This is a genomic window from Pseudomonas sp. NPDC090752 (genome assembly GCF_055584805.1).
The window spans coordinates 592,741-650,411 of the sequence record NZ_JBVJLI010000001.1 but is presented as its reverse complement, the minus strand read 5'-3'; the positions used below and the strand labels follow the sequence as shown (position 1 = coordinate 650,411).

At 64.7% G+C, this 57,671-nt stretch carries 47 protein-coding genes and 2 pseudogenes (1 of these 49 running past the window's edge); 15 read left to right on the top strand and 34 right to left on the bottom strand.

Features of this window, described 5'->3' with window-relative positions; genetic code table 11:
* The first annotated feature begins 93 nt into the window (after positions 1 to 93).
* Entirely contained in the window at positions 94 to 1,101 is a 1,008-nt protein-coding gene (locus ACZ6YA_RS02810; protein ID WP_465895259.1) for a FecR family protein, read from the top strand.
* Positions 1,102 to 1,105: 4 nt separating this feature from the next.
* On the opposite strand, the gene ACZ6YA_RS02805 is transcribed toward ACZ6YA_RS02810, so the two are convergent.
* Positions 1,106 to 2,425: a Na+/H+ antiporter family protein gene (locus tag ACZ6YA_RS02805; RefSeq protein ID WP_465895258.1), complete on the bottom strand. Its 1,320-nt coding sequence runs from the start codon at positions 2,423 to 2,425 to the stop codon at positions 1,106 to 1,108.
* Positions 2,426 to 2,618: 193 nt separating this feature from the next.
* Here ACZ6YA_RS02805 and ACZ6YA_RS02800 point away from each other — a divergent pair.
* Positions 2,619 to 3,905 (top strand): annotated as a pseudogene (locus ACZ6YA_RS02800) (methyl-accepting chemotaxis protein); the annotation flags it as partial.
* A 102-nt stretch (positions 3,906 to 4,007) separates the two neighbouring features.
* Positions 4,008 to 4,763, top strand: a complete 756-nt coding sequence (locus ACZ6YA_RS02795) for a methyl-accepting chemotaxis protein (protein WP_465895333.1) — start codon at positions 4,008 to 4,010, stop codon at positions 4,761 to 4,763.
* Here the strand turns inward: ACZ6YA_RS02795 and ACZ6YA_RS02790 are convergent.
* The gene (locus ACZ6YA_RS02790; RefSeq protein WP_465895256.1) at positions 4,760 to 4,981 is read right to left on the bottom strand and encodes a hypothetical protein; all 222 of its coding nucleotides are present in this window, start codon (positions 4,979 to 4,981) and stop codon (positions 4,760 to 4,762) included. The genes ACZ6YA_RS02795 and ACZ6YA_RS02790 overlap by 4 nt on opposite strands.
* A 368-nt stretch (positions 4,982 to 5,349) precedes the next feature.
* On the opposite strand from ACZ6YA_RS02790, the gene ACZ6YA_RS02785 reads away from it, so the two are divergent.
* Positions 5,350 to 6,351 (top strand): ABC transporter substrate-binding protein, encoded by a 1,002-nt coding sequence (locus tag ACZ6YA_RS02785; RefSeq protein WP_465895255.1) that lies wholly within the window; start codon positions 5,350 to 5,352, stop codon positions 6,349 to 6,351.
* 123 nt (positions 6,352 to 6,474) lie between these two features.
* Here the strand turns inward: ACZ6YA_RS02785 and ACZ6YA_RS02780 are convergent, their stop codons facing one another.
* The 9 genes from ACZ6YA_RS02780 to ACZ6YA_RS02740 form a co-directional block, all read right to left on the bottom strand.
* Complete coding sequence (locus ACZ6YA_RS02780; RefSeq protein WP_465895254.1) at positions 6,475 to 7,923, bottom strand: NAD-dependent succinate-semialdehyde dehydrogenase; 1,449 nt, start codon at positions 7,921 to 7,923, stop codon at positions 6,475 to 6,477.
* A 64-nt stretch (positions 7,924 to 7,987) separates the two neighbouring features.
* Positions 7,988 to 9,673 (bottom strand): thiamine pyrophosphate-binding protein, encoded by a 1,686-nt coding sequence (locus tag ACZ6YA_RS02775; protein ID WP_465895253.1) that lies wholly within the window; start codon positions 9,671 to 9,673, stop codon positions 7,988 to 7,990.
* Between the two features lie 25 nt (positions 9,674 to 9,698).
* Positions 9,699 to 10,895: an NAD(P)/FAD-dependent oxidoreductase gene (locus ACZ6YA_RS02770; RefSeq protein ID WP_465895250.1), complete on the bottom strand. Its 1,197-nt coding sequence runs from the start codon at positions 10,893 to 10,895 to the stop codon at positions 9,699 to 9,701.
* 152 nt (positions 10,896 to 11,047) lie between these two features.
* Positions 11,048 to 11,860, bottom strand: a complete 813-nt coding sequence (locus ACZ6YA_RS02765; protein WP_465895249.1) for an NAD-dependent epimerase/dehydratase family protein — start codon at positions 11,858 to 11,860, stop codon at positions 11,048 to 11,050.
* Positions 11,861 to 11,888: 28 nt separating this feature from the next.
* A complete protein-coding gene (locus ACZ6YA_RS02760; RefSeq protein WP_465895248.1) occupies positions 11,889 to 13,091 on the bottom strand; it encodes a pyridoxal phosphate-dependent aminotransferase in 1,203 nt (400 codons plus the stop codon).
* Positions 13,092 to 13,094: 3 nt separating this feature from the next.
* Positions 13,095 to 14,759, bottom strand: coding sequence for a hydantoinase B/oxoprolinase family protein (locus tag ACZ6YA_RS02755; protein WP_465895247.1), 1,665 nt, complete (start codon positions 14,757 to 14,759; stop codon positions 13,095 to 13,097).
* 22 nt (positions 14,760 to 14,781) lie between these two features.
* A complete protein-coding gene (locus tag ACZ6YA_RS02750) occupies positions 14,782 to 16,857 on the bottom strand; it encodes a hydantoinase/oxoprolinase family protein (RefSeq protein ID WP_465895245.1) in 2,076 nt (691 codons plus the stop codon).
* 217 nt (positions 16,858 to 17,074) lie between these two features.
* On the bottom strand, positions 17,075 to 17,830 hold the full coding sequence (locus tag ACZ6YA_RS02745) for an SDR family oxidoreductase (RefSeq protein WP_465895244.1): 756 nt from the start codon (positions 17,828 to 17,830) through the stop codon (positions 17,075 to 17,077).
* Positions 17,823 to 18,572, bottom strand: coding sequence for an SDR family NAD(P)-dependent oxidoreductase (locus tag ACZ6YA_RS02740; protein WP_465895243.1), 750 nt, complete (start codon positions 18,570 to 18,572; stop codon positions 17,823 to 17,825). Before ACZ6YA_RS02740 ends, ACZ6YA_RS02745 begins: the two co-directional genes overlap by 8 nt.
* Positions 18,573 to 18,656: 84 nt before the next feature.
* Here ACZ6YA_RS02740 and ACZ6YA_RS02735 point away from each other — a divergent pair, with 84 nt between their 5' ends.
* From ACZ6YA_RS02735 to sfnR, 4 genes are all read left to right on the top strand, one after another.
* Complete coding sequence (locus ACZ6YA_RS02735; protein WP_465895242.1) at positions 18,657 to 19,232, top strand: TetR/AcrR family transcriptional regulator; 576 nt, start codon at positions 18,657 to 18,659, stop codon at positions 19,230 to 19,232.
* A gap of 246 nt (positions 19,233 to 19,478) precedes the next feature.
* Positions 19,479 to 20,039: an FMN reductase gene (msuE, locus tag ACZ6YA_RS02730; protein ID WP_465895241.1), complete on the top strand. Its 561-nt coding sequence runs from the start codon at positions 19,479 to 19,481 to the stop codon at positions 20,037 to 20,039.
* A 9-nt stretch (positions 20,040 to 20,048) separates the two neighbouring features.
* Positions 20,049 to 21,236, top strand: a complete 1,188-nt coding sequence (locus ACZ6YA_RS02725) for an acyl-CoA dehydrogenase family protein (RefSeq protein WP_465895239.1) — start codon at positions 20,049 to 20,051, stop codon at positions 21,234 to 21,236.
* 9 nt (positions 21,237 to 21,245) lie between these two features.
* Positions 21,246 to 22,346, top strand: coding sequence for a sigma54-dependent transcriptional activator SfnR (gene sfnR / locus ACZ6YA_RS02720; protein WP_465895238.1), 1,101 nt, complete (start codon positions 21,246 to 21,248; stop codon positions 22,344 to 22,346).
* Between the two features lie 197 nt (positions 22,347 to 22,543).
* On the opposite strand, the gene ACZ6YA_RS02715 is transcribed toward sfnR, so the two are convergent.
* From ACZ6YA_RS02715 to ACZ6YA_RS02640, 16 genes and pseudogenes are all read right to left on the bottom strand, one after another.
* The gene (locus ACZ6YA_RS02715; RefSeq protein ID WP_465895237.1) at positions 22,544 to 22,837 is read right to left on the bottom strand and encodes a hypothetical protein; all 294 of its coding nucleotides are present in this window, start codon (positions 22,835 to 22,837) and stop codon (positions 22,544 to 22,546) included.
* 201 nt (positions 22,838 to 23,038) lie between these two features.
* Positions 23,039 to 24,421 (bottom strand): MFS transporter, encoded by a 1,383-nt coding sequence (locus ACZ6YA_RS02710; RefSeq protein ID WP_465895236.1) that lies wholly within the window; start codon positions 24,419 to 24,421, stop codon positions 23,039 to 23,041.
* Positions 24,418 to 25,629, bottom strand: coding sequence for an acyl-CoA dehydrogenase family protein (locus ACZ6YA_RS02705; protein ID WP_465895235.1), 1,212 nt, complete (start codon positions 25,627 to 25,629; stop codon positions 24,418 to 24,420). The genes ACZ6YA_RS02710 and ACZ6YA_RS02705 overlap by 4 nt, the downstream gene beginning before the upstream one ends.
* Positions 25,630 to 25,823: 194 nt before the next feature.
* Positions 25,824 to 27,536, bottom strand: coding sequence for a dipeptide ABC transporter ATP-binding protein (locus ACZ6YA_RS02700; RefSeq protein ID WP_465895234.1), 1,713 nt, complete (start codon positions 27,534 to 27,536; stop codon positions 25,824 to 25,826).
* Positions 27,533 to 28,396 (bottom strand): ABC transporter permease, encoded by an 864-nt coding sequence (locus ACZ6YA_RS02695; RefSeq protein WP_465895233.1) that lies wholly within the window; start codon positions 28,394 to 28,396, stop codon positions 27,533 to 27,535. Before ACZ6YA_RS02695 ends, ACZ6YA_RS02700 begins: the two co-directional genes overlap by 4 nt.
* Entirely contained in the window at positions 28,393 to 29,379 is a 987-nt protein-coding gene (locus tag ACZ6YA_RS02690; protein ID WP_465895232.1) for an ABC transporter permease, read from the bottom strand. The genes ACZ6YA_RS02695 and ACZ6YA_RS02690 overlap by 4 nt, the downstream gene beginning before the upstream one ends.
* Positions 29,376 to 31,010 carry an ABC transporter substrate-binding protein gene (locus ACZ6YA_RS02685; RefSeq protein WP_465895231.1) on the bottom strand — a complete coding sequence of 545 codons (1,635 nt, stop codon included), beginning with the start codon at positions 31,008 to 31,010 and terminating at the stop codon, positions 29,376 to 29,378. The genes ACZ6YA_RS02690 and ACZ6YA_RS02685 overlap by 4 nt, the downstream gene beginning before the upstream one ends.
* A 202-nt stretch (positions 31,011 to 31,212) precedes the next feature.
* A pseudogene (locus ACZ6YA_RS02680) lies at positions 31,213 to 31,473 on the bottom strand (DUF3077 domain-containing protein); the annotation flags it as partial.
* Between the two features lie 140 nt (positions 31,474 to 31,613).
* Positions 31,614 to 31,847 (bottom strand): hypothetical protein, encoded by a 234-nt coding sequence (locus tag ACZ6YA_RS02675; protein WP_465895332.1) that lies wholly within the window; start codon positions 31,845 to 31,847, stop codon positions 31,614 to 31,616.
* Positions 31,848 to 32,159: 312 nt separating this feature from the next.
* Entirely contained in the window at positions 32,160 to 33,764 is a 1,605-nt protein-coding gene (locus ACZ6YA_RS02670; RefSeq protein ID WP_465895229.1) for a dipeptide ABC transporter ATP-binding protein, read from the bottom strand.
* Positions 33,761 to 34,603, bottom strand: coding sequence for an ABC transporter permease (locus tag ACZ6YA_RS02665; protein ID WP_465895228.1), 843 nt, complete (start codon positions 34,601 to 34,603; stop codon positions 33,761 to 33,763). Before ACZ6YA_RS02665 ends, ACZ6YA_RS02670 begins: the two co-directional genes overlap by 4 nt.
* 130 nt (positions 34,604 to 34,733) lie before the next feature.
* Entirely contained in the window at positions 34,734 to 35,789 is a 1,056-nt protein-coding gene (locus ACZ6YA_RS02660) for an NADP(H)-dependent aldo-keto reductase (RefSeq protein WP_465895227.1), read from the bottom strand.
* A 144-nt stretch (positions 35,790 to 35,933) separates the two neighbouring features.
* Complete coding sequence (locus tag ACZ6YA_RS02655) at positions 35,934 to 37,289, bottom strand: LLM class flavin-dependent oxidoreductase (protein ID WP_465895226.1); 1,356 nt, start codon at positions 37,287 to 37,289, stop codon at positions 35,934 to 35,936.
* Between the two features lie 14 nt (positions 37,290 to 37,303).
* Positions 37,304 to 38,548 (bottom strand): acyl-CoA dehydrogenase family protein, encoded by a 1,245-nt coding sequence (locus ACZ6YA_RS02650; RefSeq protein ID WP_465895224.1) that lies wholly within the window; start codon positions 38,546 to 38,548, stop codon positions 37,304 to 37,306.
* A 21-nt stretch (positions 38,549 to 38,569) separates the two neighbouring features.
* On the bottom strand, positions 38,570 to 39,502 hold the full coding sequence (locus ACZ6YA_RS02645) for an ABC transporter permease (RefSeq protein ID WP_465895223.1): 933 nt from the start codon (positions 39,500 to 39,502) through the stop codon (positions 38,570 to 38,572).
* Complete coding sequence (locus ACZ6YA_RS02640; protein ID WP_465895222.1) at positions 39,499 to 41,208, bottom strand: ABC transporter substrate-binding protein; 1,710 nt, start codon at positions 41,206 to 41,208, stop codon at positions 39,499 to 39,501. Before ACZ6YA_RS02640 ends, ACZ6YA_RS02645 begins: the two co-directional genes overlap by 4 nt.
* Positions 41,209 to 41,659: 451 nt before the next feature.
* Between ACZ6YA_RS02640 and ACZ6YA_RS02635 the strand changes: the two genes are divergently transcribed.
* Positions 41,660 to 43,771 carry a TonB-dependent receptor family protein gene (locus ACZ6YA_RS02635; protein ID WP_465895220.1) on the top strand — a complete coding sequence of 704 codons (2,112 nt, stop codon included), beginning with the start codon at positions 41,660 to 41,662 and terminating at the stop codon, positions 43,769 to 43,771.
* A gap of 72 nt (positions 43,772 to 43,843) precedes the next feature.
* On the top strand, positions 43,844 to 44,467 hold the full coding sequence (locus tag ACZ6YA_RS02630; RefSeq protein ID WP_465895218.1) for a glutathione S-transferase family protein: 624 nt from the start codon (positions 43,844 to 43,846) through the stop codon (positions 44,465 to 44,467).
* Here the strand turns inward: ACZ6YA_RS02630 and ACZ6YA_RS02625 are convergent, their stop codons facing one another.
* From ACZ6YA_RS02625 to ACZ6YA_RS02600, 6 genes are all read right to left on the bottom strand, one after another.
* Positions 44,468 to 46,864 (bottom strand): TonB-dependent siderophore receptor, encoded by a 2,397-nt coding sequence (locus ACZ6YA_RS02625; protein ID WP_465895217.1) that lies wholly within the window; start codon positions 46,862 to 46,864, stop codon positions 44,468 to 44,470. It lies immediately after the preceding gene.
* Between the two features lie 65 nt (positions 46,865 to 46,929).
* A complete protein-coding gene (locus ACZ6YA_RS02620; RefSeq protein WP_465895215.1) occupies positions 46,930 to 47,874 on the bottom strand; it encodes a FecR domain-containing protein in 945 nt (314 codons plus the stop codon).
* Complete coding sequence (locus ACZ6YA_RS02615) at positions 47,874 to 48,383, bottom strand: sigma-70 family RNA polymerase sigma factor (protein WP_465895213.1); 510 nt, start codon at positions 48,381 to 48,383, stop codon at positions 47,874 to 47,876. Before ACZ6YA_RS02615 ends, ACZ6YA_RS02620 begins: the two co-directional genes overlap by 1 nt.
* Positions 48,384 to 48,458: 75 nt before the next feature.
* Entirely contained in the window at positions 48,459 to 49,256 is a 798-nt protein-coding gene (locus ACZ6YA_RS02610) for a DUF6508 domain-containing protein (RefSeq protein ID WP_465895212.1), read from the bottom strand.
* 33 nt (positions 49,257 to 49,289) lie between these two features.
* Entirely contained in the window at positions 49,290 to 49,745 is a 456-nt protein-coding gene (locus ACZ6YA_RS02605) for a GNAT family N-acetyltransferase (protein WP_465895211.1), read from the bottom strand.
* A gap of 57 nt (positions 49,746 to 49,802) precedes the next feature.
* Entirely contained in the window at positions 49,803 to 50,966 is a 1,164-nt protein-coding gene (locus ACZ6YA_RS02600) for an MFS transporter (RefSeq protein ID WP_465895210.1), read from the bottom strand.
* A 95-nt stretch (positions 50,967 to 51,061) separates the two neighbouring features.
* Between ACZ6YA_RS02600 and ACZ6YA_RS02595 the strand changes: the two genes are divergently transcribed.
* Positions 51,062 to 52,006 (top strand): LysR family transcriptional regulator, encoded by a 945-nt coding sequence (locus ACZ6YA_RS02595; protein WP_465895209.1) that lies wholly within the window; start codon positions 51,062 to 51,064, stop codon positions 52,004 to 52,006.
* Positions 52,003 to 52,749: an SDR family NAD(P)-dependent oxidoreductase gene (locus tag ACZ6YA_RS02590; protein ID WP_465895208.1), complete on the top strand. Its 747-nt coding sequence runs from the start codon at positions 52,003 to 52,005 to the stop codon at positions 52,747 to 52,749. The genes ACZ6YA_RS02595 and ACZ6YA_RS02590 overlap by 4 nt, the downstream gene beginning before the upstream one ends.
* 149 nt (positions 52,750 to 52,898) lie before the next feature.
* Here the strand turns inward: ACZ6YA_RS02590 and adhP are convergent, their stop codons facing one another.
* Entirely contained in the window at positions 52,899 to 53,909 is a 1,011-nt protein-coding gene (gene adhP / locus ACZ6YA_RS02585) for an alcohol dehydrogenase AdhP (protein ID WP_465895206.1), read from the bottom strand.
* Between the two features lie 135 nt (positions 53,910 to 54,044).
* Here adhP and ACZ6YA_RS02580 point away from each other — a divergent pair, with 135 nt between their 5' ends.
* The 3 genes in view from ACZ6YA_RS02580 to ACZ6YA_RS02570 are tightly spaced (at most 9 nt apart) and all read left to right on the top strand, a layout consistent with a single transcriptional unit that may run on beyond the window.
* The gene (locus tag ACZ6YA_RS02580) at positions 54,045 to 54,530 is read left to right on the top strand and encodes a cell division protein (protein ID WP_465895205.1); all 486 of its coding nucleotides are present in this window, start codon (positions 54,045 to 54,047) and stop codon (positions 54,528 to 54,530) included.
* A complete protein-coding gene (locus ACZ6YA_RS02575; protein WP_465895204.1) occupies positions 54,523 to 55,965 on the top strand; it encodes a TIGR01777 family oxidoreductase in 1,443 nt (480 codons plus the stop codon). The genes ACZ6YA_RS02580 and ACZ6YA_RS02575 overlap by 8 nt, the downstream gene beginning before the upstream one ends.
* A 9-nt stretch (positions 55,966 to 55,974) precedes the next feature.
* On the top strand, positions 55,975 to 57,671 hold the 5' portion of the coding sequence (locus ACZ6YA_RS02570) for a PEP-utilizing enzyme (protein WP_465895203.1). 748 nt of this gene lie beyond the right edge of the window; only the first 1,697 of its 2,445 coding nucleotides appear in the window; its start codon is at positions 55,975 to 55,977; its stop codon lies off the right edge, out of view.

Sequence of the window (57,671 nt, the reverse complement as noted above, 5' to 3'; positions counted from 1 at the left end):
ACGAAAAAGCTACATAACTGATAGTCATTCGCCATTACCTCGGTTCTCGGGAACCCCTTGCAAAGGGTAGAATGCGCAAAACCCGGAGCCGCAATGAATCAAGACCGCCTCAACCCCAACCCAGACGATGCCATTACCGAAGCCGCGGCGCATTGGTGCATGCGCCTGCACGCCGACGATTGCACGGTGGCAGAGCATGAGGCATTCGCCCGTTGGCTGGCAGCGGACAAACGACATGGTGACGAGTACCAGGCGATGCTGGAGATCTGGCAAACCGCCGACCTGCTGCCACGCAACGCCACGGTCATTGAGTTCAACCCACCGGCGCGCCCGGTCGCTCGGCGATGGCACTGGCGGCCCATGGCCTCGGCCGCGGCCCTTGCCCTGCTGGCATTGCCCCTGGCGGGCTGGATAGGTTGGGAACAGGGCTGGCTGCCCAACCACTATCAGCACGTCGAAGCGAGTGACCGGGTGCAGACCGTGCAATTGAGCGATGGCAGCTCGGTGGAGCTCAACCTCAATACCGAACTGACCTACCTCAATTACAAGGACCAACGCCAGGTCAGGCTCAAGCGTGGTGAAGCGTTCTTCAAGGTCCAGCACGACAGCGAACACCCGTTCATCGTCCGCGCTGGCCACGGCCAGATCCGCGTCACCGGCACTCAATTCAACGTGTGGAAGTACCAGGACCAGGTCAAGGTCACCTTGGTACAAGGTTCAGTACTGGTCAGCAGCGATGGCAACAGTGGCGGTTATCGCCTCGGCCCAGGCATGCAGGCCAGTTATCGCCTTGGCGACTTCGAGCCGCACTTGGCCGAAAGCGACGATTACGCCAACAGCCTGGCCTGGCGCAGTGGCAAGCTGGTGCTCGACAACCTCAGCCTCGACCAGGCCCTGCCGGTGATCAACCGCTACCTCGATGCCCCCCTGCTGCTGGCGGATGCCAGCACTGGGCGCATTCGCATCAGCGGCATCTACAACACCCGCGAGGTCGCGCGCCTGGTGGACAACCTGCCCAAGGTGCTGCCGCTCTACCTGACCCGCAGCAAGGACGGCAGCACCGTCCTCAACCGCATTTCGCCGCCGCCCGACAAGGACTGACGCTTTACAGCGTCATCGCCGCCAGCCAGCCGAACGCCAGCAACGGCAGGTTGTAGTGGATGAAGGTTGGCACCACGGTGTCCCAGATATGGTGATGCTGTCCGTCGACGTTGAGCCCCGAGGTTGGCCCCAGGGTCGAGTCCGATGCCGGCGACCCCGCGTCGCCCAAGGCGCCGGCGGTACCCACGATGCATACGGTCGCCACCGGGTCGAAGCCCAGTTGCACGCACAGCGGCACAAAGATCGCCGCCAGGATCGGCACCGTCGAGAATGACGAGCCGATGCCCATGGTCACCAACAAACCCACCAACAGCATCAGCAGGGCGCCAATGCCCTTGCTGTGGTCGATCCATTGCGCAGACGTTTCCACCAGGCTCTTGACCTCGCCGGTGGCCTTCATTACGTCGGCAAAGCCCGAGGCAGCGATCATGATGAAGCCGATCATGGCCATCATCTTCATGCCTTCGGTGAACAGGTCGTCGGTGTCTTTCCAGCGCACGATGCCCGACAGCGAGAAGATCAGGAACCCGACCATCGCGCCGATGATCATCGAATCCAGCCACAACTGGACGATGAACGCCGAGGCAATCGCCAGCCCCGCCACTAGCAGTGTCAACGGGTTGTACTGCACGCTCACCTGCTCGACCTGTTCGATGCGTGCCAGGTCGTAGTCACGCTTCTTGCGGTAGCTGACGAACACCGCCAGCAGCAGCCCGACCAACATGCCGGCCGCCGGAATGGCCATGGCGTGGGTGACGTTGACGCCACTGATGTCGACGCCCGCGCGGGCGACGTTGGCCAGGAGGATTTCGTTGAGGAAAATGTTGCCAAAGCCCACCGGCAGGAACATGTACGGCGTGATCAGGCCAAAGGTGATCACGCAGGCGATCAGCCGCCGGTCGATGCGCAGGCGGGTCAGCACGTACAGCAGCGGCGGCACCAGCAGCGGAATGAAGGCGATGTGGATGGGCAGGATGTTCTGCGACGACACCGCCACCACCAGCATCAGGCCGATCAGCAGCCATTTGACCTTGCCGCCATTGGCGTGGCCCTGGCGGTCGATCATGGCCAGTGCGCGGTCGGCCAACGCGTGGGCCAGGCCTGACTTGGCGATGGCCACGGCGAAAGCGCCCAACAACGCATAAGACAACGCCACCGTGGCGCCGCCACCCAGGCCGCCGTTGAAAGCTTTGAGCGTGCCTTCGATGCCCAAGCCCCCGACCAGGCCCCCGACCAGGGCACCGATGATCAGGGCGATGACCACGTGCACCCGCGACAGGCTGAGTATCAGCATGATGCCGACAGCGGCAATCACTGCATTCATGGTTTGGCTTACCTCTAGCTGCAGACAAAAAGCGCGCACTCTGACGCAGTGGGGGGGATATGTCAAAAACGCCAGGTTGCGGCAGATAACGCAGAGAGAGATTTAAATTGAATGTTTGAATAAAGAAAAAAAGGGGGGGGCCGATATAGCTCCAAAGCCAAACCCTTACTGCCAGAAAAAGGGATTCCCCCTCATGCCTTTGCGACAACTCTCCATCCAGTGGAAGATCACCCTGCTCGCCGGTTTGTGCCTGGCCGGCATCGTCAGCCTGCTCGTCGGCCTTTCGCTCTACCGCATGGACCATAGCTCGGACCTGGTCAAGGCCAGCAGCATGCAGATGCTCAGCGAGGCAGCGCAGGCGCGTATCGAGTCGCAAGGCGAGGTTCAGGCACTGAACATCCGCCGTCAGTTCATGGATGCCTACCAGTACGGCGCAGGCTTCGCCCGCCAGGTGCTGTTCCTGCGCGAGCAGGCTGAAAAACGCTACCTGGATGCCTTCGACCTGCGTGAGGACATGACCCGCCAGGTCCGTGCGGCGCTGCAGGCCAACCCCGACCTGCTGGGCCTTTCGCTGGTGTTCGAACCCAACGCACTGGACAGCAAGGACAGCCTGTTCACCGGCCAGGCAGAACTGGGCAGCAACGAAACCGGGCGCTTCGCCCTGTATTGGTCGCAACCCCGCGCCGGCCAGCTGACCGCCATGGCCCTGCCCGAGCACGACATGGCCAACACCGAGATCGGCCCCAGTGGCCAGCCCGCCAACACCTGGTGGGTGTGCCCGCGCAGCAGTGGCAAGGTGTGCGTGGTGGAGCCGTATTTCTACGACATCGACGGCCAGCGCGTGCTGATGACCAGCATCGTGTTCCCGCTGGCGGTCAACGGCAAGGTGATCGCCACCCTCTCCATCGACATTAACCTCAACAGCCTGCAGGCCCTGAGCCAGGACGCCAGCCGCAGCCTGTACGAAGGCCGCACCACGGTCGGCATCCTCAGCCCCGTGGGCCTGCTGGCCGGTTACAGCGCCGACGCCGGCAAGCTGGCCCAGCGCTTCGATCAGGTCGATCCGTCCAAGGGCGCCGAACTGGTGCGCACGCTGGCCGAAGGCAAGTTGACCGTCCATCACGACCAGCAACGCCTGAAGGTGCTCGCCGCCTTCCAGCCGATCCCCGGCGCGCAACCCTGGGGCGTGCTGCTGGACGTGCCGGAAAACGCCCTGACCGGTCCGGCCGAGGCCCTGAAACAAGAGCTGGATGCCCTCAACACCAGCGGCACCCTGCTGGAGCTGGGCCTGGGCCTGGCTGCTGCCATCGTCGGCCTGTTGCTGGTGTGGCTGATGGCACGTGGCGTGACCCGGCCGATCCTCGGCGTGGCAGCGATGCTCAAGGACATCGCCAGCGGCGAAGGCGACCTGACCCGCCGCCTGACCTACGATAAACGCGACGAACTCGGCGAGCTGGCCGGGTGGTTCAACCGCTTCCTGGACAAACTGCAACCGACCATCGCCGAGGTCAAACGCTCGGTGCAGGCCGCACGCGGCACCGCCGATCAATCTTCGGCGATTGCCACGCAAACCAGCGCCGGCATGGAACAGCAGTACCGCCAGGTCGACCAGGTGGCCACCGCCTCCCACGAAATGAGCGCCACCTCCCAGGACGTCGCCCGCAGCGCCTCACAGGCCGCCCAGGCCGCACGCGATGCCGACCAGGCCACCCGGGAAGGCCTGGCGGTGATCGACCGTACCACCCGCAGCATCGACGCCCTGGCCGCCGACATGAGCAGCGCCATGGCCGAAGTCGAAGGCCTGGCGCAGAACAGCGAGAAAATAGGCTCGGTGCTGGAGGTGATCCGTTCGATTGCCGAGCAGACCAACCTGCTGGCGCTCAACGCCGCCATCGAGGCGGCCCGTGCCGGTGAAGCCGGCCGTGGTTTCGCCGTGGTTGCCGACGAAGTGCGCAACCTGGCTCAACGTACTCAGGAGTCGGTGGAAGAAACCCGCCAGGTGATCGAAGCGCTGCAGGCCGGTACCCGCGAAGTGGTCGGTGCCATGGACAACAGCCACCGCCAGGCCCAGGGCGGCGTGGAACAAGTCGGCCAGGCGGTCACCGCACTGCAGCGTATCGGCCAGGCCGTGACCGTGATCTCCGACATGAACCTGCAGATCGCCTCGGCCGCCGAGGAGCAGAGCGCGGTGGCTGAAGAAATCAACAGCAATGTCGCGACCATCCGCGATGTGACCGAGTCGCTGTCGGGGCAGGCCAACGAGTCGGCACGGGTCAGCCAATCGCTGAATAGTCTGGCCAACCAGCAGCAGGCCTTGATGGACCAGTTCCGGGTCTAGACCTGGGCGGCGCAGTCGTCACCACAAAAGCCATCGTCCGGCAGGTGGAAACGACCAGTTTGAAGGATGTTGTCGAGCAACATCAGGGCGCCCAGAACGTTTGGCCGGGCGCCCATGGGCAACTTGTCGGTATGTGGCAACGTGGCATCCTCGTAACCCGACTGCATCACCAGCAAGTGCATCTGATCGGTGTTCAAGTACAGGTGATGCTGCCCCATGGCGTACGCCTGGATCAGCGCCATTCAGATCAGCGGTGAACCGCGCGTAACCACCTTCGCTGAAGGTCACGATCAATGCCGGGTAACGCTGGCCTTCAGGCCGATACGGGAACGTACTCGCTGCCTGTATGGATCGCTTGCGTCGCGTACTGCCCGCAGACAGCGGCACACTGTCGAGCAGGCGCCGGGACAACTCGCCCTGACTGATTTCGAGGGTCAGCGGCCCCGGCCGAAAGGTCGCGTCCGCGTCGGGATTCAGGTTCAGCTTGAGGGTTTCGCTGGCCACCCGTGTTCTGCAGACAGAAGCTGTTCCTGCGCGGTGGACTACACTTGCGCGGCACACGGCATTGACAACCTTGGAGGTCTCGATGAAAAAAATTCCAACGTTGCTGGCCGGCCTGCTGTTTACCGTGGGCTTGGCCAGCACCGACAGCGCGGCCTCGGCAGAGGCGCGCCCGCCCATCCACTTCGGCGCCCTTACCTGGGAAAGTGGTGCGCTGACCACCGAGATCCTGCGCCGAATTGTCGAACACGGTTACGGCTACCCCACCGACACCCTTCCCGGCAGCACTGTAGGCTTGGAAGTAGCGCTGGCGCGCAATGACCTGCAGGTGGTCGCCGAAGAATGGGCTGGGCGCAGCCCCGCCTGGGTCAAGGCCGAACAAGCGGGCGAGGTGTTCGCCCTGGGTGACACGGTGAAGAACGCTGAAGAAGGCTGGTGGGTGCCGGCCTACGTGGTCGAGGGCGACAAAGCGCCAGCCCCTGACCTGCGTAGGGTCGAAGACCTCAAACGCTATGCTTCGGTGTTCAAGGACCCTGAGGAGCCGACCAAGGGGCGCTTCTTCAACAGCCCCAGCGGCTGGACCTCTGAAATCGTCAACAGTCAAAAGCTCAAGGCATACGGGCTGGATGGCCTGTACACCAACTTTCGCACCGGCTCAGGCGCCGCCCTGGATGCTGAAATCAACTCGGCCATCCGCCGCAAGAAACCCGTGCTGTTCTATTACTGGAGCCCTACCCCACTGATCGGTCGCCATAAGCTCGTGCGGCTGGAGGAGCCGCCCTTCGATGAGCAGGCCTGGGCCACGCTCACCGACCCAAGTAACAAGGACCCCAAGGGCAGCCAGTCTCTGCCGGCCAAATTGTCGATCGGGGTATCCAAGGCCTTTCGGCAGGGTTATCCGGAACTGGTGACAGTGTTCGAGAGGGTCGACCTACCGATCGGCCTGCTGAACAAGGCCCTGGCCGAGATGAGTGAAAAGCGGCAGGACCCCAGCGCTGCCGCCCAGGCATTCATGCGCAACAACCCGGACGTGTGGAAGGCCTGGCTGCCCGCCGATGTCGCGGCCAAGGTAGAGGCTCGCTTGTGACTTAACCTGTGGGAGCGGCTTTTAGCCGCGAAGCACGCGATGCGCAGGATGGCACCGGCTTAGCCGTTGTTCGCGGCTGAAGCCGCTCCTACAGGGGCCATGCCAGGCCGATGAGGACTTACCTCACAACCCGAGGCACACGTATTTGATCTCCAGATAATCCTCGATCCCATACCGCGAACCTTCCCGGCCCAGCCCCGAAGCCTTCACGCCGCCAAACGGTGCCACCTCGGTCGCCACCACCCCAACATTGACCCCGACCATGCCGTACTCCAGTGCCTCCGACACCCGCCATACCCGACCGACATCCCGCGCATACAGGTAACAGGCCAGCCCGAACTCGGTCGCATTCGCCTGGCCGATCACCTCTTGCTCGCTGCAAAAACGGAAGATCGGCGCCACCGGGCCGAAGATCTCCTCACGCGCCACGCGCATGTCCGGGGTCACGTCGGCCAGCACGGTCGGCTCGAAGTACGCTTCGCCCAACGCATGCCGGCGCCCACCCACCACTACCCGCGCGCCGGCCTCGATGGCCTCACCTACCAGTTGCTCGACGCCACTGGCGGCACGCCCGTCGATCATTGGCCCCACCTGGGTGCCTGCTGCATCGCCCTGCCCCACCACCAGTTCCGCGACGCGCTCGGCAAAGCGGGCGACAAAGCGCTCGTAGATGCCGTCCTGAATATAAAAGCGGTTGGCGCACACGCAGGTCTGCCCGCTGTTGCGGAACTTGGCGATCAGCGCACCTTCCACGGCTTGTTCCAGGTCGGCATCGTCGAACACGATAAAGGGCGCGTTGCCACCCAACTCCAGGGTGACCTTCTTCACCGTGGCCGCCGACAGCTGCAGCAGCTGGATGCCAATCGGCGTGGAGCCTGTGAACGAAAGCTTGCGCACCACTGGGCTGGCCGTGAGCGCACCGCCGATGGCCGCCGAGTCACCCGTGACCACACTCAACACACCGGCCGGGATACCCGCACGCTCGGCCAGCACGCACAGCGCCAACGCACTGAACGGTGTCTGCGAAGCGGGCTTGAGCACCAGGGTGCAGCCCGCCGCCAGAGCCGGCGCCGCCTTGCGTGTGATCATCGCGGCCGGGAAGTTCCACGGCGTGATCGCAGCGCACACGCCGATCGGTTCCTTGGTCACCAGCAGGCGCCGGTCGGCGCTTGGCGAAGGGATCACATCACCATAGAGGCGCTTGCCCTCTTCGGCATAGAACTCCACATAGGCGGCGGCGAAGGCGATTTCACCGCGCGCCTCGGCCAGCGGCTTGCCCTGCTCGGCGGTCATGATCTGGGCGAGATCCTCCTGATGCGCGAGGATTTCCCGGTACCACGCCTGCAATCGGGCCGCACGTTCCTTGGCGGTCAAAGCACGCCAGGACGGCAAGGCGCGTTCGGCGGCGGCGATGGCACGCTCGGTTTCCGCGGCGCCCATGCGCGGCACATGGCCCAGCACTGCGCCGCTGGCAGGGTTGGTCACGGCAATGCGTTGGCCGCTATCGGCCCCCAGCCATTGCCCGTCAATGTAGCAAACGTCACGCAGCAGATCGTGATCGGCAAGTTTCATGTCGATTGGCTCGTTCGAAGAAGGTAAAAAAGGTGGGGCCGGACCGCGCCCCACCTGAGGCGAATCAGCGTTGGGCCTGCAAGGCCTTGTCGCGGATCTGGCTGAGGGTCATGCGCGGGGTCAAGGCTTCGGGGTCGACCTGCACCTCGATGAGCGCCGGCTTGCCGCAGGCCTGGCAACGCTCGAAGGCCGCGGCAAAGTCCTCGGTGCGGGTCACGGTTTCACCGTGCAGTCCGTAGGCCCGCGCCAGCGCGGCGAAGTCCGGGTTGTGCAGCTCGGTACCCGACACCCGCCCTGGATAGCTGCGCTCCTGGTGCATGCGGATGGTGCCATACATGCCGTTGTTGACCACGACGGTGATCAGCCGGGCGTCGTAGTGCGCCGCCGTGGCCAGCTCCTGGCCATTCATCAGGAAGCAGCCGTCACCGGCAAACGCCACCACCGTGCGTTGCGGGTAGGTGAGCTTGGCTGCTACCGCTGCGGGTACGCCATAACCCATGGAGCCGTTGGTGGGCCCAAGCAAGGTGCGGAACACCCGGTGCTGGTAGCCACGGTGAACCCAGCCGGTGTAGTTGCCGGCACCGCAGGTGAGGATGCTGTCGGCTGGCAGGGTCTTGTTCAGCCAGGCGATCACTTCGCTCATCTGCACATCGCCGGGCGAGCGCGGCGTCTCGAAGTTGCCGCGATAGCCGCTGTTCAGGCTGGCGCTCCAGTCGGCGAATGCCGCTGGGCGTACCGCTGGCAAGGCGGCGGCCTGGCCAAGGAAGCTCGCTGGCCCGGCATTGATACCCAAGGTCGGCTGGTACACCCGGCCAATCTCTTCGGCACTGGCATGCACGTGTACCAGCGCCTGCTTCGGCGTGGGGATGTCGACCAGCGCGTAGCCGCCGGTGGTCATCTCGCCGAGCCGTGCGCCGATCACTATCAGCAGGTCCGACTGCTTCACCGCATCGACCAGCACCGGCCCCGCAGCCAAGCCGAGGTCGCCGGCATAGTGCGGGTCAGTGTTGTCGAACAGGTCCTGACAGCGGAACGAGGCAGCCAGCGGCAGGTTCTGCGCCTGCACGAAGCGCTTGAGGTCGGCCACGGCCTGGTCGTTCCAGCCACCGCCACCGGCGATCACCAGCGGCTTGCTGGCCTTGCTCAGCAGTCGTTGCAGCTCAGCCAGCGCTGCCGGCGCCGGCGCCGCTTCGACGCGCTGCGCCGGGCGCGCATCGGCTACCTGCACCCGATCAGTCAGCATGTCTTCGGGCAAGGCAATCACTACCGGCCCTGGGCGGCCGCTGATGGCGCGCTGGAACGCCTGGTTGACCAGTTCGGGAATGCGCGCGGCATCATCAATCTGCACCACCCACTTGGCCATCTGCCCGAACATGCGCCGGTAGTCCACCTCCTGGAAAGCCTCGCGCTCGATCTGGTCGCGGGCCACCTGGCCGATGAACAGCAGCATCGGCGTGGAATCCTGGAAGGCAGTATGCACACCCACCGAGGCATTGGTCGCACCAGGGCCACGGGTGACAAAGCAGATCCCCGGCTTACCGGTCAGTTTGCCGTAGGCCTCGGCCATGTAGGCCGCACCACCTTCCTGACGGCAGACGATCAGGTCGATGTCATCCTGCACGTCGTGCAGCGCATCCAGCACCGCAAGGTAGCTTTCGCCCGGCACGCAGAAAGCGCGTTCCACACCATTGACCCGCAGGGCATCGACCAATACCTGGCCGCCACTGCGCTTTACGTCGGAGTTGCTCATTGTTGTTCTCCCTCAGGCAGTGCGCTCAGATGACCGAGTCTTCCAGGAATGGCGTGTTGTCGATCACCCGCTGGTACGACAGTGCGCCCAGGTCGAGCGAGCGATAGCCGCCGTAGGTGATCAGCTCGGACAGGCCGCGACCGATTGCCGGCGCCTGCTGCAGGCCATGGCCGCTGAAGCCATTGCAGAACAGGAAGTTGCCGACCTCGTTGTGCGGCCCGACGATGGCGTTGTGGTCCAGCACGCAGAAGTCGTAATGCCCGGCCCAGAAGTTGACGACCTTGATGCCCTCGAAGGCCGGCACGCGTTCGGCCAGGATCGGCCACACCTCCTCGTCGAACTCTTCGTGCAGCACGTCGAAGTCTTCGAAGTCCACTTCCGGGTCGTTTTTCGGGTACGTGCCGCCCAGGTAGAACTTGCCCTCGGGGCGGAAGAACACCCCGGTCGGGTCGATGGTCAGCGGCACGGTGCCTTGCAACGGGGTGCGGCAGTCGAAGACGAACAGTGAGCGGCGGCGCGGCTCGACCGGAATATCCAGGCCGGCCATGCGCGCGACCTGGGTGCCGCGGGTGCCGGCGCAGTTCACCAGCAGGCCGCAGCCGATGCGCTCGCCACTGGTCAGTTGCACCCCGGTGATACGGTCGCCTTCACGCTGGATGCCGACCACCTGGTTTTCGATGTACTCGATGCCCATGGCGCGGGCCTTGCGGCGCAAGCCGTTGAGCATCCCCAGGCTGTCGAACCAACCCTCGCCACTCTGGCCGTAGCTGGCGCCGGCGAGGCTGTCGATATTCACCCAGGGGAATTTGCGCTGCAGTTGCTCGGGGTCGAGCAGGTGCACGTCTGCGCCATGCGACACCTGCGTATCGTGCAGGCGGCGCAGTACCTCGTAGCCTTTGTCGTCGCCCAGAAACAGGTAGCCGTTCTCGTGGAAGGCCAGGTCCGGGCGGTCGCCGTCCATTTCCATCACGTCAGGGAAGTTGCGCACGAACTCGGCGCCGAACTTGGAAATCTCGATGTTGATCGGGTTGGAGAACTGCTGGCGGATCGAGCTGCTCGACAGCGCCGTGGCCGACTTGTTGTAGGTCCAGTCGCGCTCGATGACCAGCACCGAGCCCTTGAAGTCCGGGTTGTTGGCCAGGAAATAAGCAGTGGCGCTGCCGTTGACCGCGCCGCCGACGATCACCACATCGTAGTTCTGTTGTTTAGCGGTGGAAGCCATGGAATTAGCTCTCTGATAAGTAGCAGGAACCCTGTGGGAGCGGGCTTGCCCGCGAACACCGGCGTAGCCGGTGCCAAGTACCGCGCTGCCTGCTTCGCGGCGGTTCGACGCATCGACAAGCCCGCTCCCACAGGAAATGCGGTGCCCTCTGGTTATTTCGGGTCTTCGAAGTGGCCGGCACCGGCGAAGCTGCCGCCGTGGTAGCGCGCGGCCGGCTCGTTCGGGTCCAGCGGCGGGTGCTCGGCCAGCACTTTTTCGCGGTAGTCGTCGGCGCTGTCCTTGGGCACGTAGCCAATCGACGAAGCCAGGCGGTTGTCCCACAGGCTTTCGCGGTTGGCCGACAGGCCGTAGACGATCATGTGCCCGACCCGCGGCGCCAGCAACGAGCGCTCGGTGAGCTGGGCGAAGTCGTCGAACGACAGCCAGGTGGCGAGCATGCGCCGGTCCAGCGGCTCGGGGAACGAAGAACCGATACGCAGATTCACCGACTCAATGGCGAACTTGTCCCAGTAGTAGCGGCCCAGGTCTTCAGCGAAGCACTTGCTCACGCCGTAGAGGCTATCGGGGCGGTGCGCGGCAGTGGCATCGATGGTTTCGGTGCGATCGTAGAAGCCGATGGCGTGGTTGGAGCTGGTGTACACCACGCGCCTGACGCCATTGCGCCGGGCCGCTTCATAGATGTTGTAGGTGCCGACGATGTTGCCGTTGAGGATTTTCTGGAAGGTGTCCTCCACCGGCACGCCGCCGGCATGCACGATGGCATCGACGCCTTCGGTCAACGGCAGCACATCATCGAAGTTGCCCAGGTCGCAGCGAATCAGCTCTTCATGGGGCGCGGCATGGCCCAGGTCGGCGATGTCGGTCAGGCGCAGCTCGTCGGCGAACTGTGCCAGGTGCTTGCGCAGCACGCTGCCCAGGCGCCCGGCGGCGCCGGTGATCAGCAGGCGTTTGAATGGCTTGCTCATGGTTTACCTCTTCAAGAATTCGTCTAGATCAGACCAGTGCCGCGAACGCTTCGCGCAGCTGGCCCAGCGCTTGTTCCAGTTCCTGCCGCGAAGTGGCGAAGGACAGGCGCACATAAGGCTCCACTCCAAACGCCGACCCCGGCACGGTGGCGACCTTGCCATCGCGCAGCAGGTAGGCCGACAGCTCGGTGTCATTACTGATGACCTGGCCGTCGGGCGTGCGCTTGCCGATGAACGCGCTGACCTCGGGGAAGGCATAGAACGCGCCCTGGGGCATTTGCAGCTGCAAGCCCGGGATCTTCGCCAGCCCGTCCACCACCAGCGCACCGCGCGCCTGATACTCGCGATTGGCCTCGCGAACGAAATCCTGCGGGCCGTTCAGCGCCGCCACGGCCGCCAATTGCGAAATGCTCGACGGGCAGGTGGTGGTCTGCGACTGGGTCTTGTTCATGGCGACGATCAGGTCCTTGGAGCCTGCCGAATAGCCCAGGCGGTAACCGGTCATGGCATAGGCCTTGGATACGCCATTGATCAGCAGGGTGCGCTCGCGCAGCTGCGGGCAGGCGGTGACGAACGACACGAAGGGCTGGTCGCCCAGCACGATGTGCTCGTAGATCTCGTCGGAAATGATCAGCACGTTCGGGTGGCGATCCAGCACCGCGCCCAGCGCCTCGAATTCTTCACGGGTAAAGATCGCCCCGCTCGGGTTGTTCGGCGAGTTCAGCATGACCCAGCGCGTACGCGGGGTTATGGCGTCCTCCAGCTGGTCGGGCCTGAGCTTGAAGCCCTGCTCGGCGCCGCACGGGATTACCACTGGCACCCCGCCGTTTAGCAGCGCCATGTCGGTATACGACACCCAATAAGGCGCCGGGGTGATGACTTCGTCACCTTCTTCCAAGGTTGCCAGGAAGGCATTGAACAGCAGCTGTTTGGCGCCGTTGCCAACGCAGATTTCGTCCAGGCCATAGACCAGATCGTTGTCCCGGGCGAACTTGTCGACGATGGCCTGGCGCAGCACTTCAAGGCCGTTGGGGCTGGTGTAGTGGTTGTTGCCTTGCAGCATGGCCTGGTGAGCGGCTTCGATGATGTGCGCCGGGACGTTGTAGTCCGGCTCGCCCAGGGCCAGGTTGATCACCGGCTCGCCCTTGGCCAGCATCTGCTTGGCCAGCACCGACACGGCCATGCTCGGTGAGCTTTTCACCGCGCGCACGCGGCTGCTTTGGATGTGCATGGCTCAACGCTCCTGGGCGGCATCGAAGCCGTAAACGTCACGCGCCTGCTCGGCGCTGATGTAGCCGTAGCGCAGGTCGCGCTCGACCTGCTGGCGGTCGCGCTGACGCGGATCGCCGTAACCGCCGCCACCGGGCAGGCGCAGCACCAGGCGGCGCTCGGCCGGCACGAACTGCTGGCCCTTGCCGCGCAGCAAGGTGCCGTCGTCCAGGCCGACAAAACCTTCGGCGCCTGCATGGCCACCTTCCAGGCCGCGGGCCGGGTACTGGATGCGGTCGAACATGGCGCTGAAGCGGAAGCTGTAGCCCTCGGCCGCCGACACTTCGATCTCCTGGCCCAGGCCGCCGCGCAGCTGGCCGGCACCGCCGGAGCCTTCACGCAACTCCTTGCGCCAGACCACCACGGGGCCGGCATGCTCGGTAGCCTCCACCGGCATGGTGTGCACGCCGCTGGGGAACGCGGTGGCGCTGAGGCCATCCATCGCCGAGCGCGCGCCCATGCCGCCGCTGTTGAACATCAGCATCTCGGCGTTGCGGCCGGTGGGGTTGCTCTGCAGCGGACGCACACTGAGGTGCAGGTTCCACAGTGCACTGGCGCCTTGCGCCGGGACCTTGCCCGGCAGGCACTTGTGCAGCGCACCCAGTACCAGGTCCGGCACGAAGTGGCCGAGTACGTGGCGCACCGACACCGGCGCCGGGTGCTTGGCATTGAGGATGCAGCCCTCGGGGGCGGTGACCTCGAACGGCGCCAGCGACGCGCTGTTGTTGGGGATTTCCGGCGCGACGATGCACTTGAGGCCATAGCAGGCGTAGGCCTTGGCGTAGCCCAGCGGCACGTTGATGCCGAACTGGCTCATGCCCGAGGTGCCGGTGAAATCGCTCTTGATGCCGTCCGGGCCGACGCTGATGGTCACCGCCAGCGTCACCGGCACGTCGTAGCCGTCAAGGGTCATGCTGTTGCTGTAGGTGCCATGGGGCAGCGCCTTGAAGCATTCCAGGGTAGCGCGACGGCTGTGCTCGAGGATGAAGTCACCGATGTGTTCCAGGTCGTCCAGCTGGAACTCTTCGAGCATGTCGAGCAGGCGCTTGTGGCCAGTTTCGTTGCACGCCGACAGCGCATAGAAGTCGCCGACCACGCGGTCGTTCTCGCGCACGTTGTTGCGCAGGATGTTGATCAGGTCACGGTTGACCTTGCCGCGCTCGAACAGCTTCATGATCGGGATGAACAAGCCTTCCTCGTAAACTTCGCGGGCATCTGGGCCGAAGCCGCGTCCGCCAATGTCGACCACGTGGGCGGTGCTGGCGAAGTAGCCGATCAACTTGCCACGATAGAACGACGGCGTGACGATGGTGATGTCGTGCAGGTGGCCGGTGCCCTTCCACGGGTCGTTGGTCACGTACACATCGCCTTCGAAGATGTTGTCCTCGCCGATGTCGTTGATGAAGTGCACCACCGCCTCGGCCATGGTGTTGACGTGGCCCGGGGTGCCGGTGACCGCCTGCGCCAGCATGTTGCCGGCGCGGTCGAACACACCGGCCGACAGGTCGCCGGCCTCGCGCACACTGGTGGAAAAGGCGGTGCGGATCAGGGTCAGGGCCTGCTCTTCGACGACCGAGACCAGGCGGTTCCACATCACCTGCATTTGAATGTCGATCAGGGTATCGCTCATGTTCTGGCTTCCAATTCAGGTGTTAGCGGCGCACGACCAGCAGGCAGCCGTCTGGCTGGACCGTGGCGGTGAAGTTGGAGGTGACGAAGGTCGAGGTTTCGCGTTCGACGATGATTGCCGGGCCATCGACGCGGGCACCGACCTGCAGTTCTTCGCGCGGATGGATGCCGGCCTCGACAAAGCCACCGGCGGCGACGTCGAACACCTGGCGGCGGGCGATTTCATGGGCGCGGTAGGCGGCACCGACCTGTTCTACACGCTCGACTGCCGGCAGCGGCGAACTGGCCTTGACCGACCAGCTGACGATCTCGATGTCCGGCCCTTCGATCGGGCGACCGAAGAAGCGGGTGTAAGCCTCCTCGAACAAGGCCTTGAACTGCGCAGTATCGGCTGCGCTGAAGGCCTTGAACGGCAGCGCCACAGGAATTTCCCAGCCTTGGCCGACATAACGCATGAACGCGGTGCAGTCCATTTCCGGCTCGCCTTCGGGCATGCCCTGGCGCAGGAAGCTCAGCGATTCGGCCTTCATCTCTTCGATCAGGATGTTGACGCGCGCTGCCTCGAACTCGGACAGGCGCACGAACGCACTGCGTACCGCCTCGTAGCCGAACGGCGCACGCAGGAAGCCGATGGCCGAGCCCACACCGGCACCGGCCGGGACGATGAAGCGTGCCACGCCCATTTTTTCGCACAGCCGTGCCGCGTGCAGCGGGCCGCCGCCACCGAAGGTGATCATGGTGTAGTCGGCGATGTCCTTGCCGCTTTCCACGGCGTGCACGCGGCCGGCGTTGGCCATGTTCTCGTCGACCACTTCACACACACCGAACGCCGCGGTGTCGGCCTGCAGGCCCAGTGGCTGGCCGATCACCCGGGCCATGGCATTGGCCGCGCTGTCAGCGCACAGGCGCAACGCGCCGCCGGCGAAGTTGTCGGCATCCAGGCGGCCGAGCAGCAGGTTGGCGTCGGTGATGGTCGGCTCCAGGCCGCCGCGACCGTAGCAGGCCGGGCCTGGCTCGGACGCAGCGCTGTGCGGGCCGACACGGATCTGGCGCATGCTGTCGATGCTGGCGATGGAACCGCCGCCGGCGCCGATCTCGACCATCTCCACCACCGGGATGGAAATCGGCATGCCGCTGCCCTTCTTGAAGCGGTAGGTACGCGCCACCTCGAAGGTCTTGGCGGTTTTCGGCACCTGGTCTTCGATCAGGCAGATCTTTGCCGTGGTGCCGCCCATGTCGAACGACAGCACGTTTTCCAGCTGGTAGCGGCGGGCGATGTCGGCGGCGAAGATCGCGCCACCGGCCGGGCCGGATTCAACCAGACGCACCGGAAATTCGGCGGCGCTCTGCACCGAGATGATGCCGCCACCGGAGTGGATCATGAACACCGGGCAATCGGCGCCTTCCTTTTTGAGGGTGACCACCAGGCGGTCCAGGTAGGACTTTATCAGCGGCTTGACGTAGGCGTTGGCGCACACCGTATTGAAGCGCTCGAACTCGCGCATCTGCGGCGACACTTCGCTGGAGATCGACACCGAAATGTGCGGCAGGCGCGCCTGCAGGGCATCGCGCAGCTGACGCTCGTGGGTGCCGTTGACGTAGCTGTGGATGAAGCCGATGGCAACGCTTTCGTAGTTGCCTTCGGCGATGCGCTCGACCAGCACATCGATCTCGGCCTGTTGCGGGGCGATCAGCACCTGGCCTTTGACGTCGAGGCGCTCACGCAGGGTGTACCGGTGTTCGCGATCGATCAGTGGCGGCGGCAGGACGATGTTGATGTCGTATTGCTCGAAACGGTTTTCGGTGCGCATTTCCAGGGTGTCGCGAAAGCCTTCGGTGGTGATGAAGGCGGTGCGCGCACCACGGCGCTCGATCAGGGCGTTGGTGGCCAGGGTGGTGCCGTGGATCAGCTGATCGATGTCCGAAAGTGCCAGGCCGGCCTGCTCCACCACCTGGCGCACGCCGGTGAGAATGGCCCGCTCGGGCAATTCGTAATCGGTCAGGATCTTGGTCGAATGCAGCACGCCGTTCACGTCCAGCGCGATATCGGTGAAGGTCCCGCCTATGTCCACGCCGACCCGGCATGATGTCGCAGTCATCGTCATATCCCCTGCTTGCCTTTGTAGTTGTACCGATCCGCTTAGCGGTCTTCATGTAAGTTATATGTTGTCTTACAGGTGGTCAAGCACCTATTGCCTGAAATCTCTAGCCTCAGCACCGGCCTCTTCGCGGGCAAGCCCGCTCCCACAGAGAATGAGTTGTCATGGGACTAGTGGGAGCGGGCTTGCCCGCGAAGAGACCAGCACAGACAACACATCAACCCGCCGTCTTGACCATCCGCCCGCCACCCACCGCCTGTGCCGTGGGGAACACCTCCAATCGCGACACATCCACTTGCCGCGGCATCTTCAATGCCGCCAGCAACAGCTGGGCAATGTCTTCGGGCTGGATCGACTCATAGCCGTCATACAGCTCACTGCCCGCCGCCTGCATGCCCATGGCCATCTTGTACAACTGGGTCTGCACCCGACCCGGAGCAATTTCAGTCACCCGCACACCACTGCCTAGCAGGTCGCACCGCAAGGCGTCGCAGAACAGGCTGACCCCGGCCTTGGACGCCCCATACACCGCCGCCCCTGGGTGCGGCGCGCGGCCGGCGCTGGAGCCGATGAAGAACAAATGCCCCCTGCCCCGCTCGACCATCCCAGGCAACACCTGGCGCGCCAGGTGCAGTGGCGCCTTGAGGTTGATGTCGAGCATGTTGTCGATCTCGGCCTCGTCGATATCCTGAAACGCCGCACGGGTCGAGAGGATGCCGGCATTGTTGACCAGCACATCCACGGCCTGGCCTTCGAGCGCAGCATTCAAACCTTTGTAATCACGCACATCAGCCTGCAAGGTGGTCACGCCCGGTTCGCGAGCCAACTCGGCCAGCACCTCCTGGCTGCGCCCCACGGCAATCACTTGCAGGCCGGCGTCGCGCAGCGCCAGCACGATGGCTTTGCCAATACCGCTGGTGGCCCCGGTCACCAGCGCGCGCTGGTAGCCCTCGGGGAATGCGACTTCAGGCATAGATGTAGCCTCCGCTGACAATGACGTTCTCGCCGGTGGCGTAGCTGTTGCGGCTGCTGCCCATCATCACGATCCATTCGGCGATTTCCGCAGGTTCGGCGGCGCGGCCCAGGGGGTTGGCGGCTGCCAGTTCACCGAGGAACCCCAACTGCTTGGCCCGTTCGGTGGCAAAGCCGGCCGGGGCCACCGAGTTGACCAGGACCTGGTCCTTGGCGCAGGCCTGGGCGAAGGATTTGGTCAGGCTCACCACGGCGGCCTTGGTGGCGGCGTAATGGGCGTTCTGCGGGTGGGCCTTGAACGCGTCCACCGAGGTCACGTTGACGATGCGCCCAGTTACGGCGGGCGCTGCGACGTACTGCTGCATATGGCGCACGGCGGCGACCATCATGTGGTAGGTCCCTTTGATATTGACGGCATTTTCCAAGTCCCACTCTTCGTCGCTGATCTCGAAGATGTCCTGACGCGGGTAGATCGCCGCGCTGTTGACCAGGCAATGGACCCGGCCCAGAGCACTGACGATTTCGTCAAAGGCGGCATGCGCGGTGGCCTTGCGGGCGATGTCGCCGACCGCGATGGCCACCTCCACGCCCTGCCCGCGCAATTCCTCGGCAGCTTGTACCAGCAATTGTTCATTTCGATCGATCAAGCCGATTTTTTCGGCGCCGCGCTTGACCATCAACCGAGCTGTTTCCAGGCCCAGACCCGAAGCGCCACCTACGATCACCACCGTTTGCTTATCCACAAAACACCTCCGCGATTGAGTCTTTACGTAAGATGCCTGTTGTCTTACATTTGGTCAAATATCAAATCGCCGACAGGTCCTTTCATGCCCGCCTCCAGCCGCACGTACGCCGCCCCGCCCGATGCCCGTGACCGCTTGCTGGAAGCGGCCAGTTACCTATTCGCCAACCACGGCTACCAGGCCATCGGCCTGCGCGACCTGGCCAACCACCTGGGGCTGCGGGCGGGGTCGCTGTACCACCATATCGAGAGTAAGCAGGGATTGCTGTTCGAGCTGATCGAATCGAGCCTGACCGACCTGCTGTATGAAACCCGACAATGCCTCAAAGGTGCCCGCTCCACCAGCGAGCGTTTGCAGTGTTTTGTCCAGGCATTCGTGGTGTACAGCCAGGCCAACCCGGACAAGTTGGTGCTGCTTACACGCGAAGCGGTCAACCTCAATGAAGAACAGGCGCAGCAGGTGGAACAGCTCAAGGCAACCTACAGCGGGTTGCTCAGCGATATCATCGCCGCAGAGTGCGGCCTGTGCGGGGCGGGGGCGCGGTCTATTGCCCATGGCGTGCTGAGCTTGCTGTGCGGGCAGGCGCAGTGGGGCGTGACGGCGCGGGAGCAGTTGGTGGCATTCGTGCAAGGGATCGTGCGGACAGGAAAATCATCTTGAAGGAATAAGAATATGAATTCTTATTCTTTTTTAAATATTCACGAATCCTCTATAACTCTACCCACTGTACAGCCACCAACACCTGGCCAACTGTCTGCAGCGCAACACCTGATCAACATACAACGCCCACAAGGCAACACCGGTCGCCGTCGCAAAAAATCGGCAACCTGTTGATCCAAAACGGAATTTAAAAACGGCACGACGATTGCTCCAGCAAAGTCCCGCTTATTCAACCGGAGACTTGCCATGAGCGCCCCACTGAACGTCGTCGCCCTGTCCGGCGGCACCGCCCGCCCTTCGCGCACCCATGCCCTGACCGAGGCGATTGTCGCCGAGCTGGGCCAACACCTGAACATCAGATCGCACCTGATCGAGCTGGGTGACATCGCCCGCCCATTGGGTGGCGCCTTGTGGCGCAGCGAACTGCCCGACAGCGTCGAACAACAGCTGCGTCTGGTGGAAAAGGCCGATCTGCTGGTAGTTGCCACACCGGTCTACCGCGGCAGCTTCCCTGGCCACTTCAAGCACCTGTTCGATCTGATCGGCCAGGACGCGCTGGTCGACACCCCCGTCCTGCTGGCCGCTACCGGCGGCAGCGAACGCCATGCGCTGGTGCTCGATCACCAGTTGCGCCCGCTGTTCAGCTTCCTGCAGGCCCTGACTCTGCCGATCGGCGTGTATGCAAGCCAAGCGGAACTCGCCGACTACCAGGTCTCCAGCGATGCCCTGAGTGCGCGTATCCGCCTGGCCGCCGAGCGCGCCGTGCCTCTGTTCGGCGCCCACCACGCGCTGCGCAAGAGCGCCTGAGGAGCGGCCATGAATGCATCCGTTACCCCCATCCAACGCCCTGCCTTGACCATCGCCCGCGAACTGGCCGGGCAGTTCGCCCAGAGCGCCGTCGAGCGTGACGAGCGCGGCGGCAGCCCCAAGGCCGAGCGCGATGCGTTACGCGACAGCGGTTTGCTGTCGCTGGCGATCCCGCAGGCCTTCGGCGGCCAGGGCGCCAGTTGGCACGACACCTTCGAGGTGGTACGCGAGTTCGCCCGCGTCGACAGCTCCATCGCCCACGTGTTCGGCTTCCATCACCTGATGCTGGCCACTGTGCGCCTGTTCTCGCGTCCCGACCAGTGGCAGCCATGGTTCGAACAGACCGCACGCAAGCACTGGTTCTGGGGCAACGCGCTCAACCCGCTGGACACCCGCACGGTGGTCAAGCACTTCGATGGCTGGTGCGAATTCTCTGGCAAGAAAAGTTTCTGCTCAGGCGCCAGCGACTCGGAAATGCTGATTGCCTCAGCGCTGGACGAACGCGCCGGCGGCAAGCTGCTGATTGCCGCGATCCCCAGTGGGCGCACCGGCATCACCCTGCACAACGACTGGAACAACATCGGCCAGCGCCAGACCGACAGCGGCAGCGCCACCTTCGAGCGGGTGCGCGTCGAGCATGACGAACTGCTGCTCGACCCCGGCCCGCTGAGCACCCCGTTCGCCGCCCTGCGCCCGCTGATCGCCCAGCTGCATTTCGCCAACCTGTTCCTCGGCATTGCCGAAGGCGCCTTCGACGAAGCGCGCCAGTACACCCTCAAGGAAAGCCGGCCGTGGTTCCGCTCCGGTGCCGCCTCTTCTGCCGAGGACCCTTACGTGCTGCGCCACTACGGCGAATTCTGGGTGGGTCTGGAAAGCGTGCGGCTGTTGATCGAGCGCGCCGCCCACCAGCTCGACAGTGCCTGGGCCAAGGAGCAGGCACTGACGGCCGAAGAACGCGGCGATCTGGCCCTGGCCATTGGCACCGCCAAGGTCGCGGCCACCCGCCACGGCCTGGACATTTGCAACCGCCTGTTCGAGGTGACCGGCGCCCGCGCCACCCACGCCTCCCTGCGCTTCGACCGCCACTGGCGCAACCTGAGAACGCAAACCCTGCACGACCCGGTGGACTATCGCATCCACGAGCTCGGCGAGTGGGCCCTCAGCGGTAAGCGCCCTGCCCCATCCTTCTATTCCTAAGGATCGCCCATGCAACTGCTGACCCTCCCCCCGTCACCGACACTGGCTACCTCGATCAGGGCGACCGCACAGGTCTTCGAAGACCCCAGATCACAGGCGCTGCTCGCCCACTTGCAACAGGTCGCGCCCAGTGAGGCCAGCGTACTGATCATCGGCGAAACCGGCACGGGCAAGGAGTTGGTCGCACGCCATATCCACAACCTCAGCGGCCGGCGCAACGGCCCGTTCGTCGCGGTCAACTGCGGCGCGTTCTCCGAATCGCTGGTCGAGGCCGAACTCTTCGGCCATGAAAAAGGCGCCTTTACCGGCGCCCTGGCGGCCAAGGCTGGCTGGTTCGAAGAGGCCAACGGCGGCACGCTGTTCCTCGACGAGATTGGCGACCTGCCGCTGCCGATTCAGGTCAAGCTGCTGCGTGTGCTGCAGGAGCGCGAGGTGGTGCGCCTGGGCTCGCGCAAAAGCATCCCGATCAACGTGCGAGTGCTGGCGGCGACCAACGTGCAGTTGGAGAAGGCGATCAACGCCGGGCATTTTCGCGAAGACCTGTACTACCGCCTGAACGTGGTGACCCTGCAGTTGCATCCGCTGCGTGACCGGCCCGGCGATATCCTGCCGCTGACCCGGCACTTCATCCGCACCTACAGTGAACGCTTGGGTTACGGACCGGTGGAACTGAGCCCCAAGGCGCAGGCCAAGTTGGTTGAGTACAGCTGGCCGGGCAATATTCGCGAGCTGGAGAACGTCATCCATCACAGCCTGCTGACCTGCGGCGACGGACTGGTGCAGGCCCAGGACCTGCGTCTGTCCAACCTGCGCCTGGAACGCCAGGAGGAAGAGCCAGCGAGCAATGGCGTGGAAGATTTGCTGCTGCAGGCGTTCAGTCGGCTGTACGAAGAACAGCCTGGGGACTTGTACGAGAAGGTCGAGAATGCGCTGCTGCGCTCGGCGTACCACTTCTGCCATTACAACCAGGTGCATACCGCGCAGTTGCTGGGGCTGTCGCGCAACGTCACGCGCACCCGGCTGATTGCGATTGGTGAGCTGGTGGTGAATAAACGGCGAGGGCCGGAGCCGCAGGTGGTGGATAACCGGCTGGTGCGGTTGTCGATCTGAGATTCATTGAGCCTGCTCGGGCCTCTTCGCGGGCAAGCCCGCTCCCACAGGTACAGCGCCTACTTGAAGAACGGCGCCGTACCTGTGGGAGCGGGCTTGCCCGCGAAGAGGCCCGAGCAGGCAGCTCAACCATCAGGTCCGATCACCGCCATGATCATCTCCCACATCATGATCGACCCCATCATCAGCGCCATGCCCTACACCATGGGTTTCACCCACAGCATGATTCGCCTCGTGGTTGGCCTCGTGGTTGGCCTCATGATTCGCTTCATGGTTGGCCCCATCATCAGCCCCATTGCGGCCACTGTCACCGCGACCTGAACTGGCATGGCCACCACCATCGCCACTGTGCCCGCTGCCGCCATGGCCACCGCCACCGCCACCGCCGCTTCCACCGCCGCCATGACCTCCGCCACCGCCACCGTGACCGCCTCCGCCTCCGCCTCCGCCGCCACCATGGCCACCACCACCACCACCACCATCTTTCGCATAGGCACTGGACGCGCCACCAATGGACTCAGGCACCAACACCGCCGACGCTGACAACACAGCGCCGATGGCCAAAGCCAACAAGCATTTCTTCAGCATGATGAGCCTCCGCAGGGGACTTGTCGGGTGAATGTTGCAGAATGTTTCTTAAGCAGTGAGCGTAGTCTGCACTCGGGCCTGCCTGGGACCGGTCATCCGATTCGTCAGCTCGCCAAACGCCGGAACACCCCACCAGAAATCCCACACATCGCGGCGCACAACAGCATCACCGTGGCAATGTCCGCCACCGAGGTTTCACTGCGCCCGTCTGCACCGGCCAACACGCCAAGCATCACGCCCGCCAGGCTCACCGACATGGCCATGGTCAACTGCACCGACATCGCCGACAACGCACTGGCCGCCGCCGAGCGCTCTCCCGGCACATCCTGGTAGCTGGCAGCGCCCAAGGTGGAGAACTGCAGCGAACGCACCAGGCCTGCCGCGAACAGCACCACCGCCATCAGCCACACCGCCGTGTCGCGGTCAAAACTCGCGCACAGGGCAATGCCGACACCGCTGAGCACGGCATTGCAACTGAGCACCCGCCGGTACCCGAAGCGCCGCACCAGTGGTACGGCCAACAGCTTCATCAGCAATGCGCCGACACCCCCACTGACCACCAGCCCCCCGGCCGCCAACGGGCTCATGCCCAGGCAGTTCTGCAACAGCAGCACGATCAGAAACGGCTGCGCCGCCGAGCCCAGGCGAAACAGCCCACCACCGGCCTGGGCCACGCCAAAGCTGCGCAGGCGCAGCAGCGACAGGTCGACCAGCGGGTTGGGATGACGCCGTGCATGCACCCAATAGCCTAGGGCGCAGGCTACCCCGCCCGCGATCAGGGCCAGCGCCCACGCCTGCGGCAGTTGCCGCAACCCCAGCGATTCCAGGCCGAACACCAGCATGGCCAACGCCCCGCCGCTGAGCAGCAGGCCACGCCGGTCCAGCGGCGGCACCGGACGCGCCGGGTAGTCCGGCACATGGCGCAGGATCAGCCAGGCGCCGAGCAGACTGATCGGCAGGTTCACCAGGAAAATCCAATGCCACGACAGGACCGTCACCAGCAGCCCGCCCAGCAACGGCCCGATCAAGGGCCCGACCAGGGCCGGCAAGGCCAGCCACGACATCGCCTGCAGCAGCTGCTCGCGGCTCGACCAGCGCAGGATGATCACCTGCCCCACTGGCGTCATCAGCGCCCCGGCCGCACCTTGCAGCATGCGCCCCAGGCACAGCTGCCACAGCGAGTCGGCCAGGGCGCAGGTCAGCGAAGCGAACGTAAACAGCCCCATCGCCAACAACATCACCTGGCGCGGCCGAAAACGCTCGGCCGCCCAGCCACTGAGCGGCACGCACAATGCCAGGGCCAGCATGTACAGCGACACCACCAGGTTCATGCGCAAGCCCGGTTCGCCAAAATCGGCAGCCATCTGCGGCAGTGCGGTCAGCACGGCCGTGCTGTCGAGCAGTTCCATGAACAACGTGGCACCGATGATCAACGGCACTTTGGGATTTTGCACAGGGCCGACCAGCGCGGTCGGCTGGGCGGTCAAAACAGCCCCGAGACAGGTGGCCGAGTGCCTTTGAGCTGCCACGCACCGACCACCGCCGCCTTCCACTGGCGCGGGTTGTGGTTGGCCACCGTACGGGCGTTGCGCCAGTGGCGATCGAGGTTGTGCTGGCGGCCAGTGGTGGAAGCACCGCCGACATCGAACAGTGTTTCGGCGGCCTTGAGCGCCAGTTCGGCGACCAGGTATTGGGCCTGCGCCACTTCGATGGCCGCCTGCTCCACGGCAGCCTCGTCCAGCTGCGCGGCCCAGGCCTTGTCGATGGTCGCGGCCGCTTTTAGCACCAGCGCTTCGGCACCGTAGGCGCGGGCGGCGATATCGCCGACCGAGAGCTCCACATACGGGTCGTCCACCGACCGGCTGGCCGTGCTGTGCTTGATCGGGCGGGCGTGGTCCCGGGCGAACTGGCTGGCATCGTTCAAGGCATTGCGGGCGATGCCGGCCAGCACGGTGCCAAGGAACAGCTGCAGGAATGGGGTAACGAGCGTGCGCTTGCCCTCCTCCACGGTGCGCGTGCGGATGTCGCTGGCTTCGACCTTCACATTGCGCAGGTGCGTGGTGCCGCTGGCGGTCAGGCGCTGGCCCATGGCGTCGAAATCATCGACCAGCTCCAAGCCCTCGCGGTCACGCGGCAGGATAAACGACACCGGCTGTTCATCCTCGTCCAGGGCCACCGCGCTGACGTAGTCGGCAAACAGCGCACCGGTGCTGTAGTACTTGCTGCCATTGGCGCGAAAGTGCTGCCCTTGACGCACCAGCCGCGCCGCGATGGCGCCGTTGGCGCCACCCAGTTCCCAACCGGCGTTGCCGATCACCGCGCCCTCCAGGTAGCGGGCGAACCAGCGCTCGCGCTCTTGTTCGGCCCCTTCGGCGCGCGACACCAGCAATCCTTCGACAAAGGCAAAACCTGGGCGCAGGGCTTGGGCGACATTGGAGTCGACGGCGGCCACCTGCAGCAGCAGCTCGATGACATCGCTGACCGTGCCGCCGGGGCCGCCGTATTGCGTGGGGATGCGCACGGTGTAGAGGCCAGCGGCGGCCAGTTTAGCGATGGCTTCGTAAGGCAACTGGCGGTCACGTTCGCGTTGGGCGGCACCGATGGCGATGGCTGGAAGCAGTGGCACGATGCGCGCCTTGAGGGCCGCGATGCTGGTGGCCGGGGGCTGGGTGGGGAAACGTTGGAATGTGGTCATGGTTCAGTCCTTTAATTACATCATGCGCATATTTTGTAGGAACAACTGTCTTGCTCAAATTCCTCAAGCTTTCGCAATCCTTGTGGGAGCGGGCTTGCCCGCGAACACGGGCGAAGCCCGTGCCATCCACCGCAGCGCCTGATTCGCGGGCAAGCCCGCTCCCACAGGGACATGCGTAGGCTGCGAGATTCAAGTCACACAGCGATTTTCCAGAGCCGTGATTCGTCAAACAGGTCGAACGCTTCGTGCTCCAGGTCCAGCGGCGGCACCACCAGCTCGCTGCCACTGCCGGGCAACCGCGGCACCGCCCCCAACAGCTTTCGGGTGTATTCGTGGGCCGGGTGCTCGAACAACTGCTCGACCGGCGCGTGCTCCACCACCTGGCCGTGGCGCATCACCAGCACGTCATCGCTGACATGGCGGATCACCCCAAGGTCGTGGGAAATGAACAGGTAGGCTAGGCCCAGCTCATCCTGAAGATCAGCGAGCAGGTCGAGCACTTGGGCCTGCACCGACACGTCCAGGGCCGACACCGGCTCATCGCAGATGATCAGCTTCGGCCCACTGGCGATTGCCCGGGCGATCGCCACCCGCTGGCGCTGCCCCCCGGACAATTGCAACGGCCGGCGCTGGGCAAACTCAGCAGGCAGGCGGACCTGGTTGAGCAGCAATGCGATACGCGCAGGCCGGGCCACAGCCTGGATACCGGCGACCTGCAACGCATCATCGAGAATCTGCGCCACGCTCCAACGTGGGTCGAACGAACCCAGTGGGTCTTGATAGATCACGCTGATTTCACGACGCAGTGGCCGGCGCAGCGCTTCGGTCACGGCATTGCCCGGGCGATTCCACGGCTGGCCGCGATAAAGCACTTCGCCTTCGTCGGGCTGCAACAGGCCCAAGGCGATGCGCGCCACCGTGGTCTTGCCCGAACCGGACTCGCCGACGATGCCCAGGGTGCGCCCGGCGCGCAGGGTAAAATCGACGCCCGTCACCACTTGCCGCAGCAGCCCGTCCGGGCCCAGGTAGCGCTTGCCCAGCCCGCGCCCCTCCAGCAGCACATCGCTTTTCAGCCGTGGCTTCGGCTCAGGTTGCACGCCCGCGCGCTCCGGGGACAGGCGGCTACCACGTGAGTGCTCGGCCGGCACGGCCGCCAGCAACGCCTGGGTGTAAGGATGGCGCGGCTGGCGCAGCACTTGCTGCATCGGCCCCTGCTCCACCACCTCGCCGTGGCGCAGTACGACCACCTCGTCAGCCAACTGCGCAACCACCGCCAGGTCGTGGCTGATGATCAGCAGCGAAGCGCCACGCGCCTTGATCTGCTGGAACACGTCGAGAATCTGCGCCTGCACCGTCGCATCCAGCGCGGTGGTCGGCTCGTCGGCGATCACCAGTGCAGGGTCCAGTGCCAGTGCACTGGCAATCAGCGCACGTTGGCGCAGGCCACCGGACAATTGTCCCGGCCGCTGGCGGGCACGCAAGGCAACGTCCGGCACGCCTACAAGCTCCAGCAATTCATGCACCCGCGCTGCACGGGTTTGCCGGTCACCGTACTGATGGGTCTGCAGCACTTCGAGAATCTCCTTGCCCACCGGCCGCAGCGGGTCGAGCGACACCAGCGCATCCTGCAGCACGAAGCCGATGTCGTTGCCACGCACCGCGCGCCACTGGCGCTCGCTCAGGTCGAGCAGGTCATGCCCGCCGAAACTCAGCTGCCGGGCACCCACTTGCGCGCGCGGCCCGGCCAGGCCAACCAGGCTGCGAGCGCTGACGCTTTTGCCCGAGCCCGACTCACCCACCAGCGCCACGCAGCGGCCCGGTTGCAAGGTGAAAGACAGATCACGCACCACGCTAAGCCCGTCAAAGGCCACGCTCAGCCCCTCGACGATCAAGGTCTTGTCGCTCATGGCAGGCGGCCCTCCAGGCGTTGTTGGATATAGCGGCCGGTTACCGTGGTGGCCAGTGTGGTAAGGACAATGAACAGCCCGGGGAAGAAGGTCAGCCACCAGGCATTGGCGATGAAGTCGCGGCCCATCGACAGCATGGTCCCCCATTCCGGCGCCGGGGGCCGTGCGCCTAGGCCAAGGAAGCTCAGCGCCGAAGCCCAGACGATGGCCTGGCCGACGCCCATGGTCAGCGTCACCACCAGCGGGCGCATGGCGTTGGGCAGCAACTGGCGCAGGACGATGCGCGAGGTCGGATGCCCCAGTGCCCGCGCCGCTTCGATGTAACCGGCATTGCGCACCGCCAGCACCTGGCCGCGCACCATGCGCGCATAGCCCGGCGCGCCGCCCAGCCCGGTGGCGACGATCAGCGGGCCGACGCCGCTGCCGAACACTGCAACGAACAGCAGCGCCAGCACCAGGCTGGGGAAGGCGAACAGCACCTCCAGCAGCCAGCCGATGGCCCGGTCCAGGCGAGCACCACCCAGGCCGCTGAGCAGCCCGAGGGTGATGGCGATGGCCATCGCAATGGCCGTGGCGGCCACGCCGATCAGCAGGCTCTGGCGGGCACCGTGGATGATCCGCGCAAAGATGTCGCGGCCCGACTGGTCGGTGCCCAACCAGTGCGCCCAGCTCGGCGGCTGGAACGCCTCGCGCGGGACGATGGCCAGCGGGTCGATGCGGGTGAACAGGCCTGGCGCCAGTGCGGCCAACAACAGCGCCAGCAGGAACAGGATCGCCAGGCTGGCGCCCACGGGTGGCAGGTTCAGGCGCCGTTGCCGGCGCACGGGGGCGAGGGCCCGGTCCAAAGTCAGGTCAGTCATGCTGCGGCCTCCTGTTGCCGAGGGTCGATCCACTGGTACAACAGGTCGACCAGAATATTCGCCAGCACGTAGCCGGCCGCGACCACCAGGCTGATGCCGATCACCAACGGCAGGTCCTGCAGCTGCACGGCCTGGTACAGCTGGCGGCCGATGCCCTTGCGGGAAAAGATAACCTCGCACACCACCGCGCCACTGATCAGCGCACCGATGGCCCAGCCCGACAAGGCCACGCCCGGCAGCAAGGCATGGCGCAGGGCGTGCTTGAAGCGCACTGCCAGGTCACTGAGGCCGCGCGTCCGGGCGGTGAGCACGAAAGGTTGGTCAAGGGTCAGTTCCAGCGATTCGCGGGTCACCTGGGCGATGAAACCTGCCAAGGGAATCGCCAGGGAAAACGCTGGCAACACCAGGCTGGCGAAGCTGTCACTGCCTGCCGGTGGAAACCAGCGCAGGCCAAAGGCGAACACCGCCAGCAACACCACCCCGAGCCAGAAGTGCGGCAACGATGCACTCAGCGTTTCCAGCAACGAGGCCACACCCCCGACCAGCCGGCCACGGCCGGCAGTGACCACGGTCAGCAACAGCACCAGCAGCCAAGCCAGCACCAGCGCCGCCACGGTCAATTCGAGGGTGGCACCGCCCTGCTCCGCCAGCACCCGCGTGACCGGCAAATGTTGCGAATAGGACATGCCCAGGTCGCCCTGCAGCAGGCGCCAGAGGTAGAGCAGGTATTGCACCGCCAAGGGCTTGTCGAGGCCGAATTCCTGACGCGCCGCCTCGATGGCCTCCGGCGAAGGGTTGCCGCTGGCGCCGCCGAGAATGGCCAGCACCGGGTCGCCCGGCATCAGGCGCAAGGCGAAGAAGGTCAGCGTCGCCACCGCCCACAGCACCAGCACGCCACCGGCCAGACGGATGCCGGCGCGGCGGCCCAAGGCGGCCAGCCGCTCGCGACGCGGATCGGTCACGGCGAGGGTTGTCGAAGTCATTTGTTCACCCATGCGTCATAGAGGTAGGTCACCGCCAGCGAAGGCTCCAGGCGCACGCCGTGGGCGGTCTTGTAGAGGCCCAGGCGGGTGCTTTGCGGGTAAGTGGTGAGTTGCAGGTACTGCGCCGCCGCCTGTTGCTGTGCCTGGCGGTAATACTGGCGGCGTGGTTCGGCGTCCTGGGTAGCCAGCGCACTGTCGAGCAAGGCGTCAAAGCCCGGGTCGGCATAACCGGACGAGTTCTGGTGATAACCGCCGACCCCGGCCGGCTGCACGAACGCGCTGCTGAAGATGATGCGCAGCACGTCGGGGGTGTTGGTGTTCCAGTAGCCGATGCGGATGTCGTAGTCCCAGGCGGCCTGGCGGCTGGTGACCTGGGCATCGCTCATCTGGTCGAGCACCAGCTCGAAGCCGACCCCGCGGGTGGTGGCCTGCACCTGCTCCCACAGGGTCAGTTCCGACGGCGGCGTACGCGCGCCGATCAGCACCACCGCGCGCAGGCGCTGGCCCGCCTTGGTGCGGTAGCCCTCGCTGTCGCGACCGGTCCAGCCGGCTTCATCGAGCAACTGGGCAGCGCGCGCCGGGTCGTAGTCCTGGCTGCGCTCGAAGTCGCCACTGTAGAACGGCGTGGCCGCGCTCAGTGGTCCGCCGGCACGGGGGAACTCGCCGAAGTACACGCTCTTGAGCGCGCCCTCCACATCGGCGCTGCGCACCAGCGCTTCACGCACACGGATATCATCGAACGGCGCACGGCGCAGGTTGAAGGTGCCGTTGGTGGGGTTGCCCGGGCGCTGGGCGATGATCAGGTCGACATCCGGGTTGCGCCGCGCCGCTTCGTGCGATTCCGGCGGCAGCGCCTCGATCACATCGACCTCGCCGGCCTGCAAGGAGGCGAAGCGCACCGACGGCTCCTGGATGAACTTCCAGAGGATACGGTCGAGGTAGGCAGGCCCTTGGTGTTGCGCGGTGGGCGGTGCCCAGTTGTAGTCCGGGTTGCGCACCAGCTCTACCTGGTTCTGCCGGTCCCAGTGCACGACCTTGAACGGCCCGCTGCCGACCGGGCTTTCGCAGTTTTCATCGCGGCTGCGGGCCAGCGCCGTGGGCGACTGGATGCCGAGAAACCCTTGGGCCAACACCTCGAGGAAAGCGGCATAGGGCGTGGCCAGCGTGACCTCGGCGGTGTAGGCGTCGAGCACCTTGGTGCTGCGGTATTGGCGGATGTAGCCGCCGGCGGTACTGGATTGGGTCTTGGGGTTGGCCATGTGGTCGAGGTTGGCCTTGACCGCTTCGGCATTGAACGGCGTGCCATCGGTGAAGTGCACGTCGCGGCGCAGGTGGAAGGTGTAGCGCAGGCCGTCGGCGGAGACGTCCCAGCTGGACGCCAACCACGGGCCGATCTGGCCGGTGCTGTCCATCGACACCAGCGAGTCGAGGTACTGCTGGGCGACGAACACCTGCGGCATGTCGCCGGCCACGTGCGGGTCCAGGCAGGTGGGTTCGCGGTCGGTGGCGTAGACCAGCGTGCCGCCGTGCAAGGGCTGGGTGGATTGCGCCGTGGGCTGCTCGGTGCGTTCGCAGCCGGCCAGGGCCAGCAAAGTGCAGAGCGGGATCAGGGGGAGGATGGGTCGGTTCAAGGGCGCTCCTGCGGGGACTGGGCTTTGGGAGGGGTGTTGCAGGAGTTGTGCCGGGTTTAATGGGTTGATTTTGTTGGGGTTTGGCGGATTGTGGGTGCTGGTGGGAGGGCAAAGTGTGGGGGGAGTGTTGGGGGGTGGACAGTTGGGGGAGATTGCATGGCTTTGGATTGAGGTGGGGCCAGCAGGTGCTTGTCGATGGGTTTCTAGTGCTCTCCAGATCGGCATCATCCATAAGCGCCTTGGCCAGCGCACTCAGGTAATGCGCCGCCCGGATCAGCTGCGGCTTTTCCTCCATCAGCCCGTCGAGAGTCATGTCCCGCACATAACCCATCAATTCTGAAGCCTGCTCACGGGCTTGCTGGCACGGGATGCCGGGCACGATGCGCAATAGCGGGTGAGTCTGGTTCAAGCCTTGGTAGAACGTGGTCTTGCCGACCGTGCATTGGGTGTCGTTTGCAGTCATTGCGCGATCTCCCTGAAAATTCTCGAGTGCCTGATCCGGCCTCTTCGCGGGCAAGCCCGCTCCCACAGGTTCAGCGGCTGACCCTGTGGGAGCGGGCTTGCCCGCGAAGAGGCCAGAGCAGGCAATCCACGGCTAATGGCCTAATGCAAAACCCGCGGGTGCGCCGGCATCTGCACCTGTATCAACGCCGACTCAAGCAGCACACGCAGCGCCTCAAGCTCATGCATCGACGCCATCACCAACACCGCCATCGGCGATCGGGGCTGCAGCAACATGGCCTGCTGCGCTACGGTTTGCGCGCACAGGGCGTACTCGGTCGCCTGGATGAGGGTGTCTTCGAGGGAGTGGGAATTGTGGGGTGGATCGGGGACGATCTTTAGCCTTTTTTTGTGCTCTTGATGGGGCCTCCACCACCCGCTGTCAAACGGAAAGGTGGCAGCTGTGCATAGGTTGACAGACCGGCGAACACAAAAACCGGCGCACGCAAGCATGCCCCATGCACAGCCGCCATAGAGCGCAAAGCTATGCAATATGTTCGTCGCGGCCTGTCAAAGCCGTGTCGTTGATGTGCAACGACATGGCGAGACTAGAGCGCTGCCCAGGCGGCCGCAACGGAAAACAGGCGGCGAGAGTATCTTTGGGAAATGGACTACAAGAAAGGGGTTTTATCCGATTATTTTAGGCCCTCACACAGCAATACGGCTGACCCAGCTCGGCCGAGCCGCCGGCAAGCTCGGCACCGCATCGAGCAGCGCGCGGGTATACGGATGGCGCGGCTGCCCCAGCACCTGCGCCGCCGCCCCCTGCTCCACCACCCTGCCGCCCTGCATCACCAGCACCTGGTCACTCACCTGCTCCACCACCCCCAAGTCATGCGAGATGAACACGCACGCCAGGTTCAGCTCGGCCTTGAGCTCCGCCAGCAACGCCAGGATCCGCGCCTGCACCGACACATCCAACGCCGACACCGGCTCATCCAGCACCAGCACCTTCGGCCTCATCGCCAGCGCCCGGGCAATCGCAATGCGCTGGCGTTGCCCGCCGGAAAGCTCCAATGGACGATGGTCGAGCACACTCACCGGCAGCTGTACCCGCTCCAGCAACGCCGCCGCTTCGGTGCGCCGCAGCCCGCGTGGCACACCGGCCTGCGTCAGCGCCTCGGACAACACCCGCAGCACGGTGTAACGCGGGTCGAACGAGGCCAGCGGGTCCTGGAACACCACCTGGATGTCTTTGCGGGCCTGCCCGGCAAACTGCACGGTGCCTTGCTCCGGGTGTTCCAGGCCGAGCAGGATGCGGCCCAAGGTGCTCTTGCCGGAACCGGACTCGCCCACCACTCCCAAGGTCTGCCCTGCGCGCAATTGCAGTGACACGTCGTCCAGCACCTGCCGAGGGCGACCGTCCGGGCCGACGAAGGATTTGCTCAAGCCACGTGCTTCCAGCAACACAGGCTGTTCGTTCTCGGCGTCTTCCACCAGCGCCAATGCAGGCACAGACGGACGCTGGAAATGCACCGCCCGCGCCGCGCTCAACAGGCGTTGGGTGTAAGGGTCCTGTGGGTCCTGGAGGATCTGCTCGACACTGCCCTGCTCGACCACCTCGCCCTGGCGCATCACCGCCACCCAGTCGGCCAGGCGTGCGACTACCGCCAAGTCATGGCTGACCATCAGCAAGCTGTTATCACGCGCTCGCAACTGCTCCAGCAGGTCGAGGATCTGCGCCTGCACGGTGGCATCCAGCGCAGTGGTCGGCTCGTCGGCGATCAGCAGGCGCGGGTGGCAGGCGATGGCCGAGGCAATCAGCGCACGCTGGCGCAAGCCACCCGACAGTTGCCACGGGTACTGCCGGGCACGCACTTCGGGTTCCGGTACACCGACCTGACCCAGCAGCTCCAGCACCTGCAAGCGGCGCTGCTCGGCGCCGAGGCGGGTGTGCAGAAATAGCGGTTCTTCAATCTCGGCACCGATCCGGCGCAGCGGGTCGAGCGAGCCCAGCGCGTCCTGCATGACAAAGCCGATGCGCCCACCGCGCAGACGTTGCCAGGCGGCTTCGTCAAGCCCGAGCAGGTCTTGCCCGGCAAAGGCCAGCCGCTGTGCCTGCACGTCGGCCCCTGAGCCGGTGAGGCCGACCAGGGTGCGCGCGGTCACGCTCTTGCCCGAACCAGACTCCCCCACCAGCGCCAGGCACTGCCCGGCGTAAAGTTGCAGGTTGACGCCGCGTACCACCGGTACGCCTTTGAAGCCCACCCGCAAATCGCGGATTTCCACCAACGGTGTGTCGAGTTTTCTCATACGCTTCTACCCTCGCTGCGCCGCAGCCAGTCCCGGCCGATGACGCTGATGGAAATGACAGTCAAGGTGATCGCCAGCGCCGGCCAGGCCATCAGCCAAGGGGCGTTGGCCATGAAGTTGCGGGCCACGGCCATCATCGCCCCCCACTCGGGCGCCGGTGGTGGGGCACCGAAGCCGAGGAAGCTCAGCGCAGCGGCGGAGGTGATCGCGCCACCTAGGCCGATGCAGGCGAGGATCAACACAGGCTGCACGGCATTGGGCAGCACATGCGCCAGCACCACGGCCAGTGGTTTGCGGCCCAGGGTCACGGCTGCCTCGACGAAACCGGCGTGGCGGATGGTCAGCGTTTGCGCGCGCACCAGCCGGGCGTAACGCGGCACCGAGGCGATGCCGACGGCGAGGATCAGGTTGCTGGTGCCCTGGCCGAACAGGGCAATGATCACCAGTGCCAGCAGCAGGTCGGGGAATGCAAGCAGCACGTCGACGGTGCGCATCAGCAGGTTGTCCAGCCAATGCGGGGCCAGGCCCGACAGCAGGCCGAGCAAGGTGCCAAGGCCGAGGCCGACCAGGGTGGCGGCCAGGCCGATGAACAAGGACGGGCGGGCGCCGTGGATCAGGCGGCTGAGCAGGTCGCGGCCGTTTTCGTCGGTGCCTAGCCAGAAGGTGCTGCTGGGGGGTTGGTAGGCCAGGCGGGCATCGGCGGCCAGGGGGTCGTTGGGGGATAGCCAGCCGGGGGCCAGCACGGCCAGCAGCAACAGGCCGAGGATGGTCCACGCTAGCCACAAATCGGGGCGGGATCGGCTGAGTGAGGTTGGCGGTGCCAGTGTGATTGCGGTCATTTCAGTCCTTTTTTGGGTCGGCTATGCGGGCCTCTTCGCGGGCAAGTCCGCTCCCACAGGTTCGGGGGCAACGCAGCGCCTGTGGGAGCGGGCTTGCCCGCGAACAAGGGCGAAGCCCTTGCCATTCAACTCACGGCGACGGGTTGGGAATGCGGCGGTGCACGGCCTGGATTTCGGCCAATACCTTGTCGCTGAGCTTCACCTCAAGCGCACTGAGGTTTTCCTGCAACTGCGCCAACGTGGTCTGCCCAGTGATCGCGCTGGCCACGAACGGCTGGCGGATGACGAACGCCAGAGCCAGCTGTGCCGGGGTCAGCCCGTGCTCGCGGGCAATCTGCACATAACTGGCGATGGCGCTGTTGGCTTCATCGCTGTCGTAGCGGTTGAAGGTGCGGTACACAGACGACAGCCGTGAGCCTTCGGGCAGCGCGCCGTTCAGGTACTTTCCGGTCAGCGTGCCGAAGGCCAGCGGCGAGTAAGCCAGCAAGCTGATACCTTCGCGATGACTGAACTCTGACAGGCCATGTTCGTACTGGCGGTTGAGCAGGCTGTAGGGGTTCTGGATGCTGGCGATGCGCGCCAGACCTTGGTCCTCGCTGTGGCGCAGGAAACGCGCCACGCCCCACGGCGTTTCGTTGGATACGCCGATGTGGCGGACCTTGCCGGCCTTGACCTGCTCGTCGAGCACGGCGAGGGTTTCTTCGATGGCGGCGGTTTGCGGGTGGTCGTCGGCATAGGGGTATTCGCGGATGCCGAAGAAGTTGCTGCTGCGGTCCGGCCAATGCAGCTGGTAGAGGTCCAGGTAGTCGGTCTGCAGGCGGCGCAGGCTGCCCTCCAAGGCGGCGACGATGTTCTTGCGGTCGTGGTGCGACAGGCCATCGCGGATATGCGCCTGGGCGCCCGGATCGCGGGCAGGCCCGGAGATCTTGCTGGCCAGCACCAGCTTGTCGCGCTGGCCACGGGCTTTGATCCAGTTACCGAGGTAGCGCTCGGTGGTGGTCCAGGTTTCGGCGTGGGTGGGGGTCGGGTACATCTCGGCGGTGTCGATAAAGTTGACGCCGGCAGCGACGGCGGCGTCCAGTTGCTGGTGGGCGTCCTGTTCGCTGTTCTGGTGGCCCCAGGTCATGGTGCCAAGGCTGAGAAGGCTGATTTGCAGGTCAGTGTGGCCTAGTTGGCGGTAGAGCATGGTTTGAATCCTTGGAAGATGCAGTGGAGTTGAAATCGCAGGTCTGCTTTGCAGCCCATTCGCGGGGCAAGCCCGCTCCCACAGGGCCTGTGGAGATCCTTGTGGGAGCGGGCTTGCCCCGCGAATGGGGTGCGCAGCGCCCCCTTAAACAGCCGATGCGGTCTCGCGACTGGCCTCGGCAAACTGGTTCGCGGCCTTGGGCAACCCGAGGTGCTCGCGCAAGGTGGTGCCAGTGTATTCGGTGCGGAACAACCCGCGTTTCTGCAGCAACGGCACCACCTCCTCGACGAACACCCGCGCCCCTGAAGGGAACACATCAGGCATGATATTGAATCCATCACCAGCGCCGGCCAGGAACCATTCAGCGAGCGTGTCGGCCACCTGCTCCGGTGTCCCCACCGCCAACCGGTGCCCCACCAGGATCCGCCGCGACAGCTGGCGGATGGTCAGGTTTTCGCTGCGTGCCAGGTTCAACTGAGCTTCCAGAAAGCCGTGCGATCCGCGCTCGAAATCCGCCACCGCGCCAATCTTTGCCCAAGGCAATGGCGCGTCCGGGTCCAGCTGGCTGGCATCGATGCCGATGCGCCCCGCCACCTGCTGCAGCAAGCCGTGCTCGCCGTGCCAGGCATTGAGTTCATCGAACCGCGCATGCGCCTCGGCTTCGGTACTGCCGATCACGGTCGACAGGCCCGGCATGATTTTCAGGTGCTGCGGGTTGCGCCCCCAGGCCTTGGCTCGCGCTTTCATCTCCTGGTAGAACGCCAGCCCGTCGGCCAAGGTGGTCTGGGTGGTGAAGATCGCATCGGCGTAGCGCGAGCCCAGTGCCTTGCCGCCTTCGGACGACCCCGCTTGCACCAGCACCGGCCGGCCTTGGGGCGAACGCGGCAGGTTCAGCGGGCCTTTGACCTGAAAATGCGTGCCCTGGAAGTCCAGGGTGTGCACCTTGCTCGGGTCGGCAAAACGGCCCCCGGCGCGATCACCGATCACCGCATCGTCTTCCCAGCTGTCCCACAGTTTCAGGGTCACATCGACGAACTCTGCGGCGCGCCCGTAGCGGTCCCCATGCAGCGGCGCACCCGCCAGGCCAAAGTTCTGCGCGGCGGCGTCGCCGGCGTTGGTGACGACGTTCCAGGCCGCGCGGCCTCCGCTGATGTGGTCCAGCGAGGCGATGCGCCGGGCCAGGTTGAAGGGCTCGTTGTAGGTGCTGGAGCAGGTGGCGATCACGCCGATGCGCTCGGTGGCCGCGGCCACTGCGGTCAGCAGCACGGTCGGCTCCAGGCGCCCGCCGGGCTGACTGGAAACATCCGGCGGCAGCGCCGGGCCATCGGCGAGGAAGATCGCATCCAGGCAGCCGCGCTCGGACAACCGGGCAATGTCGCGGTAGTAGTTGACGTCGATATAGGCATCGATCGCCGCTTCACCCTGGCGCCAGGCGCCGGCATGGGAGCCGAAGCCGAGGATGTTCATGCCCAGGCTCATCTGGGTGGGTTTGTTGCTCATGGTGATTCTCCTGTTCAGACCGCGCTGGCTTCGTCGCCACTGCCCTGCCCTGCGCTGGCGGCGGCTTGACGGGCGCGCCAGGCCTGGGCCGGGCTGATGCCGTTGAGGTAGTAGTTGCCCAGCGCCTGCTCGCGGTGAATGGCCGGGTTGTGCGAGGCCAGGGTGCGGGCGTTGCGCCAGTGGCGGTCGAGGCGCCGGGCATTGCTGGTGGCTGAGGCACCGCCGACTTCGAACAGCAAGGTGCTGGCCTCAAGCACCTGTGGCAGCACGATCTGCTGGGCCTGGAAGGTGTGAATTTCAGCGTCGGTGTACAGCTGCTCCGGCACCTCGCCAGCCTGCCCGGCTTCGAACACGACTTGCAGGCTTTGCCCCACTGCCGTGACCTGCGTTTCGGCGGCAAAAGCCAGGCTCGCCAGGCGGCCGACCACGGCTTGCACCAGCGGGTCCTCGGCCGGCTGCGATTGCCCCGGCACGCCGAAGGTTCGGCTGCGGCCCTGGACGAAAGCCACGGCATCGGCCAGCACGGCGCGGGCGATGCCGGCCAGGGTCGCGAGGTGCACGGCCTGGTAGAACGCCGTGAGGTAAGACTCGGCGCGCAGTTCGCCTTTGGCGAAGCGGCGCAGCAGGTGTTGCGGTTGCACGGTTACCTGGGTGAAGCGCGTGGTGCCACTGCCGGTCAGGCGCTGGCCGAAGCCGTCCCAGTCGTCGACCCGCTCCACGCCCGGTGCGTGGGTGGACACCGCCAGGCTGACGAAGTCATCGCCATGGTTGGCCACCGCCGCCACCCAGTCGGCGTACAGGGTACCGGTGCAGTAGTACTTCTCGCCGTCCAGGCGGTAGCCGTCTTCGCTGTCGTTCAGTTGCACGGTGTTGCCGGTACTGTCGGTGCGCTCGGCCATGGCCGCGCCCCACAGCTCACCGGCCACTACCCGGGCGAACCAGTAGTCCTGCGAGGCGGCGTCGTTGGACGCCAGGCGCCCTTCGACGAAACCGAAGTGGGCGCGGAAGATCTGCGGCAGGTTGGAATCGGCCTGGCCAAGGCGTACCAGCTGGCGCAATAGTTGCGGCAGGCTGGCGCCAAGGCCGCCATGGCTGCGTGGTACGCGCAAGGCCCCGAGGCCCGCTTCGCGCAGCCAGGCCACCGGTTCGAAGGCCAGGGAGCGCTGCTGCTCGCGCTCTACCGCGCCTTCGGCGATACGGCGGTAGAGGGGTTCGAAACGCGCGTCCAGCTCGGCGTCGGTAATCGGGAGTTGGCTCATGTAGGTTCCTTTCTATTGAATTCAGCGGCGCGTAGTGCGCGGGTCGATGGCCTGGGTCAGCAGGTCCACCAGCAGGTTGACCAGCACGTAGATGGCCGCCGCCAGCAGGGTCACGCCGAGCACCAGTGGCACGTCCTTGTTGCCGGTGGCTTCGAGCATCAGCCGGCCGATGCCCTGGCGGCCGAACAACAGCTCCAGCACCACGGCGCCACCGAGCAGGCTGGCGAACACGTAGCCGGCCAGGGTCACCAGCGGCACCAGCGCGTGGCGCAGGGCATGACGCAGGCGCACGGCGGTGTCGGACAGTCCGCGCGCGCGGGCCTGGGTGATGAAGGGTTGTTCCAGCGCCTGCTCCAGCGACTGGCGCAGCACCTGCGCCAGCACCGCAGCAATCGGCAACGCCAGGGCCAGGGTCGGCAGCACCAGCGCGCGCCAGCCACTCGATCCGGACGGGGGCAGCAGGTGGAAGTAGAAGGCGAAGGCCAGCAGCAGCAAGGTGCCGATCACGAAGTTGGGCGTCGACGACAGCACCAGCTCGACGCCCGATACCAGCGCCCGCAGGCGTCGGCCCCGGTTTGCGGTAAGCAGCGCCGACAGTAACGCCAGCACGACAGACAGCAGTGCCGCCGTACTGGCCAGTGTCAAGGTGGCACCGACCTGCTCGCCGATGGCCTGGCTGACCGGGATGCGCAGCCGGTACGACTCGCCCAGGTCACCCTGCGCCAAGCGCGCCAGGTAATGGCCGTATTGCACCCACAGCGGTTGGTCGAGGCCGTAATCGGCACGCACCTGGGCAAGCATCGCCGGCGTGGGCATGGCGTCGGGGCCGCCGAGGATCGCCAGTGCGGTATCGCCGGCACTCTGCTGCACGGCGATGAAGGTCAGGGTCGCGGCGGCCCAGAGCACGATTACACCGTCGCGCAGGCGGCGCAGCAGGGTTGGCAGCAGTTTCATGGGTGCTCCTTGGCCAGCCACACACCGGTAAACAGGGGTACGTTGTGCGAACCGTCGAACAGCACACCGCCGACGGCCTTGCGGTAGGCGAGCAGCATCTGCGCCTCCACCGAGGGCACTGAGGGCATGGTCTCGGCCAGACGTTGCTGGGCCTGGCGGTAGAGCTGCTGGCGGCGCATCAGGTCGGTACTGCCGCGCGCCTCGCCAAGCAGTTGGTCGACCTGGGTATCGCGGAAGTGGCCGACGTTCTGCCCGAGCATTTTCGCGCTGGGGATCGATTGGCTGTGGTAGAGGATGTACAGCCCATCGGCGGTGTTGGTGTGCCAGTAACCACCGCCCAGCGCATCGAAGTCGCCGGCATAGCGCAGTTCAGTCACCCGGGTAATGGGCAGCAACTGGATGTCCAGGTCGAAACCGACCTTGCGCAAATCGGCCTGGGTGGCCACGGCGACGTTAGCGGGGAATGCCGGGTTGTCGTAGGTCAGCAGGGTTGCGGCCAGGCGCTGGCCGTTGCGGGTACGAAAGCCTTGATCATCGCGGCCGGACCAGCCGGCAGCATCGAGCAGGCGGTTGGCTGCTGCCGGGTCGAAGGCCAGCGCTGCGGCGGCCACTGGATCGTAGCCCGGCGTGTTCACGGCCAGGAAACCGTCGTTTGCGAGGTATTCACCAAAGCCGGAAATCCATGCCAGGCCCTTGCGGTCGACGGCTTTGGCCACGGCCTGACGCACGCGCACATCGTCGAAAGGCGGGCGCTCGACATTGAAAGTGATGCTGCGAAACGGGATGCCCTTGCGCACGCGGCTGCGCAGCACCAGGTCGGGGTTTGCGCGCATCGCCTGGGCATTCTGCGCTGGCGCGTCCAGGGCCATGTCGCTGTCGCCGGCCTCCAGCGAGGTGTAGCGGATCATGGCTTCGGGCACGTAGCTCAGCTCGATGCGGTCCAGGTAGGCCTCGCCCTGGTGATGGGTGGCGGGCGGCGCCCAATCGTAGCCACGCCGGCGCTCGAACGTGGCGCCCTGCACTCGCACCCAACGGCTGAGTACGAACGGACCGCTGCCGATGGGTTGGCTGGCGATGGTCGCGGGCGCTTCGAGGATCTGCCGGGGCGAGATCATCCCCAGCCAGCCCTGCGACAGCACATCGAGGAACGGCGCGTAGGGCTCGCGCAAGGTGGCTTCGAAGGTAAATTCATCGACCACGCGGCCCTTCAGGTACGGCGCGATATAGGCAGCCGCCAGCGGCGATTTGGTTCTGGGGTCGCGCATGTGTTCGAGGTTGACCCGCACTGCTTCGGCGTCGAAGCGCTCGCCGTCGCTGAAGGTGACATCGTCGCGCAGGTGGAAGGTGTAGGTCAGGCCATCGGCGCTGATGTCCCAGCTTTTTGCCAGCCACGGCGTCAGAGTGCCGTCCTCGGTCTGGTAAACCAGGCAGTCGAACAGCACCCGGCCCATCCAGGCGATATTGCCGTGGGACAGGGCGTGGATATCGAAGCTGCCGGCATCGCTGGCGGCGGACACGCGCAAGGTGCCGCCGCGACGGCCGGGCCGTTGTTCGACGAAATCGCCCGGTGCGTAGCGCAGCACACCGTCCACTTCGCGCACGGCTTCACCCTTGAGGGTGTTGGCGGTGTCCGGTGGTGTGGCTGGCGAGCAGGCGGCTAGCAATAACGTGCTGCTCAACAACCAAATTTGAATGAAGTATTTCATCGACTGCAGAAACTCCCCCTTATCTGTAGGGGAGGTATTGCAGTTGTCGTGCCAGCCTTTTAACGCCTATTTGATTGGCTTTTGCCGTATTACTAGTTGTTAGACCATACAAACTGTTCACCGCCTGTTGCATCACCAACACATGACCCTGTGGGAGCGGGCTTGCACGCGAATACGGCGGCGGCTTCAATATAGCATTCGCGGGCAAGCCCGCTCCCACAGGGTCGAGTGTTATTTTGATATTTATATATAACCGGCGCTGTTCGCATCACAACACTCACGCAACAAAACCCCACCGTTTAGTTCAGTGCCTTACTAGCGTCAGGGCAACTAGACCCCAACTTTCGGGCTTTTTGCCACCTGGCATAGAAACTGCTCTTACTCCCTTCGACAGGCCTGACTATTCCCATAGAACGCCGAGGACCTAAGATGACTTTCAAGGAATACGACGATGCGTGCGATCCAACCCCATCCACTGCGCCTGGCGATCCGCCAGGCCGCCCTGGCCACCGTGGCCACGGCCCTGCTGGTCCCGGTCACGGCACTGGCGGCTGACCAGGCCCTCGGCACGGTGACCGTGCAAGGCAACAAGCAAACCGAAGTGCAACAAGCGGCCAGCGCCTTGGCCGAAGTACCTGGCGGCACCAGTGTGGTCGACAGCGAAGAAGTCGCCAAAGGCCGCACCGCTACCCTGCAGGACACCCTCGCCTATCAGCCCGGCGTGTTCGTGCAGTCCACCGGCGGCAACGATGCGGCGAAGATCTCGATCCGCGGCTCCGGCGCCAACACCTCGCCGGGCTACTTCCGCGAAGGCATCAAATTCCTCTTCGACGGCCTACCACTGACCGGCCCCGGTGGCACGCCCTACGAGTTTCTCAACACCAGCGGCGTCAACTACACCGAGATCCTGCGCGGCGCCAACGCCTTCCAGTACGGCGCATTGACCCTCGGTGGCGCGGTCAACTTCGTCAACCACAGCGGCTACAGCGCCCCCGGCCTGCGCGTGCGCGCCGAGGCCGGCAGCTACCATTACCAGAAGCAGAGCATCAGCTACGGCGGTGTCGAAGGCGACTTGGACTACTACCTGCAAGCCGACAATTACCGCAACGAAGGCTACCGCGATTACAGCCTGGCGAAGAGTTCCGGCATCGTCGCCAACGCCGGCTACCGCTTCAGCCCGAAACTGGAAACCCGCCTGCTGCTGCGTTACCGCGACGAAACCCACAATGACCCCAGCGCCACCACCCTCGATGGCGCCCTGCACCACAGCCGTCGCGCCAGCGCCACCGCAGAAAGCAGCGGTGCCGGAGCGCGCCGCCCCGGCAGCATCTGGCTGGGCAGCAAGACCACCTACACCTTCGACGACGACGCGCGCCTGACCGTCGGCCTGTCGTACCACGACTACCGCCACACCAACAGCCCGCGCAGCCCGAGCAACCCCAGCTACTGGGACTGGCACGACCTCGGCCTGCTGCTGGGCTACGACCGCGTCGACTACCTGTTCGGCCATGAAAGCCGCAGCAACATTGCCTTTACCTCCACCCAGCACCTGCGCGGCGGGGTGAATTCGGCCAACGACGACAAGGTGTCGCTGAAGAAGGTCGACTACAAGGACTCGTTCGACCGGGTGATCGCCCTGGGCAACGACCTCAATCTGGTCGACAACCTCTGGCTCACCAGTGGCGTGTCGTTCATCAACGTGCGGCGCAAGGTCGATATCGACCACGCGGTAAATGCCAACACCACCGACTTCCCGCAGCACGTGGACTACGACAACTGGAGCGTGGCGCCACGCATCGGCCTGCGCTATGAGTTCAGCCCCAACCTGCAGTTGTTCACCAACTTCAGCCGCAGCATCGACCCGCCTGCTTCGTGGGAATACTCGGGGTCAGGCCCTGCCCTGCCCTACATCCGGCCGCTGGTGGAACAGAAGGCCAACACCTTCGAGGTCGGCATCAAGGGTTCGCACGGCATCTTCGACGGCAGCCTGGCGCTGTACCGCTCATGGATCCACGACGAACTGCTGAACGTGCAGCTGATCCCCGCCACCTCCACGGCGGCAGCGGTCACTGGGGCCTTCAATGCGTCGCCGACCATCCACCAGGGCGTCGAGGCTGGCCTCAACACCCGCCTGTGGGAAAACGCCCAGGGCGACCTGGTGCGCTGGCGCCAGATGTACACCTACAACGACTTCTACTACCGGCACGACGACGCCTTCGGCGACAACCAGCTGCCGGGCGTACCCAAACACATCTACCAGGGTGAATTGCAGTACCAGGACCACAGTGGCTGGTACACCGGGGTCAACGTGCAGTCGGCGTCGCGCACGGCGGTGGATTATGCCAACACGCTGTACGCCCCCTCTTACACCATCTGGGGCGCGAACCTGGGCTATGAAGCGCCCAAGGGCAACTGGAAGGTCTCGCTGGACTTGAAGAACTTGGCCAACAAAGCCTACGTGAGCGCGATCACCCCGGTGTACAACGCCAACGGGCAGGACACCGCAGCATTCTGGCCAGGCGACGGGGTGGGTGCATACGTGGGGGTGGAGGTGCGTTACTGACTGCTGCCAGAGGCCTTGACCGAGGGAGTGCCGTGGTTGACGATCGGCACTTCCCGGTAAAGGACTGACAGCATGTTACGGATATTGGGCAGGGCGTCTTCCATCAACGTGCGCAAGGTCCTATGGGCCTGCAGCGAGTACGACATTCCCTTCGAGCGCGAAGACTGGGGCATAGGCTTTCAAGCCACCGACGCCCCGGCCTTCGTGGCATTGAACCCCAACGCCATGATTCCGGTGATTCAGGATGGCGATTTCACGCTGTGGGAATCCAACACCATCATCCGCTACCTGGCGACCCGCTACGGCGATGCGGCGCTCTACCCGACCGAGGCAAAAGCGAGGGCCCGTGTCGATCAGTGGATCGACTGGCAGTCCTCGGACCTCAACCGGTCTTGGAGCTACGCCTTCATGTCGCTGGTGCGGCATTCGCCCGCTCACCAGGATGCCCAGGCACTTGCCGCCGGGTGCGCAGAGTGGTCGCGCTACATGCGCATACTCGATCAGCAACTGGCCGCGACCGGGGCTTACGTTGCCGGGGACCGCTTCACGCTGGCCGATATTCCCATCGGGCTTTCGGTCAATCGTTGGTTCGAAACGCCCTTCGAGCATCCGCACCTGCCGGCGGTCAGTGAATATTTCGAGCGCCTGACCGAGCGACCCGGATTCATCCTGTACGGGCGCAATGGCACGCCTTAGTCAAAACCCCAGGGTCGCCGACAACAGCCAAGTCCGGGGCGTAGACAAGGTCAGCCCCGGCTCGCTGTCATCCGACGCCCCGGCCGAAGCCCAGTAACGATCATTCAGCACGTTTTCGACACTGGCACGTACCGTAACCTCGGTGGCATCGACCTTGAAGGCATACCGTGCCCCGAGATCGAAACGCTCCCAACTATCTATCTGCTTGCTGTTGTCCTGATCCAGGTACTGCGAACTGGAGTGAATGCCGCGCGCCGTCAGCGTCAGCCCGGCCATACCGGGCACATCCCATTCGGCGCCGAGGTTCACGTTGTACTCCGGCGTTGCCGGGGCGCGGTTGCCATCAAAGGTGCCGCCGACGGTATCGGTCAGTTCACTGTCGATGTACATCACCCCACCCAACAGGCGAACGCCGTCGAGCGGCTCGCCAAACACGCTGAGCTCGATCCCGCGGTTGTCGCGCTTGCCATTGGGGCCGAACACGCGTGAGCGGGCGTTGGTCTCATAGGCAGGCTGGCGGATGCGAAAGGCGCTGGCGGTCAAGGCGACGGTGCCCAAGTCATACTTGGCGCCGACCTCGACCTGGCGGCTGGTGAACGGCGGGAAGATCTGGTCTTCGTTGACCGAGGTCGATGGCGCGATCTTGCCCTGGCTCAGGCCTTCCATGTAGTTGGCGTAGAGCGACAGTTGGTCGGTGACCTTGAGCAGCACGCCGCCCGAGGGCGAAACCTTTTCCTCGTCATAGGCCGTGTCGCCCTTGATGCCATTGCTCCAGTCATCGACCTGCACCCTCTGCCAGCGGGCACCGAGCGTCAGCAGCAGGCGGTCGTCGAAGAAACCCAGGGTGTCGGCCAGCGCCAGCCCGGTGAAGCGGTTCTCCGTATAGACCTTGGCGTCGATCCGCGTCGGGGTGCCGGGCGTCGGGGTCGCCACCGGGTTGTAAAGGTTGCTGGGCGCCGAGCCATAGCGCGCGCCGCCGTTTTCGAAGTCCATGTAGAAGTACGTGGCGGCCAGGTTCAGTTCATGACTGACCGGCCCGGTATGAAACCAGTTGCGCAGCCCGGCCATGGCCGTGCGCACGCTTTCATCGCGGGTGAAGTCACGTGGCTGGACGGTGAAGTCGCCGGCGTCATTGATGATCGAAACGTTGTGTCGCAGAAAGTCATGGTTGCTCTTGCGCGCCCCGACCGCGCCGTAGGCCAGCAGCGAATCGCTGATATCGTACTCGGCGTTCAAGGCGCCGAAGGTGTCGTTGGTGCGTGCCTCGCTCCAGGCCTGGGCGTAGTTGTGGCGCACGTCCTCGGCGTCCGGCACCTTGGCGTTGGCACCCACCAGCACCCGCTCCTGCGGGGCGTCGGTGTCGCGCTCGGTGTGGCCGAGGTCGGCCGAAAGCCGCAGGCGCTCACCGCGAAAATCCAGGCCCAGCACGGCCATCTCGCGTTCGACGCGCTGGTGGTCCCATTCGGTGTCGCCGGACTGCTTCACGCCGTTGAAGCGCACGCCGAACTGGTCGCCCTCACCAAAGCGCCGACCAATATCCACCGCACCGCCCACTTGGCTGTTCGAGGCGTAGCTGCCGGTGAATTCGGTGATGGGCTTGTCACCTGCGCGCTTGGGCACCACATTGATGCCGCCGCCCACGCTGCCACGCGGCGAAATGCCGTTGATCAGCTGGCTTGGCCCTTTGATGATGTCTACCCGGTCGGCCATTTCCATGTCGATGGAATAGGTGGGTAGGATGCCGTATAGGCCGTTGTAGGCAACGTCGCTGTTGAATAGGCTGAAGCCGCGAATGGTGAACTGCTCGAAACGCCCACCCGCTGGGTTGGTTGCTCGCACCGAGGGGTCGCTGGCGATCAGGTCGCCCAAGGTACGGGCCTGCTGATTCTTGACCAGGTCACTGGTGTAGGTGGTCATGCTGAACGGCGTGTCCATGAAGTCGCGTGAGCCAAGCAAGCCCTGCGAACCTTGGCGCGCGACCTGACCGCCAGCATAGGGCTGTGCTTCGCTGCCCAGCGCCTGTGTACCAACAATGCTGGTCGGGGCGATTTCCAGAGCATCGGCGCCCTGTGCAACCGGCACCAGGGTGTAGGTCCCCTCGCCCACCTGTTGCAGCTGCAGGCCACTGCCCTGCAGCAACTGCATGAAGCCTTCCGCTATGCTGTAACTGCCAGACAAGCCACTGCTTTGCCGGCCATTGAGCAATGCCGGGTCGAGCGAAAGGCTGACACCGGCCTGGTCGGCAAACCGGGTGAGCGCAGCGCCCAGGCTGCCGGCGGGCACCTGATAGGCTCGGCGGGCTAGGTCATCGGCCCAGGCAGGTGAACTCAACAGCAGGCTCAAGGTGAAGCCCAGGTGCATCCAAGGGCGTGGGCGGCAAGGCAGTACTGCAGGCATCGAACAAGGCTCCCGTTATTTTTTCCTACTGCTAATGACCGGCGAGTGGAAAAAAGGGGACAGCCTCACGCGCGATTTTCTCGCGCGGCGAGCGTGACCCAGTAACGGGTGCGCGCATGTACCTCCAGCGGCAGGCTGGCCGCCAACAGTGACAGCACGCGGTCCGTATCGTCGAGGCGGAAGGTCCCGGTGACACGCAGGTTTTCCAGGGCCGGCTCCCAGCGCAAAAGCCCGGGTCGGTACCTGCGCAACTCATTCAAGAGGTCGCCCAGTGGCCGATCGTCGAGCCTCAGCACCCCGTCGCGCCAGCCCAGCAGACCATCATCCAACGCAGTGACCGGGCCAACGCCTGCGGCCTGCAGGGTGGCCTGCTGCCCAGCCGACAACGCCAGGGCAGAACCGCGCAGCGGTTTCAGGGTAGCCATGCCGTTGAGCACCGACACCTGGCAAGCCTGATCGAGCAGACGCACGCAGACCTCGGCAGCGCTGACCGCCACCTGCCCTAAGGGTACCTGCACGGCCATATCCAGGCCGCTGGGGACCGTGACGGCAACTTCACCCCGTACCAGCGTCAGGCGTCGCGCAGCCAAGTCGATGTTGACTGCGCTGTCGGTGTTCAACTGCAAGGCCGTGCCATCGCTTAACTGCAGTCGCCTGCGCTCACCTACAGCGGTGTGCAGGTCGGCGGTCCACGCGTCCACTGGCACCTGCCGGCCAATCAGCCAGGTGGCGGGGACCAATGCCGCCACACCCAGCGCTTGCTTGAGCAACGCTCGACGCCCGGCATCCGGGCGGTCCAGCGTGGACATCGCCAGCTCGCCGGGCAATTGGGCAAACCGCTGGCGCAGCAGCAGCGCCTTTTGCCAGGCGCTCTCGTGCAGGTGGTCGCTGGCGCGCCACTGCGCCAGGCGCTGCAGCTCGCCTTCGTTGGCCTTGCCGGAATCGAGCAGCGCCAGCCAGCGCGCCGCAGCCCGCAACACTTCGCGGGTTTCAGGTGATTGTGCAGGCATTACAACTCTGCCAGCAGGCAGTGCTCGTAGGCCTGCGCCATGTAGCGTTTGACGGTCCGTTCGGAAATATCGAGACGTTCGGCGATTTCACCGTAACCAAGGCCTTCCAGCTGGCTCCAGAGAAACGCCTTGCGCACCGGGGCTTTCAGCCCGTCGAGTAATGCGTCGAGTGCTTGCAGGGTTTCCAGCAGAATCCAGCGCTGCTCCGGGGACGGCAGACTCCGCTCGGGTAATTGTGCCAACGCATCGAGATAGGCCTGCTCCAGACTGCGGCGTTTATGAAAGTTGCTCAGCAGGCGCTTGCCCACAGTCAACAGATAGGCACGTGGCTCGCGGATTTCGGCGAGTGGCTGAGCGCTGGCCAGCACTTTGAGGAAAGTATCCTGGCTCAGGTCAGCCGCATCCCAGGCGTTGCCCATGCGCCGGCGCAACCAGGCTTCCAGCCAGCCACGGTGCTCGCGATACAGGGCGGGCAGGCTGTGCTCCGGGGGCGTGGCGGCGTCGATCATGGAGAAGACCTTGCGGTGGTGTAAATGTGAGTGATTCTAATTTACGCAGCAATGCAGTTCCAAGCTTTTCTCAGGTCACATCATCTTGCGCAAGCTCGCCAGCCGGTTCAGGATTTTCAAGATGCAGCCCTGTTCGATCATGCTTGCCCAATGCCCGTCGCAAAAGCGCTCGCCCCTTACGCAATCGGTCAGCATGCCTTGAATTTCGGCGAGGCTGGCTTGCGCGATGGCAGCGGGGTCTCGGAGCAGGGCCTGCGCACCACTGCGCCGATAGTCGTAATGCGTCCAGTGTTCCTTGCCAGCTTCGCGGAAGAACGCCTCAACGACATCGACATACGTCGGCCACGTGTTGTTGCCCATTATGGAGTAGGTCTTGATGGCGACACCGTCTGGGTAAAGCTCAGGCAGGTAACGCAGTAGCGCGTCGATATCGGCTAGCCGGGGCGCATACAGCGTGTAGCCGCACCCAGGCAGGATATTGCGTAGATAGACCAAGGCGCGCTGGAACACCGTATGACATTCGTCATAAGGCAAATCGGCGAATGAAGCCCAGAAAAAACTGAACACGTGGCCATGATCATCATGGGTCTGGTGCGACCAGTGTTCGGCCAGAGGTTCTTGGACTTCACACAGCTGGAACGACCAGACCTGGCCCTGATGTGCCGCATCCCAATGACCAAGATCGCGCTTGAGCACTGCGCGGGTGATGCCCGCCTCCTCCATCAATTCCCGCAGGGCCGTCTGCCCGGGTGTTTCGCCCGGCTCGATCGTGCCTTTGACCAATTGCACACCCGCCTGTGGATGGCGAAACAGGAGGATTCTGGGCGGGAAGGTGGGGGACAGCAGCACGGCGCAGGCTTTGTCGGGGAGCACGACGGTATCCTTGTCAGCGAGAGGAAAAACAGTCTACACCCGTATCGGCGAGACTTTTTCGTAACGCTTATAGCCGTGGTGATCCGTGCCTGTGCACGCGTACTCAGCTTGCTCGTACATCAGCCTTGCTGGATTGTCTGCGCGAACGCTGAGCACCAGGCGGCTGAAACCGGATTGCGCTGCATCAGCGCCAAAGCGCGTCAGCAGCGCCCGGCCGATGCCATTTCGGCGGTACTGCGGGCTGACGTTGAGGGTGCACAGTTCGGCCAGGTCCTCGACAGGCATCCACAACGAATAGCCCGCGAAATGGCCGTCGATCTCTGCCACCGTGAGCCGCTCGAAATGCTCGACCCAGCGTGTCAGGTGCCGGTGCAGGTCGTTTTGCCAGGCCAGTTCGTGAGTGGGCTCCCAACTGCGGATGTAGCCTTGCTCGCCCTGGTAGATAGAAGGAATGTCCGTGACGAGCGCTTGCCTTAGCGTCAGTGCCATAACCCTGTCCTCACCCACTCATTCATCGTTAAAAGGCCATAGTCGCTGAAGCGGCGCTCACCCGCAAAGTGCAAGCGGCTGCGGCCGTGTACGCCAAACCACGGTCATCAACAGACCTACTCCCGCCATCATCGCTCCGGCCAGCGAAATCGCCGAATAACCCAGACCCGCATTAATGACGGCCCCACCCAATGCAGCACCTATGGCGTTGCCCAGGTTGAACGCGCCAATGTTTACCGCCGACGCCAGGTTGGGCGCGTCCTTGGCAGCCTCCATCACACGCATCTGCAACGGTGGCACCAGGGCGAAACTGGCTGCACCCCAGACCAGAATGGCCACGGCAGTCGGCAGCGGCCAGCCCAGCACCAGCGGAAACACCAGCAACACCGCAATCAATATCGCCAGCGAAACCATCAAGGTACGGTCGACTGAGCGGTCAGCCGCTTTGCCACCCCACACGTTACCCAAGGTCAGCCCGACACCGAACAGCACGAGCATGGCGGTGATGAAAGGGGTGGAAGCCCCCGCCTCGCTGTGCAGGATCGGCGCGATATAGGTGAACACCGTGAACATCGCGCTGGACCCCACTACCGTCAGCGCCAGCGCCGACAACACCGGCCCACGCGTCAGGACGCGAATCTCGGCCAGCGCGCCATTGCTCGCAGGCAGCTTCAACTCGGGCAATGCGAACCACAGTGCGACCATGGTCACCAGCCCAAGGCCGGCAATGCCCCAGAACGCAGTGCGCCACCCCATCAGCTCACCGAACCAGGTGGCCAGCGGCACACCACCGATGGTGGCGAGCGTCAGCCCCATGAACATCGCCGCCACGGCACCGGCGCGCTTTTCCGGCGGCACCAGGCTAGCCGCGACGATGGAGCCAACGCCAAAGAACGCGCCATGGTTGAGCGAGGTCACCACACGGGCGATCAGCAGGCTCTGGTAATCGGTGGCCAGCGCCGACATCAGGTTGCCCAGGGTAAAAATTGCCATCAGCCCGATCAGCAGGTACCGCCGTGGGATCTTGCCGGTGGCCAGGGTCATCAACGGGGCGCCGATCAGCACGCCAATCGCGTAGGCGCTGACCAGCAGCCCGGCGGCAGGGATCGACACACCGAGGTCGGCGGCAATACTGGGCAACATGCCCATGGGAGCGAATTCGGTGACACCGATGCCGAAGGCACCGACGGCGAGTGCGACGAGAGGTGGATTGATACGCATGGCAAAGCTCCTAATCTGTGCCTGGAATGCTACGATTCGAGCTTTTAAAGCACTAGATAGCATTTCTGGAAACCACCTTTGCGCAAGAGGCACAAATGGAATACAACGGCCGGTCCGGCGAGATGGAGGTTTTCGCCAAGGTGGTGGACGAAGGCAGCCTTTCGGCTGCTGCGCGAGCGCTGGGGCTGACCCCGTCGGCCGTCAGCCGGATCATCGCGCGCACCGAACAGCGCCTGGGCACCCGCCTGCTGTTGCGCACCACCCGGGCGATCACGCTCACGGCCGAGGGCGATGCTTATTTGCGCGGCGCCCGGCGCATCCTGGCGGACATGCTCGAGGTTGAAGATGCCATCACCGATCAGGGCGTACCGAGGGGCCGGCTGAGGGTCAGCGCCGCCCTTGGCCACGGCCGCCAGACCGTGGTGCCGCTGGTGGCTGCGTTCAGCGCGTTGTATCCACAGGTATTGGTCGACCTGACGCTGAGTGACGAAGTCACCGACATCCTCGGCGGCCAGGCCGATGTCGCCTTGCGTTTTGGCCATCTACCAGACAGTTCCCTGAGTGCGCGTTTCATTGGCGACACCGGCGAAGTCATCGTTGCCTCGCCCGCGTACCTTGAGCGTTGCGGTACTCCCGAGCGACCGGAAGACCTCGCCCGGCACAACTGCCTGCGCTTCAACTTCCGCCGTGCGGTTTCAGAGTGGCCGTTTCTTCGCGAAGGGCAAGCCTTTTCGCTGAAGGTGGCCGGCACTATCGAATGCAGCAGTGGCGAGGCCCTGGCGCAGCTGGCCAAGATTGGCGCTGGTATTGCGCGCATCGGCACCTTCACGGTTGCCGATGAACTGCGAAGCGGTGAACTGGTACCGCTGTTGGAGGCTTACAACCCCGGCGACCGCGAGCCGATCCACGCCGTATTCGTCGGTGGCCCGGCGATGCCGGCGCGGGTGCGGGTGTTTGTCGACTTCATGGTGCAGCATCATCAAGGCTGGCCAGGCGCAAACCCGCGCACGACTGAAGTGCAACAAGGAGAATCATCATGATGCAGAACGCACTCATCTGCGGCGCCAGCCAAGGCATCGGTTTGGCACTTTGCGAGCAGCTGTTGGCCCGGCCCGACATGTCACAGGTGTGGGCCGTATCGCGTAACGCCAGCGCTGCAGAAGCGCTGACTGACCTTGCCTCAACGTACGGCGAGCGCCTGATTCGAATTGATTGCGACGCCCGCAGTGAACAGTCGCTTGCCATGCTCGCCAAAGCAGTTGGCCGCAGTTGTTCTCAGCTTCATCTGGTGATCAGTACCGTGGGCATCCTGCACCGGGACGGCGCAAAGGCAGAAAAGGCGTTGGCGCAGCTTGACCTAGCGAGTTTTCAAGCCAGCTTCGCTACAAATGCCCTAGCGCCAGTCCTGCTCCTTAAACACCTGCTACCGTTTCTGCGCAAACAGCCCTGCACTTTTGTCGCGCTGTCGGCGCGAGTAGGCTCTATCAGCGACAACCACCTGGGTGGCTGGTACAGCTATCGCGCCAGCAAGGCAGCTCTGAATCAGTTGCTGCACACTGCCAGCATCGAGCTCAAACGCCTCAACCCTGCTTGCACCGTGCTGTTGCTACACCCCGGCACCACCGACACACGGCTTTCAGAGCCATTTCAGGCAAATGTGCCCGCCGAGCAATTGTTCGAACCTGCCTTTGCCGCGCAGTGCATTCTTGAGCAGATCAGCCGCCACGGGCCGGCGGACAGTGGCAGCTTCTGGGCATGGGATGGTCAGCCAATCCAATGGTAACCATGGCTGAGATGCGTTGACAGCAGTCCTGTGGGAGCGGGCTTGTCCCGCGAACACGGGCGAAGCCCGTGCCATTCACCGCGGCGTTTGCTTCGCGGGACAAGCCCGCTCCCACACGGTTATGCGGTGCATCCGTAGGCAATCAGTGATCAACTGACAAAATTGATCACCATCCTGCCCTTGATCTTCCCTTCCAGCATCTCCTCGAAAATGTCGTTGATGTCTTCGATCGGCCGCAGCGTCACCTTCGGCACCACCTTGCCCTGCGCGGCGAATTCGAAAGCTTCGGCGAGATCCTGCCGGGTACCGACCAACGAACCTACGACTTCGATGCCATCCAGCACCAGGCGCGGGATGTCCAGGCTCATGGCTTCCGGTGGCAGGCCAACGGCAACCAGCCGCCCACCGGCACGCAGTGCATCCACCGCGGAGTTGAAGGCGCTTTTCGACACGGCCGTGACCACTGCCGCGTGTGCGCCTCCGGTCTTGGCCTGGATGACCTTGGCCACCTCTTCGCTACGCGCATTGACTACCAGGTCGGCGCCCATCTCACGGGCGAAGGTCAGTTGCTCATCATTGACATCGATGGCGATGACCCGCGCATTGAAGACATTCTTCGCGTACTGCAGCGCCAGGTTGCCCAGGCCACCGAGACCATAGATGGCGATCCACTGCCCAGGGCGGATGTTGGATGACTTGACTGCCTTGTACGTCGTCACCCCCGCGCAGGTGATGCTACTGGCGGCTGCCGAATCGAGCCCGTCCGGCACTTTCACCGCGTAGTCGGCCACCACGATGCACGCCTCGGCCATGCCGCCGTCCACCGTGTAACCGGAGTTCTTCACCTCGCGGCACAGCGTCTCGTTGCCGCTGTTGCAGTACTCGCAGTGCCCGCAGCCCTGGAAGAACCACGCCACGCTGGCCCGGTCGCCCGGCTTGAGCGAGGTTACACCCGGCCCGACTTCCACCACCACACCAATGCCTTCGTGGCCGAGGGTCACGCCGGTCTTGTCACCGAAATCGCCATTCTTGACGTGCAGGTCGGTGTGGCAAACGCCACAGCACTGCATCTTCAGCAACGCTTCACCGTGGGCCAGCGGACGCAGGGTCTTGTCCACCACGTCCACGCGATGCCCTTTGGCAACAACAGCAGCTTTCATGGGATGCCTCCTTGTTTACCTGAGTGAGGTGAGTCGAAGGCTTCAGCATAGCGGCGGATGTGCGCGAGGGATTGCTTCAGGTCAGGGCAAATCAAGGTACACTGCCCGCCGTCAAGGAAGCCGACAGGACAAGGAATGCCCTCCCCCTCTTCTACCTCGCGACCCGCCCTGCGCCAGGCGCTGGTGCGCTGGCTGCAGGCCGCAGCGCTTACCCATCTGCTGGTTGCCCTGTGCCTGACCTGGGCCGGCCACAGCCCACTGCTGGGCAGCTATCAATTGAGTGTCGAGCAGGCCTTCTGGGGCCAGGCGGCGCCAGCGGCCGCCCGCGAGCAACAGGTCTGGTGGTTGGCGCTGTTTGGCGCCACCTTGCAAAGCTACTCGCTGTACATGCTCGGCCTGATCCACCTGGGTGACCGGCTACGCAGCCACAACGCCTGGGCATGGCTGGCGTTCGGCATCGTGCTGTGGGCACCGCAGGATATGCTGCTGTCGCTGCAGGCTGGCATGTGGTCACATCTGCTCATCGACGGCCTGGCGTTGCTCGCCCTGTTGCCACCGCTGCTGTGGCTATACCGCCACGACCGCCCCACCTCCACTTTGAAAGGACTTGAACGTGGCTGAACTGCCGATCCTGACCTGGGCCCTCAACCTGCTGCTGATCCAAGGGTTGCTTGGCGCGCTGGACACCCTCTACCACCATGAACTGACGGTAGCCCTGCCCCGCCGCCATGGCGCACGGCTGGAACTGGCGATTCACGCGGTGCGTTCGTGCTGCTACGGCGTGCTGTTCCTGGGCATCGCCCATGTGGCCTTCCAGGGTATCTGGGCGATTATCGTGGCGGTGGTATTCACCCTGGAAATCGGCCTGACGCTGTGGGACTTCGTGATCGAGGATCGCAGCCGCAAGCTGCCCGCGATCGAGCGCATCATGCACACCGTGCTGGCGATCAACGCCGGGGCCTTCTTCGCCTTGTACGGCCTGCAGCTGCTGCAATGGGCGAGCTTGCCCAGCGGCCTGGTGGCCATCGACCTCGGCTGGCGCGGCTGGTTGCTGACCCTGTTCGCGCTGGGCGTGACTGCATCGGGTATTCGCGATGCGCTGGCCAGCCTGCGCCTGCAACGCCAGGGGCAGCCGGCCAACCCGTTTGCCGGCGGCGCCTATAAACAGATTCTGGTCACCGGCGGCACTGGCTTCATCGGCGAAACCCTGGTCATCCAACTGCTCGACGCGGGGCACAGTGTAAGCGTGCTGGCCCGCGATCCACTGCGCGCCGCCTACCTGTTCGACGGCCGCGCGCGCTGCCTGCGCAGCCTCGACAAGCTCGGCCATGACGAACGCTTCGACGTGGTGATCAACCTGGCCGGCGCCCCGGTTGCAGGGCCGCGCTGGACTGCGCGCCGCCAGGCCCAGCTGCTGGCCAGCCGGGTGGGCACCACCGAAGCGCTGTTGCGCTGGATGACCCAGGCCCGACACAAACCGGCATTGTGGATCCAGGCCTCGGCCATCGGCTATTACGGCGTGCGCGACGGCAGCCTGCAACTGGATGAAAGCGCCAGCAAAGGTGAGGGTTTCATGGCCGAACTGTGCGCACGCTGGGAGGCGGCGGCCAAGCCGGCGAGTACGCTCGGCGCACGCCAGGTGGTGCTGCGTCTGGGCGTGGTATTCGGCCCCGGCGGTGCGCTGACGCCACTGTTGATGCCGTTCCGCCTGGGCCTGGGTGGTCGCATGGGTGACGGTCAACAGGTCATGAGCTGGGTGCACCGTGACGATGTGCTGGCCGTGATGGCGCGCGCCATGGCCGACAGCGACATGCACGGCACCTACAACCTGGTCGCCCCCGAACCGGTCAGCCAGGGCACCTTCGCGCAAACCGCTGGCCAACTGCTCAAGCGCCCGGTGTGGCTACACGTGCCAGCCGCTCCGGTGCGTGTCCTGGCTGGCGAAATGGCCGAGTTGTTTTTTGATGGACAACGCGTCATGCCGAGCCGGCTGCAACAGGCAGGCTACCGCTTCCGCTACCCAACCCTGGACAGCGCACTGCGCGACCTGGCCTGAGGAACAACGATGAGCAAGCCGTTGTTGTACCTGCTGGCCGGCAATGGCAGCGCCGCCGACTGGTGGGACGATGCGCTGCCGCACTTCAGGCATTACCAGGTGCGGACGCTGGAACTGCCCGGCTTCGGCGACAACCCGCTGCCACCCTGCGAGAGCCTGGATGAGTACGCGCAGGCCCTGCTGAGCATGACCGGGCGTGGCCACGCGATCATGGCTGTGGGCGTCAGCGCATTGATCGTGCTGCATGCGTTGCAACGCCGACCTGGGCATTTCAGCCGCAGCGTACTGCTGGCGCCGGTCGGTGCCTTTCTCTGGCAACGCCGGCTGCCGGCACTGATGTCGCCGCTGCCATTGCGCAAGACCATTCACTGGCTCCTCAGCCATCGTCCACAGTGGTTCGCGCGCAAGTTTTCCAGCCAGCGCTGGACACCCGCCCAGTACCAGCGCATGGGCGCAGGCTACGGCCGCTGCCGAGCGTTCGTACCCTCCTGGGAACAGCTGCGCGCCGACACCGCACTGCCACTGCTGGAGTGGGTCACTGACCCGGTCGAGTTGGTATGGGGTGACCAGGACAGAATGCTGGGCATCGCCCAGGCTGCCGCGTGGTCGGCGATCCTCGCCCGCGCCGACCTGCGCATCAACTTGCGACCCGGCTGGGGGCACTACCCCTGGATCGATGCGCCAGCCGATTTCGCCACTTGGCTGGAATCGGGCGTACAGGGTTTCGTCGCCCATACCAAAGGCGGCCGCCTGCAGCTCGCGGCACTGGCCGGCCAACCGGTACCCGAAGCCCTGAACCTGAGCGACAGCAGCGACCCACGCCTCCCCCTGCTGCTGGCCTCGGCGCCGGATACCCTGTGGGCTGTGCGCTCCTCCAGTTACGCCGAAGACCAGGCCGACGCCGCCAATGCCGGCCTCAGCACCACCTATCTGCGCGTTCCGAGTGACGCCGTCGTCGACCGTGTCAGCGCGCTGCGTGCGTCCGGTGTCGAAGAAGTGGTGGTGCAGCGCTTCATCAAGCCGACGGTGTCCGGCATCGCCTTCGTGCGCCACCTTTCCGTGGAACTGGAGTGGATCGAAGGCCACCTCGAAGCCCTGGCTGACGGCCAGGCCACCCCGCATCGCGCGACGCTTTCACGCCTTGGCACAGCCTGGCAAAACGGCCAGTTTGCCGACCTGCACGGCCTGACAGCCACTGCCGTGTGGGACTTCCTGCAAGCTGTGCTGAAAGTCTTCCACTACGTCCCCGGCGATATCGAATGGGCCTGGGACGGCCAGCAACTGTGGCTGCTGCAATACCGCCCGATCAGCGAGCATGGCTGGCGTCGGCATCTAACCTCGGCCAACATCGCCGAAATCCTGCCGCCTCAGCCCAGCCGCTTCGTCGAATACGCCCAGCGCCGCGCCGCCGCCTGCATCCCGGCAATCATGGCGCGCTGGGACAGCCGCGTGCTGCAGGACAACGAACCCTTCACCACCGTGTTCGGCGGCGCCTCCTACATCAACAACGACCTGTTCCTCGCGCGCCTGGCCGACTGGGGCATTTCGGCCGCCAGCTATGCTGGCGAAGTCGGCGGCGCCACACCTACCCTGCCCTGGCGCCCGTTGCGCATGCTGCGCTCGCTGCCGCGTCTATGGCGCATGCAGCGGGCCGCCCGCAGTCACCTGCAGGCCCTGGCCCCTGGCCTGCAACGTTTTGATGAAGA

Coding starts and splice junctions, on each gene's coding strand:
- sfnR (WP_465895238.1), top strand. CDS start 21,246: ATGCAACTGCTGACCCTCCCCCCGTCACCGACACTGGCTACCTCGATC.
- ACZ6YA_RS02795 (WP_465895333.1), top strand. CDS start 4,008: ATGGAACAGCAGTACCGCCAGGTCGACCAGGTGGCCACCGCCTCCCAC.
- ACZ6YA_RS02665 (WP_465895228.1), bottom strand. CDS start 34,603: ATGACCGCAATCACACTGGCACCGCCAACCTCACTCAGCCGATCCCGC.
- ACZ6YA_RS02595 (WP_465895209.1), top strand. CDS start 51,062: ATGGAATACAACGGCCGGTCCGGCGAGATGGAGGTTTTCGCCAAGGTG.
- ACZ6YA_RS02690 (WP_465895232.1), bottom strand. CDS start 29,379: ATGACTTCGACAACCCTCGCCGTGACCGATCCGCGTCGCGAGCGGCTG.
- ACZ6YA_RS02620 (WP_465895215.1), bottom strand. CDS start 47,874: ATGCCTGCACAATCACCTGAAACCCGCGAAGTGTTGCGGGCTGCGGCG.
- ACZ6YA_RS02625 (WP_465895217.1), bottom strand. CDS start 46,864: ATGCCTGCAGTACTGCCTTGCCGCCCACGCCCTTGGATGCACCTGGGC.
- ACZ6YA_RS02780 (WP_465895254.1), bottom strand. CDS start 7,923: ATGAAACTTGCCGATCACGATCTGCTGCGTGACGTTTGCTACATTGAC.
- ACZ6YA_RS02580 (WP_465895205.1), top strand. CDS start 54,045: ATGCCCTCCCCCTCTTCTACCTCGCGACCCGCCCTGCGCCAGGCGCTG.
- ACZ6YA_RS02660 (WP_465895227.1), bottom strand. CDS start 35,789: ATGCTCTACCGCCAACTAGGCCACACTGACCTGCAAATCAGCCTTCTC.
- ACZ6YA_RS02635 (WP_465895220.1), top strand. CDS start 41,660: ATGCGTGCGATCCAACCCCATCCACTGCGCCTGGCGATCCGCCAGGCC.
- ACZ6YA_RS02805 (WP_465895258.1), bottom strand. CDS start 2,425: ATGAATGCAGTGATTGCCGCTGTCGGCATCATGCTGATACTCAGCCTG.
- ACZ6YA_RS02760 (WP_465895248.1), bottom strand. CDS start 13,091: ATGCACATCCAAAGCAGCCGCGTGCGCGCGGTGAAAAGCTCACCGAGC.
- ACZ6YA_RS02615 (WP_465895213.1), bottom strand. CDS start 48,383: ATGATCGACGCCGCCACGCCCCCGGAGCACAGCCTGCCCGCCCTGTAT.
- ACZ6YA_RS02655 (WP_465895226.1), bottom strand. CDS start 37,289: ATGAGCAACAAACCCACCCAGATGAGCCTGGGCATGAACATCCTCGGC.
- ACZ6YA_RS02715 (WP_465895237.1), bottom strand. CDS start 22,837: ATGCGAAAGATGGTGGTGGTGGTGGTGGTGGCCATGGTGGCGGCGGAG.
- ACZ6YA_RS02775 (WP_465895253.1), bottom strand. CDS start 9,673: ATGAGCAACTCCGACGTAAAGCGCAGTGGCGGCCAGGTATTGGTCGAT.
- ACZ6YA_RS02750 (WP_465895245.1), bottom strand. CDS start 16,857: ATGACTGCGACATCATGCCGGGTCGGCGTGGACATAGGCGGGACCTTC.
- ACZ6YA_RS02700 (WP_465895234.1), bottom strand. CDS start 27,536: ATGAGCGACAAGACCTTGATCGTCGAGGGGCTGAGCGTGGCCTTTGAC.
- ACZ6YA_RS02810 (WP_465895259.1), top strand. CDS start 94: ATGAATCAAGACCGCCTCAACCCCAACCCAGACGATGCCATTACCGAA.
- ACZ6YA_RS02630 (WP_465895218.1), top strand. CDS start 43,844: ATGTTACGGATATTGGGCAGGGCGTCTTCCATCAACGTGCGCAAGGTC.
- ACZ6YA_RS02745 (WP_465895244.1), bottom strand. CDS start 17,830: ATGCCTGAAGTCGCATTCCCCGAGGGCTACCAGCGCGCGCTGGTGACC.
- ACZ6YA_RS02705 (WP_465895235.1), bottom strand. CDS start 25,629: ATGACCACATTCCAACGTTTCCCCACCCAGCCCCCGGCCACCAGCATC.
- ACZ6YA_RS02600 (WP_465895210.1), bottom strand. CDS start 50,966: ATGCGTATCAATCCACCTCTCGTCGCACTCGCCGTCGGTGCCTTCGGC.
- adhP (WP_465895206.1), bottom strand. CDS start 53,909: ATGAAAGCTGCTGTTGTTGCCAAAGGGCATCGCGTGGACGTGGTGGAC.
- ACZ6YA_RS02765 (WP_465895249.1), bottom strand. CDS start 11,860: ATGAGCAAGCCATTCAAACGCCTGCTGATCACCGGCGCCGCCGGGCGC.
- ACZ6YA_RS02785 (WP_465895255.1), top strand. CDS start 5,350: ATGAAAAAAATTCCAACGTTGCTGGCCGGCCTGCTGTTTACCGTGGGC.
- ACZ6YA_RS02605 (WP_465895211.1), bottom strand. CDS start 49,745: ATGGCACTGACGCTAAGGCAAGCGCTCGTCACGGACATTCCTTCTATC.
- ACZ6YA_RS02670 (WP_465895229.1), bottom strand. CDS start 33,764: ATGAGAAAACTCGACACACCGTTGGTGGAAATCCGCGATTTGCGGGTG.
- ACZ6YA_RS02640 (WP_465895222.1), bottom strand. CDS start 41,208: ATGAAATACTTCATTCAAATTTGGTTGTTGAGCAGCACGTTATTGCTA.
- ACZ6YA_RS02650 (WP_465895224.1), bottom strand. CDS start 38,548: ATGAGCCAACTCCCGATTACCGACGCCGAGCTGGACGCGCGTTTCGAA.
- msuE (WP_465895241.1), top strand. CDS start 19,479: ATGAGCGCCCCACTGAACGTCGTCGCCCTGTCCGGCGGCACCGCCCGC.
- ACZ6YA_RS02590 (WP_465895208.1), top strand. CDS start 52,003: ATGATGCAGAACGCACTCATCTGCGGCGCCAGCCAAGGCATCGGTTTG.
- ACZ6YA_RS02735 (WP_465895242.1), top strand. CDS start 18,657: ATGCCCGCCTCCAGCCGCACGTACGCCGCCCCGCCCGATGCCCGTGAC.
- ACZ6YA_RS02755 (WP_465895247.1), bottom strand. CDS start 14,759: ATGAGCGATACCCTGATCGACATTCAAATGCAGGTGATGTGGAACCGC.
- ACZ6YA_RS02770 (WP_465895250.1), bottom strand. CDS start 10,895: ATGGCTTCCACCGCTAAACAACAGAACTACGATGTGGTGATCGTCGGC.
- ACZ6YA_RS02645 (WP_465895223.1), bottom strand. CDS start 39,502: ATGAAACTGCTGCCAACCCTGCTGCGCCGCCTGCGCGACGGTGTAATC.
- ACZ6YA_RS02790 (WP_465895256.1), bottom strand. CDS start 4,981: ATGGGGCAGCATCACCTGTACTTGAACACCGATCAGATGCACTTGCTG.
- ACZ6YA_RS02695 (WP_465895233.1), bottom strand. CDS start 28,396: ATGACTGACCTGACTTTGGACCGGGCCCTCGCCCCCGTGCGCCGGCAA.
- ACZ6YA_RS02725 (WP_465895239.1), top strand. CDS start 20,049: ATGAATGCATCCGTTACCCCCATCCAACGCCCTGCCTTGACCATCGCC.